Source organism: Pelagimonas phthalicica (genome assembly GCF_004364805.1).
In the GTDB taxonomy this organism is placed as follows: domain Bacteria; phylum Pseudomonadota; class Alphaproteobacteria; order Rhodobacterales; family Rhodobacteraceae; genus Pelagimonas; species Pelagimonas phthalicica.
In genome coordinates this window covers 451241-507977 of the sequence record NZ_SOAP01000001.1, presented here as the reverse complement: position 1 = coordinate 507977, position 56737 = coordinate 451241, and the positions used below count along the sequence as shown (strand labels likewise).

Annotated in this window: 54 protein-coding genes (1 of these 54 only partly in view); 35 read left to right on the top strand and 19 right to left on the bottom strand. The window is 58.6% G+C overall.

Annotated features, from left to right (window positions below; all coding sequences use genetic code 11):
* The 3 genes in view from napA to CLV87_RS02520 are tightly spaced (at most 36 nt apart) and all read right to left on the bottom strand, a layout consistent with a single transcriptional unit that may run on beyond the window.
* On the bottom strand, window positions 1–2050 hold the 5' portion of the coding sequence (napA, locus tag CLV87_RS02530; protein ID WP_099244860.1) for a nitrate reductase catalytic subunit NapA. Its footprint begins 443 nt before the window's first position; only the first 2050 of its 2493 coding nucleotides appear in the window; the start codon lies at window positions 2048–2050; its stop codon lies off the left edge, out of view.
* A gap of 36 nt (window positions 2051–2086) precedes the next feature.
* Entirely contained in the window at window positions 2087–2362 is a 276-nt protein-coding gene (locus CLV87_RS02525) for a chaperone NapD (RefSeq protein ID WP_218012914.1), read from the bottom strand.
* A complete protein-coding gene (locus tag CLV87_RS02520; RefSeq protein WP_235871812.1) occupies window positions 2356–2847 on the bottom strand; it encodes a ferredoxin-type protein NapF in 492 nt (163 codons plus the stop codon). Before CLV87_RS02520 ends, CLV87_RS02525 begins: the two co-directional genes overlap by 7 nt.
* 440 nt (window positions 2848–3287) lie before the next feature.
* Between CLV87_RS02520 and CLV87_RS02515 the strand changes: the two genes are divergently transcribed.
* Both CLV87_RS02515 and CLV87_RS02510 read left to right on the top strand, forming a co-directional pair.
* Window positions 3288–3725 carry a MarR family transcriptional regulator gene (locus CLV87_RS02515; RefSeq protein ID WP_099244864.1) on the top strand — a complete coding sequence of 146 codons (438 nt, stop codon included), beginning with the start codon at window positions 3288–3290 and terminating at the stop codon, window positions 3723–3725.
* The gene (locus CLV87_RS02510; protein WP_099243639.1) at window positions 3725–4507 is read left to right on the top strand and encodes a DeoR/GlpR family DNA-binding transcription regulator; all 783 of its coding nucleotides are present in this window, start codon (window positions 3725–3727) and stop codon (window positions 4505–4507) included. Before CLV87_RS02515 ends, CLV87_RS02510 begins: the two co-directional genes overlap by 1 nt.
* 226 nt (window positions 4508–4733) lie before the next feature.
* Here the strand turns inward: CLV87_RS02510 and CLV87_RS02505 are convergent, their stop codons facing one another.
* The 3 genes from CLV87_RS02505 to CLV87_RS02495 all read right to left on the bottom strand — a co-directional run bounded on the left by CLV87_RS02505 (window position 4734) and on the right by CLV87_RS02495 (window position 7694).
* Complete coding sequence (locus CLV87_RS02505) at window positions 4734–6170, bottom strand: aldehyde dehydrogenase family protein (RefSeq protein WP_099243641.1); 1437 nt, start codon at window positions 6168–6170, stop codon at window positions 4734–4736.
* A 107-nt stretch (window positions 6171–6277) separates the two neighbouring features.
* Window positions 6278–7069 (bottom strand): IclR family transcriptional regulator, encoded by a 792-nt coding sequence (locus tag CLV87_RS02500; protein ID WP_099243643.1) that lies wholly within the window; start codon window positions 7067–7069, stop codon window positions 6278–6280.
* Between the two features lie 139 nt (window positions 7070–7208).
* A complete protein-coding gene (locus CLV87_RS02495) occupies window positions 7209–7694 on the bottom strand; it encodes a histidine phosphatase family protein (protein ID WP_099243645.1) in 486 nt (161 codons plus the stop codon).
* Between the two features lie 239 nt (window positions 7695–7933).
* Between CLV87_RS02495 and CLV87_RS02490 the strand changes: the two genes are divergently transcribed.
* A complete protein-coding gene (locus tag CLV87_RS02490; RefSeq protein ID WP_133840668.1) occupies window positions 7934–8647 on the top strand; it encodes a helix-turn-helix transcriptional regulator in 714 nt (237 codons plus the stop codon).
* Window positions 8648–8659: 12 nt separating this feature from the next.
* On the opposite strand, the gene hemP is transcribed toward CLV87_RS02490, so the two are convergent.
* The 3 genes from hemP to CLV87_RS02480 all read right to left on the bottom strand — a co-directional run bounded on the left by hemP (window position 8660) and on the right by CLV87_RS02480 (window position 11399).
* Entirely contained in the window at window positions 8660–8803 is a 144-nt protein-coding gene (hemP, locus tag CLV87_RS02485; RefSeq protein ID WP_370739633.1) for a hemin uptake protein HemP, read from the bottom strand.
* A gap of 20 nt (window positions 8804–8823) precedes the next feature.
* Window positions 8824–8973 carry a hypothetical protein gene (locus CLV87_RS23760; RefSeq protein WP_166652649.1) on the bottom strand — a complete coding sequence of 50 codons (150 nt, stop codon included), beginning with the start codon at window positions 8971–8973 and terminating at the stop codon, window positions 8824–8826.
* A gap of 215 nt (window positions 8974–9188) precedes the next feature.
* Window positions 9189–11399: an NADP-dependent isocitrate dehydrogenase gene (locus tag CLV87_RS02480; protein ID WP_099243651.1), complete on the bottom strand. Its 2211-nt coding sequence runs from the start codon at window positions 11397–11399 to the stop codon at window positions 9189–9191.
* Window positions 11400–11630: 231 nt separating this feature from the next.
* On the opposite strand from CLV87_RS02480, the gene CLV87_RS02475 reads away from it, so the two are divergent.
* Window positions 11631–12617, top strand: a complete 987-nt coding sequence (locus CLV87_RS02475; protein ID WP_133840667.1) for a DUF1963 domain-containing protein — start codon at window positions 11631–11633, stop codon at window positions 12615–12617.
* Window positions 12618–12634: 17 nt separating this feature from the next.
* Here the strand turns inward: CLV87_RS02475 and CLV87_RS02470 are convergent, their stop codons facing one another.
* Window positions 12635–12826, bottom strand: a complete 192-nt coding sequence (locus CLV87_RS02470; RefSeq protein WP_099243657.1) for a hypothetical protein — start codon at window positions 12824–12826, stop codon at window positions 12635–12637.
* A 363-nt stretch (window positions 12827–13189) separates the two neighbouring features.
* On the opposite strand from CLV87_RS02470, the gene CLV87_RS02465 reads away from it, so the two are divergent.
* On the top strand, window positions 13190–14164 hold the full coding sequence (locus CLV87_RS02465) for a helix-turn-helix transcriptional regulator (RefSeq protein ID WP_099243661.1): 975 nt from the start codon (window positions 13190–13192) through the stop codon (window positions 14162–14164).
* A gap of 55 nt (window positions 14165–14219) precedes the next feature.
* Here CLV87_RS02465 and glyA read toward each other — a convergent pair whose 3' ends face one another.
* Window positions 14220–15506: a serine hydroxymethyltransferase gene (gene glyA / locus CLV87_RS02460; protein ID WP_099243663.1), complete on the bottom strand. Its 1287-nt coding sequence runs from the start codon at window positions 15504–15506 to the stop codon at window positions 14220–14222.
* Between the two features lie 181 nt (window positions 15507–15687).
* On the opposite strand from glyA, the gene CLV87_RS02455 reads away from it, so the two are divergent.
* Window positions 15688–16449: an NAD kinase gene (locus CLV87_RS02455; RefSeq protein WP_099243665.1), complete on the top strand. Its 762-nt coding sequence runs from the start codon at window positions 15688–15690 to the stop codon at window positions 16447–16449.
* Window positions 16450–16684: 235 nt separating this feature from the next.
* On the opposite strand, the gene prpE is transcribed toward CLV87_RS02455, so the two are convergent.
* From prpE to CLV87_RS02440, 3 genes are all read right to left on the bottom strand, one after another.
* A complete protein-coding gene (gene prpE / locus CLV87_RS02450; protein WP_099243667.1) occupies window positions 16685–18577 on the bottom strand; it encodes a propionate-CoA ligase PrpE in 1893 nt (630 codons plus the stop codon).
* Between the two features lie 325 nt (window positions 18578–18902).
* Window positions 18903–19292, bottom strand: coding sequence for a hypothetical protein (locus tag CLV87_RS02445; protein ID WP_099244866.1), 390 nt, complete (start codon window positions 19290–19292; stop codon window positions 18903–18905).
* A 118-nt stretch (window positions 19293–19410) separates the two neighbouring features.
* Complete coding sequence (locus CLV87_RS02440; protein ID WP_099243671.1) at window positions 19411–21690, bottom strand: NADP-dependent malic enzyme; 2280 nt, start codon at window positions 21688–21690, stop codon at window positions 19411–19413.
* Window positions 21691–21870: 180 nt separating this feature from the next.
* Between CLV87_RS02440 and CLV87_RS02435 the strand changes: the two genes are divergently transcribed.
* The 6 genes from CLV87_RS02435 (at window position 21871) to CLV87_RS02410 (ending at window position 27804) form a co-directional block, all read left to right on the top strand.
* Window positions 21871–22275, top strand: a complete 405-nt coding sequence (locus CLV87_RS02435; protein WP_099243673.1) for a cytidine deaminase — start codon at window positions 21871–21873, stop codon at window positions 22273–22275.
* Complete coding sequence (locus CLV87_RS02430; protein WP_099243675.1) at window positions 22275–23567, top strand: thymidine phosphorylase; 1293 nt, start codon at window positions 22275–22277, stop codon at window positions 23565–23567. Before CLV87_RS02435 ends, CLV87_RS02430 begins: the two co-directional genes overlap by 1 nt.
* Window positions 23567–24766, top strand: a complete 1200-nt coding sequence (locus tag CLV87_RS02425) for a phosphopentomutase (RefSeq protein ID WP_099243677.1) — start codon at window positions 23567–23569, stop codon at window positions 24764–24766. The genes CLV87_RS02430 and CLV87_RS02425 overlap by 1 nt, the downstream gene beginning before the upstream one ends.
* A complete protein-coding gene (locus CLV87_RS02420) occupies window positions 24766–25770 on the top strand; it encodes an adenosine deaminase (RefSeq protein ID WP_099243679.1) in 1005 nt (334 codons plus the stop codon). The genes CLV87_RS02425 and CLV87_RS02420 overlap by 1 nt, the downstream gene beginning before the upstream one ends.
* Window positions 25767–26399: a uracil phosphoribosyltransferase gene (upp, locus tag CLV87_RS02415; RefSeq protein ID WP_099243681.1), complete on the top strand. Its 633-nt coding sequence runs from the start codon at window positions 25767–25769 to the stop codon at window positions 26397–26399. Before CLV87_RS02420 ends, upp begins: the two co-directional genes overlap by 4 nt.
* A 67-nt stretch (window positions 26400–26466) precedes the next feature.
* A complete protein-coding gene (locus CLV87_RS02410) occupies window positions 26467–27804 on the top strand; it encodes an SPOR domain-containing protein (protein ID WP_099243683.1) in 1338 nt (445 codons plus the stop codon).
* A gap of 53 nt (window positions 27805–27857) precedes the next feature.
* On the opposite strand, the gene CLV87_RS02405 is transcribed toward CLV87_RS02410, so the two are convergent.
* Window positions 27858–28880 carry a hypothetical protein gene (locus tag CLV87_RS02405; RefSeq protein ID WP_099244868.1) on the bottom strand — a complete coding sequence of 341 codons (1023 nt, stop codon included), beginning with the start codon at window positions 28878–28880 and terminating at the stop codon, window positions 27858–27860.
* 139 nt (window positions 28881–29019) lie between these two features.
* On the opposite strand from CLV87_RS02405, the gene thiD reads away from it, so the two are divergent.
* Window positions 29020–29823, top strand: a complete 804-nt coding sequence (gene thiD / locus CLV87_RS02400; RefSeq protein WP_099243685.1) for a bifunctional hydroxymethylpyrimidine kinase/phosphomethylpyrimidine kinase — start codon at window positions 29020–29022, stop codon at window positions 29821–29823.
* Between the two features lie 135 nt (window positions 29824–29958).
* Here the strand turns inward: thiD and CLV87_RS02395 are convergent, their stop codons facing one another.
* From CLV87_RS02395 to CLV87_RS02385, 3 genes are all read right to left on the bottom strand, one after another.
* Window positions 29959–31143 carry a methyl-accepting chemotaxis protein gene (locus CLV87_RS02395; RefSeq protein WP_133840666.1) on the bottom strand — a complete coding sequence of 395 codons (1185 nt, stop codon included), beginning with the start codon at window positions 31141–31143 and terminating at the stop codon, window positions 29959–29961.
* A gap of 122 nt (window positions 31144–31265) precedes the next feature.
* Window positions 31266–31715, bottom strand: coding sequence for a BLUF domain-containing protein (locus CLV87_RS02390; RefSeq protein WP_099243687.1), 450 nt, complete (start codon window positions 31713–31715; stop codon window positions 31266–31268).
* Window positions 31716–31732: 17 nt separating this feature from the next.
* Entirely contained in the window at window positions 31733–33367 is a 1635-nt protein-coding gene (locus tag CLV87_RS02385) for a methyl-accepting chemotaxis protein (protein WP_099243689.1), read from the bottom strand.
* 164 nt (window positions 33368–33531) lie between these two features.
* Between CLV87_RS02385 and CLV87_RS02380 the strand changes: the two genes are divergently transcribed.
* The 15 genes from CLV87_RS02380 to CLV87_RS02310 all read left to right on the top strand — a co-directional run bounded on the left by CLV87_RS02380 (window position 33532) and on the right by CLV87_RS02310 (window position 46964).
* On the top strand, window positions 33532–33789 hold the full coding sequence (locus CLV87_RS02380; protein ID WP_099243691.1) for a hypothetical protein: 258 nt from the start codon (window positions 33532–33534) through the stop codon (window positions 33787–33789).
* Window positions 33790–33792: 3 nt separating this feature from the next.
* A complete protein-coding gene (locus tag CLV87_RS02375; protein ID WP_099243693.1) occupies window positions 33793–34158 on the top strand; it encodes a response regulator in 366 nt (121 codons plus the stop codon).
* A gap of 4 nt (window positions 34159–34162) precedes the next feature.
* Window positions 34163–36133 carry a chemotaxis protein CheA gene (locus tag CLV87_RS02370; protein WP_099243695.1) on the top strand — a complete coding sequence of 657 codons (1971 nt, stop codon included), beginning with the start codon at window positions 34163–34165 and terminating at the stop codon, window positions 36131–36133.
* 1 nt (window position 36134) lies between these two features.
* Window positions 36135–36611 carry a chemotaxis protein CheW gene (locus CLV87_RS02365; protein WP_166652648.1) on the top strand — a complete coding sequence of 159 codons (477 nt, stop codon included), beginning with the start codon at window positions 36135–36137 and terminating at the stop codon, window positions 36609–36611.
* Between the two features lie 12 nt (window positions 36612–36623).
* Window positions 36624–38507, top strand: a complete 1884-nt coding sequence (locus CLV87_RS02360; protein ID WP_099243699.1) for a methyl-accepting chemotaxis protein — start codon at window positions 36624–36626, stop codon at window positions 38505–38507.
* A 20-nt stretch (window positions 38508–38527) separates the two neighbouring features.
* Complete coding sequence (locus CLV87_RS02355) at window positions 38528–39064, top strand: chemotaxis protein CheW (protein ID WP_099243701.1); 537 nt, start codon at window positions 38528–38530, stop codon at window positions 39062–39064.
* Window positions 39065–39067: 3 nt separating this feature from the next.
* Window positions 39068–39925, top strand: coding sequence for a CheR family methyltransferase (locus CLV87_RS02350; RefSeq protein WP_099243703.1), 858 nt, complete (start codon window positions 39068–39070; stop codon window positions 39923–39925).
* 1 nt (window position 39926) lies between these two features.
* A complete protein-coding gene (locus CLV87_RS02345; RefSeq protein WP_099243705.1) occupies window positions 39927–41012 on the top strand; it encodes a protein-glutamate methylesterase/protein-glutamine glutaminase in 1086 nt (361 codons plus the stop codon).
* 435 nt (window positions 41013–41447) lie between these two features.
* Window positions 41448–41921: a MarR family winged helix-turn-helix transcriptional regulator gene (locus tag CLV87_RS02340; RefSeq protein ID WP_099244872.1), complete on the top strand. Its 474-nt coding sequence runs from the start codon at window positions 41448–41450 to the stop codon at window positions 41919–41921.
* 154 nt (window positions 41922–42075) lie between these two features.
* Entirely contained in the window at window positions 42076–43212 is a 1137-nt protein-coding gene (locus tag CLV87_RS02335; RefSeq protein WP_099243707.1) for an ABC transporter substrate-binding protein, read from the top strand.
* Window positions 43213–43274: 62 nt separating this feature from the next.
* Window positions 43275–44195 carry a branched-chain amino acid ABC transporter permease gene (locus CLV87_RS02330; protein ID WP_099243709.1) on the top strand — a complete coding sequence of 307 codons (921 nt, stop codon included), beginning with the start codon at window positions 43275–43277 and terminating at the stop codon, window positions 44193–44195.
* Window positions 44196–44203: 8 nt separating this feature from the next.
* On the top strand, window positions 44204–45187 hold the full coding sequence (locus CLV87_RS02325) for a branched-chain amino acid ABC transporter permease (RefSeq protein ID WP_099244874.1): 984 nt from the start codon (window positions 44204–44206) through the stop codon (window positions 45185–45187).
* Between the two features lie 7 nt (window positions 45188–45194).
* The gene (locus CLV87_RS02320; RefSeq protein WP_099244876.1) at window positions 45195–45944 is read left to right on the top strand and encodes an ABC transporter ATP-binding protein; all 750 of its coding nucleotides are present in this window, start codon (window positions 45195–45197) and stop codon (window positions 45942–45944) included.
* Window positions 45941–46630, top strand: a complete 690-nt coding sequence (locus tag CLV87_RS02315) for an ABC transporter ATP-binding protein (protein ID WP_099243711.1) — start codon at window positions 45941–45943, stop codon at window positions 46628–46630. Before CLV87_RS02320 ends, CLV87_RS02315 begins: the two co-directional genes overlap by 4 nt.
* A gap of 97 nt (window positions 46631–46727) precedes the next feature.
* Window positions 46728–46964: an Lrp/AsnC family transcriptional regulator gene (locus tag CLV87_RS02310; RefSeq protein WP_099243713.1), complete on the top strand. Its 237-nt coding sequence runs from the start codon at window positions 46728–46730 to the stop codon at window positions 46962–46964.
* Window positions 46965–47271: 307 nt separating this feature from the next.
* On the opposite strand, the gene CLV87_RS02305 is transcribed toward CLV87_RS02310, so the two are convergent.
* A complete protein-coding gene (locus CLV87_RS02305; RefSeq protein WP_099243715.1) occupies window positions 47272–48150 on the bottom strand; it encodes a MurR/RpiR family transcriptional regulator in 879 nt (292 codons plus the stop codon).
* 101 nt (window positions 48151–48251) lie between these two features.
* Here CLV87_RS02305 and CLV87_RS02300 point away from each other — a divergent pair, with 101 nt between their 5' ends.
* The 7 genes from CLV87_RS02300 (at window position 48252) to CLV87_RS02270 (ending at window position 55998) form a co-directional block, all read left to right on the top strand.
* A complete protein-coding gene (locus CLV87_RS02300; RefSeq protein WP_099244878.1) occupies window positions 48252–49019 on the top strand; it encodes an N-formylglutamate amidohydrolase in 768 nt (255 codons plus the stop codon).
* Window positions 49016–49534 carry a TRAP transporter small permease subunit gene (locus CLV87_RS02295; RefSeq protein ID WP_099243717.1) on the top strand — a complete coding sequence of 173 codons (519 nt, stop codon included), beginning with the start codon at window positions 49016–49018 and terminating at the stop codon, window positions 49532–49534. Before CLV87_RS02300 ends, CLV87_RS02295 begins: the two co-directional genes overlap by 4 nt.
* Window positions 49524–50849, top strand: a complete 1326-nt coding sequence (locus CLV87_RS02290) for a TRAP transporter large permease (protein WP_099243719.1) — start codon at window positions 49524–49526, stop codon at window positions 50847–50849. Before CLV87_RS02295 ends, CLV87_RS02290 begins: the two co-directional genes overlap by 11 nt.
* A gap of 53 nt (window positions 50850–50902) precedes the next feature.
* Window positions 50903–51937: a TRAP transporter substrate-binding protein gene (locus tag CLV87_RS02285; protein WP_099243721.1), complete on the top strand. Its 1035-nt coding sequence runs from the start codon at window positions 50903–50905 to the stop codon at window positions 51935–51937.
* Between the two features lie 54 nt (window positions 51938–51991).
* Window positions 51992–53353: a glutamine synthetase family protein gene (locus CLV87_RS02280; protein WP_099243723.1), complete on the top strand. Its 1362-nt coding sequence runs from the start codon at window positions 51992–51994 to the stop codon at window positions 53351–53353.
* Window positions 53354–53473: 120 nt separating this feature from the next.
* Window positions 53474–54856, top strand: a complete 1383-nt coding sequence (locus CLV87_RS02275) for an aldehyde dehydrogenase family protein (protein WP_099243725.1) — start codon at window positions 53474–53476, stop codon at window positions 54854–54856.
* Entirely contained in the window at window positions 54853–55998 is a 1146-nt protein-coding gene (locus CLV87_RS02270; RefSeq protein ID WP_099243727.1) for an iron-containing alcohol dehydrogenase, read from the top strand. The genes CLV87_RS02275 and CLV87_RS02270 overlap by 4 nt, the downstream gene beginning before the upstream one ends.
* Window positions 55999–56737 lie beyond the last annotated feature (739 nt).

The window sequence follows — 56737 nt, the reverse complement described above, 5'->3', positions numbered from 1 at the left end:
TGCCAGCTTCGACATAGGGGTCATAGCCTTCGCGGAAGCGATAGAGGGTCTCTTTGCCATCCACGACCGGCCAGCGCAGACCACGGGCCTGGTGATAGGTGTCAAAGTCCGCCAGATCATGCGCCTTGCCACGGCCAAAATCGGCATATTCTTCGAACAGGCCTTTCTGGACATAGAAGCCAAAATGCTTGGCCTCGGTGTTGTTGAAACCTTCGGCTGTTTCGGACAGCGGGTATTTGTTGACCTTGCCGTTTTCGAACAGCACCTCATACATGGTTTTGCCACGGTATTCAGGGGCTTGGTCAAGCAGATCGGCGGGCCAGACCTCTTCCATCTTGAAGCGTTTGGCAAATTCCATCACCTGCCAGACATCCGATTTCGCCTCGCCCGGCGCGTCCACTTGCTGACGCCAGAACTGGGTGCGGCGCTCGGCGTTGCCATAGGCCCCTTCTTTTTCGACCCACATGGCGGTGGGCAGGATCAGGTCGGCGGCCAGGGCGGTCACGGTAGGGTAAGGGTCGGACACGGTGATGAAGTTTTCGGGGTTGCGGTAACCCGGATAACCTTCTTCGTTCATGTTCGGCGCGGCTTGCATGTTGTTGTTGCACTGCACCCAGTGACAGTTCAGATCACCATCCTTGAGCTTGCGGTGCTGCAACACGGCGTGAAAGCCGGGCTTGGGCGGGATGGTGCCTTTGGGCAGGCCCCATTTCGCCTCGGCGATGTCGCGATGCGCCTCTTTCATGACCACCATATCGGCGGGCAGACGGTGGGCAAAGGTGCCAACCTCGCGCGCGGTGCCACAGGCTGAGGGCTGACCGGTGAGCGAGAAGGGCGAGTTGCCCGGCTCGGCGATTTTGCCGACCAGCAGGTGGACGTTATACATCAACCCGTTAACCCAGGACCCGCGTGTGTGCTGGTTAAAGCCCATGGTCCAAAGCGACATGACCTTGCGGTTTGGATCGGCGTATTGCTGGGCCAGACGTTCCAGTTTCGCCGCCGGGACACCGGACAATTCCGAAGCATATTCAACGGTGTATTTGGAAACCGCCTCGGCATATTCCTCAAAGGACATCGGGGTCAGCTTGCCGTGCTTGCCTTCATGGCTTGGATTGGCGGCGGCCTGTTCCAGCTCGTGGTTGGGGCGCAGACCATAGCCGATATCGGTGGCGGTCTTGGTGATGTTGACGTGGTTCTTGACGAAGTCCTCGTTCACATAACCGTTGGAGATGATGTAATTGGCGATGTAGTTCAGGATCGCCAGGTCGGTTTGCGGCGTGAAGATCATGCCATTATCGGCCAGCTCGAACGAGCGATGTTCGAAGGTCGAGAGCACATGCACCTCGCACCCCGGCTTGGTCAGGCGGGTATTGGTGAGGCGCGACCACAGGATCGGGTGCATCTCGGCCATGTTGGAGCCCCAGAGCACAAATGTGTCGGCATGTTCGAGGTCGTCATAGCAGCCCATCGGTTCATCAATACCAAAGCCGCGGATAAAGGCGGCCACAGCCGAGGCCATGCAGTGGCGGGCGTTGGGGTCAATATTGTTGGAGCGGAACCCGGCCTTCATCATCTTGGCGGCGGCGTAACCTTCCCAGACAGTCCACTGGCCAGAGCCGAACATCGACACGGCGGTCGGGCCTTTCTTGGCGATGGTTTCCTTCCACTTTTCGGCCATGACATCAAAGGCTTCGTCCCAGCTGACGGGCTCGAAATCACCGTTCTTGTCATAGACGCCGTTTGATTTGCGCAGCAGCGGAGTGGTCAGGCGGTCTTTGCCATACATGATCTTGGACAGGAAATAGCCCTTGATGCAGTTCAGGCCTCGGTTCACCGGTGCCTGTGGGTCGCCCTGGGTGGCGACAACGCGGCCATCCTTGGTGCCGACCAGAACAGAGCAGCCAGTGCCGCAGAACCGACAGGCAGCCTTGTCCCAGCGGATATCCGGGGTTCCGACCTGTGCGGTCGCGCCATTGGGCAGGGTGATGCCCGCGGCTGAGGCTGTGGCGGCGGCTGCCGAGGCCTTTAGAAACTTACGCCTGTCAGTCATTAGGGGATCGGTGGTTTTGGTCATGGCAAAGCCTCCTCAGAGAGCTGGCGCAGCGGCCATTGCGGGGCCGTCTTGCGCGTGGAGCGGTTCGAAATGGTGATAGGTCAGGGTGACGGTCAGCACGCCGGGGATCTGGTGCATGTCCATGATCTGGTCGCTGGCGAGCTTGTCACCGGTGTCTTCGACGGTCACGACAATGCGCCCATCCTCCTGGGCGTGCACCTCGCAACCGGGGGTGGCGGTGATGGCGGCGACGACGCTGTCGGTCTTTTCGGGCATCACATGGACAAGGCAGCCACAAATATTCAGCATGTCTGTGTCTTTCTTTCCTGATTGGGGCCTTCGTGATTGGGGCGTTGCTGTTTCGGGGTGTAAAAAGAGATCGAGCCGCTGGGGCAGGCATTGGCGCAGGCCCCGCAACCGGTGCAGGCGTCACTGTCAAATTGCGCTTCTGAGAGGCCACCGGGGAGGAGGCGAAACCGAATGGCCTGATGGTCACATTGGTCTTCGCAAGTGCGGCACATGATGCCATTGGCCGACATGCAGCTGTCATCGACCCGAGCACGCCAATCCCAGCCATCGGCATAGTCAATCGCGCCGGCCTCGCAGCTTTCGGCGCAAATATTGCAGAAGGTGCAAGGAGAGGTGGACAGGTCGACAGTGGGCAGCCCGTCGCCATCAAAGCGGATGATTTCCTGCGGGCAGGCCGAGGCACAGTCGCCGCATTTGGTGCAAGTGTCCTGAAAGGCTTCTTCTTCGATGGCACCGGGAGGGCGCATCGGAAGCGGTCTATTCATCCGCCCGGTCAAGAAGGCGCGTCGTTTTGGCTGATGTTGCATAGGGTGCCCCAATCTGGCTTGAAATCAGGCATAGGCCCGGGCCGATTGCGGGTAATTGACGAAAGTCATGTCTTTGGTGGATTATTTTGCACTGTAAGGCCTTGAATGTATTCTGTAAGTGGAATTTATGCGCAGCCTTCTGAAAAGGAATGGGTTTTTGGGTGGGATGCGCGACAGCGGGGTGAAAGGTTGATTTTAAGTGTAGGTTTTAATGCGTAGAAAAAGGCGTTGAACTGTTCAGGAGCGCGGCCAACAGTTGTGGGAAACACCCTTCCTTCGAATCTTGGCGGGGCATCCTGTGAGACACTGGTGTGCTGAATAAGCCTGCTTCGTTTCGCCAGACTTCCATTAACATCGAAAGCACTTTAGGTTGGCCCAAACGTGAAATGGCAGGTTCGATGACTAGCAGATCCAAGCTTCCCCCGACCGCGCGCTCGCTTCCGATCACATTGATCCGCGCGCGCGAGCATATCATGGCACCGATCCGCAAAGTGCTGGTTGAAGAAGGGATTACCGAACAGCAATGGCGGGTGTTGCGAGTGGTGTCAGAGGCCGGGACGATTGATGCCACCGAAGTGTCGGAACGCGCCTGTCTGCTGTTGCCCAGCCTGACGCGGATTGTGCGGGCGATGCTGGAACGGGGGCTGCTGGAGCGGGTGCAGGATACCGATGATCGCCGCCGTCAGAACCTGTCCGTCACCCCGGCTGGGCAGGCGGTGATTGATCGTAATCTCGAAGAAACCACCGAGATCATGGACAAGTTCCGCATCGCGCTGGGCGATGAGCAGCATGAGGCCTTGATCGACGCGCTGACAGCTATTTGCGAGGTGGAGTGATGTCGCAGACCATTCGCCATCCAGAAATACTTGAGATTGCGCGCCGTGAGGGCAAAGTTACCGTTGACGGGCTGGCGGCGCATTTTGGCGTAACCTTGCAGACCATTCGCCGTGATCTGACCGATCTTGCCGAAGAGGGGCGGCTCGAGCGCGTGCATGGCGGTGCAGTGCTGCCCTCGGGCACGACGAATATCGGCTATGAGGAACGCCGGGTGCTGAACCCCGAGGTCAAAGACGCGATTGCGCGGGCCTGCGCGGCCGAGATCCCCAACGATATTTCGCTGTTTCTGAACATCGGCACCAGCACCGAGGCGGTGGCGCGTGCGCTGTCAGGGCATCGCAATCTGCTGGTTGTCACCAATAACATGAATGTGGCCAATATCCTGGCCGGGCATGGCAGTTGCGAAGTGATTGTGACCGGCGGGCAGTTGCGGCGCACGGATGGTGGTTTGGTCGGGAACCTGGCGGGCAACACGATCAAGCAGTTCAAGGTCGATCTAGCGGTGATCGGCTGCTCGGCGCTGGACAAGGATGGCGACCTGCTGGATTTCGACATTCAGGAGGTCGGGGTGAGCCAGACCATCCTGCGCCAGTCGCGCAAGACTTTTTTGGTGGCAGATGGGTCCAAATTCACCCGCAGCGCCCCGGCCCGGATTGCCTCGCTTGAGGCGATTGATACGTTTTTCACCGATGCACCGCTGACCGCGGATCTGGCGGCGAAATGCAAAGGCTGGGAGACGGAGGTGGTCGTCGCGCCTGATGGCGCGCCTTGTTTGGAATAAGGGTGAGGTGCCTTAGGGGATTGGCTTTTCGAAATAATGTCGAATAGGCAAGTATAACACAACAGAGGTTCGCACCCGATCCCGAGGGCGGGTTTTTCGGCCTGTGTCATTTTGTGAAAACCACGGCGTTCCAAGAGAATGAAACAGCAGAGTTTTCGCACCCGCCCTGGGGGGCGGGTCGGGTGCGAACCGGATCGCGAGCGATCCGGAGTTTTGTTGACAGAGTTTAGACTGCCACAGCGCCGCTGATTGATTTCGCGTCCTGAAAGGCGCGGATGCCGAACAATCCCGCTTCGCGGCCATAGCCGGACAAGCCGCGCCCGCCAAAGGGGGCCCCGTTTTCGCGGCTTTGGCCATTGATCTGCACCATGCCAACCCGCAAGGCCCGAGCCACGCGATCAGCGCGCGCGGGATCGGCGGTTTGGATATAGCCCGCCAGCCCGTATTCAGTCTGATTGGCCAGGGCGATGGCCTCTTCCTCGCTGTCAAAGGGGGTCATGGTCAGGACCGGGCCAAAGATCTCATCCGTGAAAATTGCCATATCGGGCGTGACATCGGCAAAGACCGTGGGGCGCGAATAAAAGCCGTGATCGAGGTGATCGGGGCGGCCCGGACCTCCGGCAATCAGGCGCGCGCCCTCGGCGAGCCCTTGGGACACATAATCCTGAACCCGCGCATATTGCAGCGCGGTGATTTGCGGGCCGATATGGGCACCGGGCAGGGCGGGGCGATCAACGCGGGTTTGCGCCGCCCCTTCGGCAGCCAAGGCGACCGCGCGCTCATAGATGTCGCGCGCCACCAACATGCGCGAAGCGGCATTGCAGGACTGACCAGCATTGCGGAAACAATGGGCAAGACCCTGGGTGATGGCCAGCGGCAGGTCGCAATCCTCAAACAGGATATTGGGGGACTTGCCGCCCAGTTCCAGCACGGTGCGGGTCATGTTCTGCGCGGCCTCGGCGGCGATGAACCGGCCTGTGCGGGTGGAGCCGGTAAAGGAAACGATATCGACATCGCGGTTTTGCACCAGCGCGGCCCCGATATCCCCCGCGCCGGTGATCAGGTTAAAGACACCGGGGGGCAGATCGGCGGCTTCCATGGCCTCGGCCAAAACCAGCGCGGTGCGCGAGGAGAGTTCGGAGGGTTTCAGCACCATGCAGCACCCTGCCGCCAAGGCTCCGCCAAGCTTGAGCGCCACCTGGTTCAGTGGCCAGTTCCAAGGGGTGATCAGGGCGGCAACGCCCAGCGGTTCGTAGCGCAAGCGATGCTCGGGGTGGTTGGTGAGGGGGCAATCTTCGACCAATCCATCCAGCGCGACTAATGTGGCGCGCAAATGGGCAAGGCCAGCTGCGACCTGGCCCTTGCGGGCGAAATCAATCGGCGCACCGATTTCTGTGCTGATGGTTTGCGCCAGCTCCTCGGCGCGGGCCTCGATCTGGGTGATGACCCGCTCCAAAGCGGCGCGGCGGGTGGCGAGATCAGCCTGGCCCCAGCCCGCGTCAAAGGCGCGGCGCGCGGCGGCGACCGCCTCGGCGCATTGGTCCGGGCTGGCGCAAACCAACTGCGCCTCTTGTGCCTCGGTATCGGGGTTGATCAGGGCAAGGCTTTGCCCGGATGCGGGTTGCCACGCACCAGCGATGAAGATCTGGTCAAACACCGCCATCTGGCAGCCCCCTTTTGCACAATAACTGAGCGAAATGTCAGCCGAGCCATTAGCAAAAGACTGGCACCGGGTTTCAAGCGCATTTCAGCAAAGGTTGCAAAATGTGATCAAATTGTTGAATCCTGCAACCCGTCATCGGTCATCAGTGCCGCCAGATCCTGAGCGGCTTCGCGCAGGGCGGGTAGGAAATCCAGCGCTTTGTCGATGTCAAATCGTTGCGTGGGCGCGTGAAAGGACAGGGTCGCCAAAAGTCGGCCATGGCGATCGGGAATGGCCACCGCCAGCGCAATCATATCGGTCATGAACTCTTCGCGATCCAGCGCGTAGCCGGATTTACGCACCTGCGCAATCTCGCGGACCAAGGCGTCAGGATCGGTCAGGGTGTTGGGGGTGCGTTGGTCAAGGGCGGCGGCCTCGAGGTAGCGGCGCAGGTGGTTTCGGGTCAGCGAGGAGAGATACATCTTGCCCGAAGCTGTGCAGTAAAACGGCACCTGCGTGCCAATCGGCAGCTGAATGCGCAGTGGCCATTCGGTTTCGACCCGTTCCAGATAGGTCATGGCGTGGCGATCTGGCAGGGCGATGTTACAGGTTTCGCCGATCTGACCACTGAGGCGGCGCAAAATCGCCTGACGCGCGGTTCGGATGCGCAGAGAGGACAGGATGCCCCCTGCCATATCGCGCAGCCGCGGGCCGGGGGAATAGCTGCGCCCATCCATGTCACGCTGCAAAAAACCCTCTTCTTCCAGGGTGGTGAACAGCCGGTGGATCGTTGGTTTGGGCAGGCCGATCTGGTCATTGACCGAGGTCGGGGTTACGGGCACGCCAATCCGTGCGACCTCTTCCAGCACAAGCAGCAATCTGAGGTTTGTCGGGATTGTTTCGGATTTGTCCCCGTCCATGTCGCGCTCCGTATTTTGCTGTGATCCGAATGGGTTTGCACAGCTATAACGAAGAAGCTGGGATTAGGGAATGTTGTTAACAGGGCCTTAGGGTCCCGACCCTAGATAATTTGGCCCTGTTCTGTTGCGCTTGGTGGGGTCAGGGGCCAAAGCGGCGGCGTTCAATGGTGACCGCTCCGGCGCTGTCGGACCGGATGATATGCAAATCACCATAGTCCAGCGGGGCCGGGTCCGAGAGCCTCAGATCCTCCCAAATGGCGGCGATATTGCCCTTGTTGCCAATCCAGATGACGGTTTGACCGGCCGAGGCTGACACAAGGGCCGGGGTCGGATTTTCCTGGGCCTGACGCTGAACCGGCAGGGCGCGAGCCTTGGACAGGGGCGCGGCGGTGTCGAGGTTTCGTTTGATCCCGGGCGAATAGATCGCATCCAGAGGCATGCCATCCAGCGCCTTGACCAGCGCCTTGGAGCGTTCAATGCCCTTGGCGTTCAGATTCTCGCCGTCACGATCAGAGTGACGCACGACAATCAGGGTGGAATTGGGGGCCAGCGCCAATTGGCCATTGGGCACGGCGCAGGCAGATGTAAAAGCAACGAGAGACAAAATAAAGGCACGGCGAAGCATGGGTCACCTCCTGTTGAAAATAAGGGTAGCCTAGCCCGGTCGATGCCGTGGCGCAATCATTGCGAATGAAGAGGTGCAGCAGAGCCTGAAGGAAGGTGCAGGTTCTGAAAAAACTGTGTCTAAGTCTTGGTCACGGGATAGGGATGTATTCCAAACTCCGCTGCGTAACCGGTATATTTACTTGGAAAAATCCTGAACATCCCTCAAACAGGGGAGGCAGGCGAATTTAGGGGGCGAGCTTGGCGCAAGACAGGTTGATGGTGCTGGCGCAGCGGCTGGAAACCGTTCCTGATCTGGACCGGTTTTGGCAGTTGTTCGAAGATGGCATGACCTCGGTCGGGATCACCCGGTTCATCTATCTGAGTCTCAGCGGCGATGATCTCTATATGGAGGCCAATATCGACCTGAGCGCGGCCATCCCTGACGGGTATCGCGACCCGTTTCTGGATTATTGCTGCAATAGTTATGCGGTGACTCGGACCGGGGCAGAGTTCTTGTCGGATTACGCCTATTTGGGTGCGCAAGAACGTCGATTGATCGAATTGGCGGCGCAGAACGGGTTTCGCGCCGGGCTGGGCATTCCGGTACGGGTCAAGGGCAGCGCGCGCTATGGTGGGTTCAATCTGGGCACCGGTCTGAGCCGGGAAAAGTTTGAAGCGCAGATCCTGCCGCATGAGGCGGCATTCCAGACCTTTTGCATGGTGGCGCATCGCAAGCTCGAAGATCTGATTGATCGTGAGGCAGAGCCAAAACTGCCACAGGGGCTGGAGGTGCTCAGCACGCGCGAGCGCGAGGTGTTCCTGCTGTTTGCAAAAGGTAAAACCAGAAGCGAATGCGCCGACACGCTGGGGATTTCCCACCACACGGTGTCGACGCATTTGAAGAACAGCTATGAAAAACTGGGGCTGAAGAACAAAGCCGAGGCCGCCCGGTTCCTGGCTTTGGGCAATTGAGCCCAATCGGGTTTACTTTGTCAGGATCAGCTTGCCCGCGCGGGTGATACGCAGCGTATACATCTGATCGCCCAACTGAATATTGGCCAGGCTGCCGCCCTGGGTCAGTTTGGTCGCGTCATGAATGGGCAGGCGTTGAATGGATTGTTCCGACATATCGGGGGCAAAGTTCAGGGTCATGTCTCGTCACCTTTCGCAAATTCGATCAGATCCAGCAGGTTTTCTAAGGTGCGAAAACGGGGAAGCCCGAGATCAAAGCCGATGGAAACCTCGTGGGATCGCGAGGTCGTAGGACTGCTGGCCTTGGGTGCAGGGGTCATCTGCATCGGGTTTCTCCGTTTTCGCGAGATTTGGCTGACCCGGGTGCGGGGTGGCTGATAGGATGTAATGTGACTTAAAGACTCAGGTATGTCAATCCTGATTATTTTAATTAGGTATTGATTTTGAGTACTGCTGACCGTTTGTCTCCAGATGCGGTGTCGCAAAAGAAAACCCGCCGCAACGGATGTTGCGACGGGCTGTTTTCAGGTTTTTCGGCGTCTTAGCCGAAGATCGCGTTCAGGGTTGCGCTTGGGCGCATCACTTTGGCTTTCAGCGCGACGCTTGGGCGATAATAGCCACCGATATCGGCTTTCGGGCCTTGGGCTGCGGCCAGCTCGGCCAGGATCGCCTCTTCGCCATCGGCCAGTGCCTTGGCGATGGGTGCGAAATGCGCGGCCAGATCGGCATCGTCACCCTGAGCGGCCAGAGCTTCGGCCCAGTAGCGGGCGAACCAGTAGTGGCTGTCGCGGTTGTCAGGCTGGCCAACCTTGCGCGATGGCGAGCGGTTGAAGTCCAGAATGCCCTGGGTCGCGGCCTCGGCAGCGGCACCCAGCACGCCTGCCTTGGCATTGCCACGGCTGTCGGCGAGGAAGTTCAGCGATTCACCCAGCGCGCAGAACTCACCCATGGAGTCCCAGCGCAGGTGGTTTTCTTCGACCAGCTGCTGCACGTGTTTCGGGGCAGACCCACCGGCACCGGTTTCGAACAAGCCGCCGCCATTCATCAGTTTGACGATGGACAGCATCTTGGCCGAGGTGCCCAGTTCCAGGATCGGGAACAGGTCGGTCAGGTAGTCGCGCAGTACGTTGCCGGTGATGGCGATGCTGTCTTTGCCCGCGGTGATGGTTTCCAGCGACTGTTTGGTGGCAGCGCGTGGGGCCATGATCTGGAACTTGTCGGCAACGCCGGCGGCTTCGAGCGCGGGCTTGACGTATTCGATCAGCTGTGCGTCATGGGCGCGGTTTGCGTCCAGCCAGAAGATCGCCTCGGAGCCGGTCAGGCGCTGACGGTCCATCGCCAGTTGGATCCAGTTCTCAATCGGAGCTTTCTTGACGGTGCAAGAGCGCCAGATGTCGCCCGCGCCAACCTCGTGGCTGTGCAGGGTTTCGCCATTGGCCAGAACCACGCGGATGGTGCCGTCGGCAGGGGCTTCGAATGTGGTCGGGTGCGAGCCATATTCCTCGGCCTTTTGGGCCATCAGACCTACGTTTGCCACCGAACCGGCCTTGGTCACATCCAGCGCGCCATTGGCTTTGAAGAAGTTGATGGTCTCGTCATAGACGCCGGCATAGCAGCGATCCGGGATCACGCAGTTGGTGTCGCCCTTGGCACCGGTTTCGTCCCAGCCTTTGCCGCCAGCGCGGATCACGGCAGGCATGGAGGCGTCGATGATCACGTCGGACGGCACGTGCAGACCGGTGATGCCCTTGTCGCTGTCGACCATATACATGGAGGGGCGGTCAGCATTCACGGCTTCAATCGCCGCCATGATATCGGCATTGTCTTTGACGCGTTCCAGCAGGTCACCCAGACCGGAATTCGGGTTCACACCCAATGCGTCCAGCTCTGCACCGAACTTTTCAAAGACAGGGGCGAGCCAGGCGCGGACACAATGGCCAAAGATGATCGGGTCAGAGACCTTCATCATGGTGGCTTTCATATGAAGCGAGAACATGGTGCCGTCGGCTTTGGTGTCTTCGATCGCCGCCGCAAGGAATTCACCCAGCGCTTTGGCGGACATGAAGGTGGCGTCAGCCACGGTGCCTGCCTCAAGCGGCCAGCCGTCTTTCAACACGGTGACAGCGCCATCCTTGGCCACAAATTCGATTTTCGCGTCACCGGCTTGCGCCTCGGTGATGGTGGCGGAAACTTCGTTGGCGTAAAAGTCGTTGCCGGACATGGAGGACACTTTGGTCTTGCTGTCCGACACCCATTCACCCATCGAATGCGGGTTGTTCTGGGCGTAGTTTTTCACGGCTTTGGCCGAGCGGCGGTCTGAGTTGCCTTCGCGCAGAACCGGGTTCACAGCCGAGCCTTTGATCGCGTCATACTTGGCGCGCACGGCTTTTTCTTCATCTGTGCTGGGCTCTTCGGGATAGTCGGGCAGGGCATAGCCCTGGCTTTGCAGCTCTTCGATGGCGGCGACCAGCTGGGGCACGGAGGCCGAGATGTTGGGCAGCTTGATCACGTTGGCCTCTGGTGTTTTCACCAGGCGGCCCAGCTCGGCCAGATCGTCGGACTGACGCTGATCTTCGCTCAGGGCTTCGGGGAAGGCCGAGATGATTCGAGCGGCCAAGGAGATGTCCTTGGTGCCGACCGACACGCCCGCCGCAGAGGCAAAGCTTTGAATGATGGGCAGGAAAGAGGCCGAGGCCAGCTCGGGCGCTTCGTCTACGATGGTGTAGATGATATCGGGGGTGTTATCAGACATGAGGACCGCCTTTCAAAATGATTGCGCTCCTCATAGGGGAAGAATGGCGGGGCGTCTACAGTATACGAGCGTATACCGTGTCGCATTTCGTCGCGTTTGTAGTGGTGTTCAAGCGCCAGGCCAGACCCGGCTTGCGAAACGCGGATCGGTCGATCACAGTTGCGGCGGCAGGTGAGCGTGTTGAGGTGTGTCCGATAGGCGGTCGCGTGCAAAGACACGTGGAGGTGGTCGGTGAACGGTTTGTATTCGCAGCGACAGGGCAAGACCATTTGGTTCAGCGAGGCGGGGACGCGCCACATCTGTGACGTGATGTCTGATCATTTGGGGCGGGCCGTCACTGCGGCCGAGGCTGCAGGCGTTTTCGGACGATACGCGGATTACGACGCGGATTTTCGCAAGCGGATCCTGCAGGCGCGGGATGAGGCGAGCCTTATTCCCGTTGGGCCGGAGGAACTGGAGCGTATGGTCGATATGGCCACGACAGAGGGCGTCGTTCTGCACAAGGTGGACCAGAAATGGGCCGCGCCCGGTGCCTGGTTGATGGGGGAACCGAGCTTGCCCGATCACATTCCCTGGCCAGTGGTGACGCATCGTGATGGGCGTAAGGTGCCCCTGACCTTTGTTGCGCAGATCAACCTGGGCCACTTGCCCCCAACTGCCATTCTGCCAAAGTCCGGGATGCTGTTTTTCTTTGTCGATATGACATCGCCATTGAATGACGCATTGGTGGCGGCGCGGGTTCTGTTTTCTGAACATGTCTTTGATGGTGAAAGGCCACTCCGCTCGGACGGGCCAGCGTCAAAGGCTAAGGCAATCCCTGTTGCCGCAACCAAGGCGCAGTGCTGCAATTGCACGATGTTTGATAGCAAGGATTTCCGTGAGGCGGCGCTCGCTGCCAATGAGGTTCATCTGGCTGAGGCGAGACGAGCAGAGCTGGTTCCTGCTCCGCCTCAAAAAAGGTGGTTCCAGCTGCGTCCCCCAAAGGGGCCTGCATTGGACGATCAGTTGCGTCACAACATGCTTTTGGGGCCTGATATTGGCGGTTGGGAGGACTTTGAGGACGTATCGCGCGTCCCGTTGTTGACCCTTGATGCTAGCGATCCCGACCTTGGGCTGAGCGGTGCTAAAACGGGAGGCTGGCCTGCAACGTTTACCATTCCCGAAAACGAACTGCGCGCGCGCAATTTTGACGCTGCTCAGGCTGTCTTGCGGGGCTAGGCGGCGGTGGTCTTCGCTTACAAATCAACAGTGTATTTCGGCTCGCCCAGGTCAAGCCGCACATCTTGCTTGGTCTCATCACAGGCGAATGACCACAGGGATTGGATCGGTCCCTGATAGGGTTCTTCGCTGCTGGCGGATTGGGCGAGAAAGCCAAGGCCGATGGCAAAGCTGGTGGCGAGGATTGGGGCGTTGATCGGGCTGCGCATGTCACTGTCTCCTGTTGGTTATTGTGGTATTACACGGGCCCGCTGACAGTTTCCGTCGGGACAAGCCGAGATTTTTTGCAGTTTTTTTGCAGTATGTGGTCAGGTCGGATGACAGGGGAGGATGATCAGCAGGGCTAGGGTCATTGCAGATACCCATAGGAGATCGCATATGGATCAGTCCCTTCCGCTGGCAAGTCAGAGCTTGCCCCGCAAAAGCCCGCTGACAGAAAATGAGTTTTATGCGCATCATGGCTGTGAATGGCTGTTGGCGCTGAAAACCGTATTGCGGTTCGGCTTGCGCCTTTGGCCGCGACAAGCGATCTTTGGACCGCATGGTCGGCTAATTACCAAATCGGAGAGTCTATGACCAAACCGCCCCCCTCTCAGCAGGATCAGCTTGCCATCATGACAGTGATCGAGCGCGAGACTGAGACGTTTTTCAACTTTGATTTTGACGGTTGGGCGCAGTGCTGGGTGCAGGATGAGCGCACGCGGGAAATGTGCGGATCGGCGGCGGCCGGTATTACCGTCTTGCGAGGGTGGAGCGAAATTGCGCCTCATATTCAAGAGGTTCTTGAGGTCGGCAAGGTCTGTGAGATGGTCCGTTTTGAGCGGCATAATGTCGATATGACGGTGACGGACGGTCTGGCGCATGTGGTGTTTGACGGGCATTCGGTGCTGCGCGATGGGCGGGTGGAACGCACCTTTGAAACGCGGGTTCTGGAAAAGACAGACGGGATTTGGCGGATCCTGTTTTCCTCCTTTGTTGTGCGGGGCCATCAATGGGAGGACGCCAATCGGCTGGCGATCGACGGGCAGGGGCAAGTGATCTGCGCACCGCCTCATATTCTGGAGGCGGTGAAAACCCAGCTGGGGCTGACCGTGTCACAGGGCCGTCTGCGCGCCTCGCGGCGAGATTGGGACAAGGTTTTGCAAGCGGCGCTGGATTGTGCGGCATCGCAACACCGCTATTTCCAGCATTATCGCCAGACCCGCGAAGCAGGGCGCAATTTCCGCCTGCCGGTGGTTCTGGGCGAAAAAGACGAAGGCGGGGTAGCGGTTTGCACCCTGTTTGTCCGCGACGAAACCACGTTTTTGGAGCTGCATGACGACGAGGCTTTGGCGGATCGCCTGCATGCGGCGCGCTCGGTTTTTAACCTGTCCGAGGCGCAAATGGCGCTGGCCTGCCGGATCGTGGCCGGCGACGGGCTGACCCAGGCGGCAGAGATGTTGAAGATCAGCGTCAACACCGCCCGCACCCATCTGAGCCGGATTTATGTGAAAACCGGGGTAAATTCGCAAACCGCGCTGGTGCGGTGTTTGTTGAGCGTGGGATAGAAAAAGGGTGGGGTCAAACCCCACCCTACATCTTTTCAGGCGCGGATCGCTTGGATCAGAGCTCGGGGTAGATCGGGAACTTGGCGCAGAGGGCTGCGACTTCGCCTTTGACCTTTTCCTCAACCGCTGCGTTGCCCTCTTCGCCATTGGCGGCGAGGCCATCGACCACTTCGATGATCCAATCAGCGATCTGGCGGAACTCGGCCTCGCCAAAGCCACGGGTGGTGCCGGCGGGGGAGCCGAGACGGATGCCGGAAGTCACGGTCGGCTTTTCCGGGTCAAACGGCACGCCGTTCTTGTTGCAGGTGATATGGGCGCGGCCCAGGGCCTTGTCCACGATATTGCCGGTCACGCCTTTGGGGCGCAGGTCGACCAGAACAACATGGGTGTCGGTGCCATGGGTCACGGTGTCCAGACCGCCTTTGATCAGCTGATCAGACAGGGCTTGGGCATTGGCGATGACCTGCTTGGCGTAGTCTTTGAACTCGGGGCGCAGCGCTTCGCCAAAGGCGACGGCCTTGGCCGCGATGACATGCATCAGCGGGCCACCCTGAATGCCGGGGAAGATTGCCGAGTTTACCTTTTTGGCAATCGCCTCGTCATTTGTGAGGATCATGCCACCACGCGGACCGCGCAGGGTTTTGTGGGTGGTGGTGGTGGCGACATGGGCATAGGGGAACGGGCTGGGATGCTCGCCCGCGGCCACGAGACCGGCAAAATGCGCCATGTCCACATGCAGATAGGCCCCAACCATATCGGCGATTTCGCGCATACGCTTGAAGTCGATCTGGCGCGGAATGGCAGAGCCACCGGCGATGATCATCTTGGGCTGATGCTCTTTTGCCAGCTCTTCGACCTGGTCGTAATCCAGCATATTGTCCTGCTTGCGCACGCCATATTGCACGGCGTTGAACCATTTGCCGGACTGGTTCGGCTTGGCCCCGTGGGTCAGGTGACCACCAGCGTCAAGGCTCATGCCCAGAATGGTGTCGCCGGGCTGGATCAGCGCCTGAAACACACCCTGGTTGGCCTGCGAACCGGAGTTTGGCTGCACATTGGCAAATTCGCAGTTGAACAGTTGCTTGGCGCGATCAATGGCGAGGTTCTCGGCCACGTCGACAAATTGGCAGCCGCCATAATAGCGACGGCCCGGATAGCCTTCGGCATATTTGTTGGTCATAATGGAGCCCTGGGCCTCCATCACGGCGCGGGACACGATGTTTTCCGAGGCGATCAGCTCGATCTCGTCGCGCTGGCGACCAAGCTCATCTGTGATGGAGCCAAAAAGCTCTGGGTCCCGGTCTGCCAATGGCTGGGTAAAGAAATCGCGCGAGGCCGTCATGGGCTGTTCCCTTCGGTTGTCCTGAGTGATGCGGAATCGAATTTGCGATGTTTCGTATCGGAAACTTTCCCAGAGTCAAAGGCGATAAAACGACGTAGGAGAATTATCTTGCGCCATATCTGGTCAGTTCGGTGAACTTGTGATTGTTTCGGAGACAAAAGCGACAGACAGGAAACAGGCCATGTCCTTACGAATTGCCTTTTGCGCCTCGAATGCGCCGATTGCGCAGGCGGCGCTGGCTGGGTTGACGCGCCGCTATGGCGATCATGCGGAGCAGGGGGCGGATGTGATTGTCGCGCTGGGGGGCGATGGGTTCATGCTGGAAACCCTGCACCGCACCGAGGGCAACCCGGCACCGGTCTATGGGATGAACCGGGGCACGGTCGGGTTCTTGATGAACGAATATGGCGAGCACGGGCTGGAAGAGCGGCTGGGGGCGGCCGAGGAAACCGTGATCAACCCGCTGGTCATGCGCGCGACCTGCGCTGATGGCACCGAACATCGCGCGCTGGCAATCAATGAGGTGTCGATTCTGCGCGCCGGGCCGCAAGCGGCGCGGCTCAGGATCAGCGTGGATGGGCAGGTGCGCATGGCCGAGCTGGTCTGCGACGGGGCGCTGGTGGCGACGCCAGCGGGCTCAACCGCCTATAATTACAGCGCCCATGGGCCGATTTTGCCGATAGGTTCGGATGTCCTGGCGCTGACCGCCGTCGCACCGTTTCGACCACGTCGCTGGCGCGGGGCCCTGTTGCCAAAATCGGCGGAGGTGTCGATGGAGGTGCTAGACCCCGAAAAACGCCCGGTCATGGCCGAGGCGGATGGCGGCTCGGTCCGGGATGTGTTGCAGGTGCATATCAAGTCGGAGCCTGGGATCGAGCATCGGGTGCTGTTTGATCCGGGGCATGGGCTGGAAGAGCGATTGATCCGCGAACAGTTTGTGTGAGGGCCGGGGGTGACGCTGCTGCGCGCTGCGCAGATCGCCCCACCCACCGTCCCGTTGGGACTCTGGCTATAGCGTTTCGATAAAGCGTTGAGGCGCAACAACCTTGCCATGCTTCGCGGTCTCAGGCCATTTGCGATCCGTTTATCTCAACCATGTGTCGAAACGCTTTAAACGAGAAAAGCCCCGGCGTTTGCCGGGGCTTTGTTTGTGCGTGACCGTCGGTAGTGGTCGCGGGTTACCCCTTGGCGTAACCCAGCCCTTGAAGCGCCAGCTTGATCTCGTCCAGGATCGCGGGATCATCGATGGTGGCGGGCATCTTGTATTCTTTGCCATCAGCGATGGAGACCATGGTGCCGCGCAGGATCTTGCCTGAGCGGGTCTTGGGCAGGCGGTCGACCACGCAGCAGAGCTTGAACGCTGCCACAGGGCCGATCTTTTCACGCACCAGTTTGATCACTTCTTTGACGATCTCGTCATGCGGTTTCTCGGTGCCGGCATTCAGGCAGAGGAAGCCCAGCGGCATTTGACCTTTCAGACTGTCAGACACGCCGATGACTGCACATTCTGCCACATCCGGGTGATCGGCCAGCACCTCTTCCATGCCGCCAGTGGACAGGCGGTGGCCGGCGACGTTGATGACATCATCGGTGCGCGCCATGATGTAAAGATAACCGTCTTCGTCGATCATGCCCGCATCGCCGGTTTCGTAATAGCCGGGGAAGTTGGTGAGGTAGCTTTTCTTGTAGCGATCCTCGGCGTTCCAGAGATTGGGGAAGGTGCCGGGCGGCAGCGGCAGGGGCGTGACAATCGCGCCAAGCTCGCCACGGGGCAGCTCATTGCCCGCATCATCGACGATCTTCATCTCGTAACCGGGCAGCGGCACCGAAGGGGAGCCGAGCTTGACCGGTAGCAATTCAATGCCGACCGGGTTGCAGACGCCGGGAAAGCCCAGCTCGGTCTGCCACCAATGGTCGATGATCGGCTTTTGCAGCTGATCCTGCGCCCAAACGATGGTGTCCGGGTCAGCGCGTTCACCGGCAAGAAAGACCTGTTCCAGGCAGCTCAGATCGTATTTCTTGACATATTCCCCCGTCGGATCCTCGCGTTTCACGGCGCGGAAGGCGGTGGGGGCGGTGAAGAAGGTCTTGACCTTATGCTCTTCGATAACCCGCCAGAAGGTGCCGGGATCGGGGGTGCCAACCGGTTTGCCTTCGAAGACAATGGTGGTGTTGCCGTGGATCAGCGGGCCGTAACAGATATAAGAGTGGCCAACGACCCAGCCCACATCCGAGGCCGCCCAGAACACATCGCCGGGATCGACATTATAGATGTTCTTCATCGTCCAGTTCAGCGCGACGAGCTGGCCGCCAGTGTGGCGGATCACGCCTTTGGGGGCGCCGGTGGTGCCGGAGGTGTAGAGGATATAGGCCGGGTGATTGCCCTCAACCGGGACACAATCGGCGGGCTCTACGCCGTATTGAAAGCCGTGCCAGTTAAAGTCGCGGCCTTCTTTAAGCTCGGCAACCTCTTGTTCGCGCTGGAAGATCACACAGAAATCCGGCTTGTGATCAGCCAGATCAATCGCGCCGTCAAGCAGCGGTTTGTAATGGACCACACGGCCCGGTTCCAACCCGCAAGAGGCGGCGATGATCGCTTTGGGTTTGGCATCGTCAATGCGCACCGCCAATTCGTTCGCGGCAAAGCCGCCAAACACAACGGAATGGACCGCGCCAAGGCGAGCGCAGGCCAGCATGGCCTCCAGCGCTTCGGGGATCATTGGCATATAGATGATGACGCGGTCGCCTTTTTCGACGCCCTTGGCGCGCAACGCTCCGGCCAAGGTGGCCACGCGGTTGCGCAGCTCGACAAAGGTGATTTCGCGTTTGGTATGGGTGATTGGGCTGTCATAGATGATCGCGGTCTGCTCGCCCCGGCCGTTTTCAACGTGGCGGTCAACGGCGTTCCAGCAGGTATTGGTCATGCCATCGGCAAACCATTCATACATATTGTCGCCAAGATCGCTGAGCGCCTTGCTGGGTTTCTTTTCCCAGTCGATCGCTTCGGCGGCTTGCATCCAGAACCCTTCGGGATCGGATTTCCAACTGTCATATACGTCCTGATAACCCATCTTATCCTCCTCTCGCGCGGCCAGTCCTTGATCTTAAGTCATAAGCGGCGGGCGCGGTGTTCCATCCTCTGCCAATTGGATAAGCGGGCGGCGTTGATCCGGGCAAGCCTGCAGGCGACCTTGGGGGGCGGTTTTTCGCAAATTCGGTCGGATGGTCGCAGGTGCGGAGTTGCAAATTTTTGCAAAGCTCTTGTGGTTTAGCGCTTTGACTGCAAATTTTTGCATATATTGCAAAATTGCAAACCAAAGCTGCAAATGGGATGCGGCTTTGGGGTGCGTTGATTCTGCGGTTTGTCTTGGGGAGTCAGGGGGCGGTATTTGGCGCTTAGCGTTCCAGTTTGGAATGGCCCGGCCCAATGTGCCAGCGGACAATCAACGCAATGGCGACGCCGAGGGCGACAAACAGAGCGGTGTTTTGCGCCAAGACTTGCCAGCCATAGAGGGTGAGGATGCCATCAATGGATTGAACATTGTCGCCACCACCGAGCCTCGAATAGAAACGATCATCCAAAGATTGCCGCCAACCTCGATAGCGACCAATTGCGATGGTAATCCCGGCGATTGTTGTTGAGATTACAGCCCCCCAAAGCACGGCTTTTCCCCAGCTGACGGGTGCTTTCATCGCAAAGCCCAGGATGGGACGTCCGACAAGCCAGCAGAGCGCAAATGCTAAGGGTAGACCAAAGATCGACGCATAGAAGAGATAGGCCAACATCCCGGCGAATCCAGACGCTCCGAGCGCCAACCACAAGAAAGGGAAGGTAATTGCCAGCCAGCCAAGGAACGCAGAGAGGTTGACCGCCCTGCGTATCTCTTTCTTGCTATAGGCTGGGTCAGCCATAATGCGTGACAGGCGTGCCGGCGATGGCGGCCATGTTGAGCAAGCCGCGCGCGGTGATCGATGGGGTCACGATATGTGCGCGGTTGCCCATGCCCATCAGGATCGGCCCGACCTCAAGCCCGTCAGCCTTCATTTTCAGGATGTTACGCACCCCTGATGCCGCGTCGGCATGGGCAAAGATCAGTACATTGGCGCTGCCGCTCATCCGGTTTCCGGGCATGACCATGTTGCGATAATGCTCATCCAGGGCGGCATCGACATTCATCTCGCCCTCGTAGCAGAAATCGCGTGGTACGCTGTCGAGAATGGCAATCGCCTCGCGCAGACGTTTGCCCGAACCTTCGGCCTGGTTGCCAAATTGTGACTGCGAACACATGGCGATCTTGGGCTCAAGGCCAAAGCGTTTCACATGTCGCGCCGCGCCAATTGCGGTGCGCGCCAATTCCTCGGGCGAGGGGAGCGAGCGCACATGAGTGTCAGCAATAAAGAGCGGCCCGTCTTCGAGGATCATCATCGACAGGGCGCCATGCGGGTGCAACCCTTCTCCGCCCAGGACCTGATTGACGTAGTTCAGATGCCAGCGATATTCGCCAAAGGTGCCGCAGATCAGGCTGTCAGCCTCATCGCGATGCACCATGATGGCGCCAATGGCGGTGGTGTTGGTGCGCATGACCGCGCGGGCAATATCCGGGGTCACGCCGCGCCGCGCCATAAGCTGGTGATAGGTGCCCCAATATTCACGATAGCGCGGGTCGTTTTCCGGGTTCACGATGTTGAAATCCCGCTCGGGGCGGATTTCCAGACCCAGCTTTTCGCAGCGCGCAGTGATCACCTCGGGGCGACCAATCAGGATCGGCGTTTCTGTGGTTTCCTCCAGAATGGCCTGCGCGGCGCGCAGCACGCGCTCATCCTCGCCCTCGGCAAAGACGATGCGGCGCGAAGCCGTGGCCGCCGCCTGAAAGACCGGGCGCATCAGCAGGGCGGATTTGTAAACGTTGGCGTCCAGCTTGTCCTTATAGGCGTCCAGATCCTCGACCGGGCGCTTGGCCACACCGGTTTCCATGGCGGCCTTGGCCACAGCGGTTGAGACAACGCCGGACAGGCGCGGATCAAAGGGTTTCGGGATCAGGTAATCTTCGCCAAAGGTCAGTTGTTCGCCAGCATAGGCCGCGGCGGCCTCGGCGCTAGTGGTGGCGCGGGCGAGGGCGGCGATGCCCTCGACACAGGCGACCTGCATGGCGTCATTGATCTCGGTCGCGCCCACATCCAAAGCCCCGCGGAAAATGAAGGGGAAGCAGAGCACGTTATTGACCTGATTGGGAAAATCGCTGCGGCCCGTGGCGATGATCGCATCAGGTGCGGTTTCACGAGCCAGATCGGGCATGATCTCCGGGGTCGGGTTGGCCAGGGCAAAGATGATCGGGCGCTTGGTCATCTTGGCTACATGTTCGGGCTTCAAAACGCCCGGACCAGAGAGACCAAGGAAGAGATCCGCGCCCTCGATCACATCGTCCAGCGTGCGCAGATCTGATTTCTGCGCAAAGGCGGCCTTGTGCGGGTTCATATCCTCGGTCCGGCCCTCATAGACCAGTCCGTGAATATCACAAAGCCAGACATTCTCGCGTTTGACGCCCAGTTTCAGCAGCATGTTGAGGCAGGCAATCCCGGCAGCCCCGCCACCGGTCGAGACGATCTTGATATCCTCGAATTTTTTGCCCGCCACGTGCAGGGCATTGGTCGCCGCCGCGCCGACAACGATGGCTGTGCCGTGCTGATCGTCGTGGAAAACCGGGATGTTCATCCGCTCGCGGCAAATTCGTTCAACGATAAAACAATCGGGCGCTTTGATGTCTTCGAGATTGATCGCGCCAAAGGTCGGTTCCAGCGCGCAGACGATATCAGCCAGTTTTTCAGGATCCGACTCGTCGACTTCGATGTCGAAACAATCAATGTCGGCGAATTTCTTGAACAGGACCGCTTTGCCTTCCATGACCGGTTTGGAGGCCAAAGCGCCAATATTTCCTAGGCCCAGCACCGCTGTGCCGTTCGAAACCACTGCAACCAGATTGCCGCGCGTGGTGTAACGGGCGGCATTTGCCTCGTCTTCCTTGATCTCAAGACAGGCCTCAGCAACCCCCGGCGAATAGGCCCGCGACAGATCGCGCCCATTGGCCATTGGCTTGGTCGCGCGGATCTCCAATTTACCGGGCTGCGGGTTTTCGTGGTAGAAAAGCGCCGCCTGACGCAATGATTCCTTGGCTGAGTCGGTCATGTCTAGGTCCTGATATTTAATATGGTTTAGCGTTAAACCAAATTTTGCGCCTGTGGTCGGGTCCCCTGTCCCTTAGCAGTTTCGCGCCAAGATTGAAAATGGAATTGACGCCGGGAGAGGGGGCCTTGCAATCTGGCGTGCCACTTCGCAAACTGCCCCCTTGATTACCCGGAGAGTGAGATGTCCCGTCCTGAGTCGTTAGCTGATTTGGCCCGCGCCGTTCGTGAAAACGCCTATGCCCCTTATTCGAATTTCAAAGTCGGGGCCGCGCTGCGCACCCCGTCGGGCCATGTCTATACCGGATGTAATGTAGAAAACGTTGCCTATCCCGAAGGCACCTGCGCCGAGGCCGGGGCCATCGCGGCCATGATCGCCGCAGGCGAGAGCGAGATTGCCGAGGCCTATGTGATTGCCGACAGCCCGAACCCGGTGCCGCCCTGCGGCGGGTGCCGTCAGAAACTGGCGGAGTTTTCCAAATCGGACGTTCAGGTCACCATGGCGACCACTGATGGTGTTGAGAAGGTCACAACTGTGGGTAACCTGCTGCCCGGTGCCTTTGGCCGCGATCACATGGAAAACACCTGATGGACGCAAGAGCGATTAATGCCGCGCTGCGCAAAGGCGAAGAGCCAAGCCCAGCGGAATTATCCTGGTTTGCCCATGGCTTGGCGGATGGGCGGGTTAGTTCGGCCCAGGCCGGAGCTTTTGCCATGGGGGTCTGCTTGCGCGGGTTGTCCGAGGCTGGGCGCGTGGCGCTGACCCTGGCCATGCGCGACAGCGGGCATGTGCTGGACTGGGATCTGGACGCACCGGTGGTGGACAAGCATTCCACTGGCGGTGTCGGCGATTGTGTCAGTCTGGTTTTGGCCCCGATGCTGGCCGCTTGCGGGGTTTACAACCCGATGATTTCGGGCCGTGGCCTTGGCCATACGGGCGGCACGCTGGACAAGCTCGAAGCCATCCCCGGCTATTCTGTCACCCCGGACGAGGCGCGCTTTCGCCAAGTGGTGAAGGAGGCCGGCTGCGCGATTGTCAGCGCGTCGGCCAATATCGCCCCGGCGGATAAACGGCTTTATGCGGTGCGCGATGTGACCGGCACAGTCGAAAGCCTGGACCTGATCACCGCCTCGATCCTGTCCAAGAAACTGGCGGCGGGGCTGCAATCGCTGGTTCTGGATGTCAAAGTTGGATCGGGCGCGTTTATGAAAACCCCCGAAGAGGCGCGCGCGCTGGCGGCGTCTTTGGTGTCGACGGCGAATGCGGCGGGCTGCCCGACCTCGGCTTTGATCACCGATATGAGCCAACCTTTGGTGCCCGCGCTTGGCAATGCGTTAGAAGTCGACCTGTGCCTGCAGGTTCTGACCGGCGCGCTGAAGGGGCCGCTATTGGAGCTGAGCGTCGATCTGGGCGTTGAACTGTTGAAAACCGCCGGGATCGAAGACGGAGAGGCCAAGCTGCGCGACTCCATTAGTTCAGGCGCGGCGGCAGAGCGGTTTGGCAAGATGGTCTATGCGCTGGGTGGGCCGCTGAGCTTTGTTGAGGATTGGAAGCGCTTCTTGCCGGAAACCCCGGTTATCCGCGAGGTCACGGCGGATCGCGCCGGGGTTGTCTCGGCCATTGATGGAGAACAGCTGGGCCTGGCCGTGGTCGATCTGGGCGGCGGGCGCCGCGTAGAAACCGATCAGGTGAACCCGGCGGTTGGTCTGACGGATGTGGTGCGTTTGGGCGAGAAAGTCACAAAAAATCAACCAATTGCCGTGGTCCACGCCGCGCGAGAAGAACAGGCCGATGCCGCCGCCGCCGCCATTCGTGCGGCGGTTTCGCTGGATGGGCCGGCACCCGATCTGCTGCCGCTGACCTTGGAAAGGATCGCCTGATGCGCGCATTTCTGGTTGTGATCGACTCGGTCGGGATTGGCGGTGCGCCGGATGCTGCGGCGTATTTCAACGGTGACCTGCCCGACACAGGGGCCAACACGCTGGGCCATATCCTACAGGCCTGCGCCGAGGGACGCGCCGAAGAGGGGCGCAGCGGGCCTTTGGCCGTGCCGAACATGGCCGCGCTTGGGTTGTTCAACGCCTTGTGCCTGGCCAGCGGGATGGAGGTTGAAACGCCTTCGCTGACCGGGCGATTTGCGGCGGCGACGGAGGTGTCCAAGGGCAAGGATACGCCCTCGGGTCATTGGGAATTGGCTGGGTTGCCGGTGCCTTGGGATTGGCATTATTTTCCAGACGCGCTGCCGGCATTCCCGGCGGAGGTGGTTGAAAAGGCGTGCGAAATCGCCGGAACCTTTGGCATTCTGGGCAATTGTCACGGCTCTGGCACGGTGATGATTGACCGCTTTGGCGCGGACCATCTGCGCTCGGGCTATCCGATCTGTTACACCTCTGCCGACAGTGTCTTTCAGATTGCCGCGCATGAACAATTCTTTGGACTTGAGCGGCTCTATGCGCTTTGCGAAGGCTTGGCACCGATGCTGCACGAGATGAAGGTTGGCCGTGTCATCGCGCGCCCCTTTGTTGGCGAAGTTGGGCATTTTCAGCGCACCGCCAACCGTCGCGACTTTGCCATTACACCACCTGAACCGGTGCTGACCAATTGGGTGCAAGATGCGGGGTGCAAGGTGTATGGCGTTGGAAAGATTGGAGATATTTTCTCGATGACTGGGATCGACGAGGTGCGCAAGGGGCGCGATGCGCAGCTAATGGAGCATCTGTCCGACTATGTTGACACGGCCGAAGAGGGCAGTCTGACCTTTGCTAACTTCGTCGAGTTTGACAGCGAATACGGCCATCGCCGCGACATCTCGGGCTATGCGCGGCATCTGGAATGGTTTGATGTTGAACTAGGCAAAGTCCTGCCGCGCCTGCGCGAGGGGGATATGCTGGTCGTCACCGCCGATCACGGCAATGATCCCAGCTGGTCGGGCACCGATCACACCCGCGAACGGGTTCCGGTTTTGGTGGCGGGCAAGGGCAGCGGCGAGATTGGCCAGATTGCCTTTGCGGATGTTGCCGCCAGCATTGCCGCGCATTTGAACGTCCCGGCGCAGGGGCCGGGCAGGAGTTTTCTGTAATGAACGAAGAACAGTTGGACGCGCTGATCAAGCGCCCCAAGATCGAGCTGCACACCCATATCGAGGGCATGGCCCCACCTGCCTTTATCCGTGGCCTCGCTCAGGAAAAGAATGTCGACCTGTCCAAGATCTTCCGCGAGGACGGATCCTATGATTACCGGGATTTCGTGCATTTCCTGTCGGTATATGAGGCGGCGACCTCGGTCCTGACCGGGCCCGAGGAATTTGCCCGCCTTACCAGTGCCGTGCTGGAACAGGCCGCGGCCAATGACGTGGTCTATATCGAAAGCTTTATCAGCCCCGATTTCTGTGGCGGCAGTGATCTGACCGCGTGGAAAGAGTATCTGCATGCGATTCAAGATGCGGCAGCGGTGGCCGAGCGTGATCTGGGTATCACCCTGCGCGGCATCGCCACACCGATCCGTCATTTTGGTCCGGAAAAGGCCAAGCCAGCCGCGCTTTGCGCCGCTGAAACCGCCGGGGAATTCATCACCGGACTTGGCATGGGCGGGGATGAGAACCAGGGCCAGCAACGTGACTTTGCCTATAGCTTCGACATGGCGCGCGAGGCGGGATTGCATCTGACCACCCATGCCGGTGAATGGCGCGGGCCGCAAGAGGTGCGCGAAGCGGTTGAGGACTTGGGTGTGTCCCGTATTGGTCATGGCGTGCGCGCCAGCGAGGACCTGGCCGTCGTGGACATGTTGATCGAACGTGACATCACGTTAGAGGTTTGTCCCGGTTCCAACGTCTTCCTTGGCGTCTATGACAGTCTCGACAAACACCCGATCGAAAAACTGCGCGATCGCGGCGTCAAAGTGACGGTGTCGACCGATGACCCACCCTTTTTCCACACCACCATGCGCAAGGAATATGCAGATCTGGCACGCGTTTTTGGCTGGGATGGTGAAATCTTTGACCAAATAGACAAGAATGCCGTAGACGCGGCCTTCTGCGACGCCGATACAAAGGCAAGGATTCGCAAAGCATTGGAGGCGTCATGACCCAACATCTGACCATCGTCGATCACCCGCTGGTGCAGCACAAGCTGACCCTGATGCGTAAGAAAGAAACGTCGACCGCGTCTTTCCGTCAGTTGCTGCGCGAGATCAGCCTGCTTTTGGCCTATGAGGTGACGCGCGAATTGCCGGTCACCATGACCGAGATCGAAACCCCGCTTTGCCCATCGCAGCAGCCGATGATCGAGGGCAAAAAGCTCGCGCTGGTGTCGATCCTGCGCGCTGGTAATGGCTTGATGGATGGGATTTTGGAGCTGATCCCGGCGGCGCGGGTCGGCTTTGTCGGTCTTTACCGGGACGAGGAAACTCTGCAACCGGTCCAGTATTACAACAAGCTGCCCAAACGCATGGAAGAGCGCACGGCGATTGTTGTTGATCCCATGTTGGCCACGGGCAATTCCTCGGCCGCAGCGATTGATCTGGTCAAACAGGCCGGGGCCAAAGACATCCGGTTCCTCTGTCTGCTGGCCGCCCCCGAAGGCGTGGCGCGCATGAAAGAGGCCCATCCCGATGTGCCCATCGTCACCGCCTCTCTGGATGAAAAACTCAATGAACTCGGGTACATCGTTCCGGGCCTTGGTGATGCCGGGGACCGTATGTTTGGAACGAAATAAACGATTTCAACGCTTTACAGAGCGTTTTTGATCGGGCATTCTGACCCCTGCATCTGTGGGGGCAGACATGACATTGAAATCCTTAACTATTTTCGCCGTTTTGACCGCTGGATTCGGAATCGCATCCGCTCCGGCCATGGCTCAGAGCAATACCGGCAAGGTTCCGGTCAATTTTCCACCGGCCTCTTTTTCCGGCAAACAGTTCGTTGATAATAACGGATGTGTCTTTGTGCGGGCCGGGTTTGACGGGGCTGTGACTTGGGTGCCGCGCGTGTCGCGTCAACGCAAACAGGTCTGTGGTCAAAAGCCGACTTTTGGCGGTTCGGCGACAGCGGCGGCCCCGGCGGCCAAACCTGCCCAGGCCCCTGTTCAAATCACTGTGCCTACCCCACAACCGGCCCCAAAACCCCAGCCGCGCGCGGCCAATGTCCGGGTTGCGAAACCACAAGGCACGCCATTGCGTGTGGCGACCCCGCGCGCCGTTCTGGCCCCGGCCCCCAAGCCAAAACCGCAGGTGCAGGTCCGGGCCAAGCCCAAGCCGATGCCAAAACCGCAGCAGATTGTGCGTCGCCCGGCCTCGAAACCCGTTGCCGCACAGCCGCCGCGCGTTGTGCGTCAGGTGCCCCGCGCCGCAGCGCCAGCCGTCAAACCGACCGGTCGCGCAGTCACGACACCGAGCTACAGCCCCTGCCGCAATGGTCAGAGCACCAAGACCGTTGGCAGGCACACCGTCACCGTGCGTTGCGGGCCTCAAACAGCGCCGCATGTCACCGTGATCCGCCGCGGCGAAGCCCCTGGACCCGGCAAAAAGGTCTATCACAACCGTGGTTGGCAGGGCAGCCAGTTGCACCTGCCGGGGAACACCCGCATCGTGCCGCGTCACGTCTATGAAAAGCGTGACAATTCCATCGCTTATGTCCCTGCGGGCTATCGCCCGGCTTGGGATGATGACCGCCTGAACCCGTATCGCGCCTATCAAACCGTGGATGGCTATCGCCAGACACAGCAGGTCTGGACAAACACCGTGCCGCGTATCGCGGTGAACCAGGCGCGTCGCCACAAGCTCAAAGAGCCGGTGATCGCCTATCACGCGTCCTCGGCGACGACCCGAGCCCCGTATATCTCTGCGCAGAACAGCGCCGTGATCTCCACCCGCTCGTCTCCAGTCAAGGCAACCAGCGCAGCGCGTTACGTTGAAATCGGCGTGTTCACCACCACGGCCAAGGCGCAGGCAGCGGCCAGCCGTTTGGGCCAAACCGGTCTGCCGGTGAAAATGGGCTATTACCGCAAGGATGGGCAGCCGATGCAGCGCGTGATGGTCGGCCCGTTTGGGTCCGCCGATCAGGTCAATCTGGCGCTGAACAAGGTGCGCGCGGTCGGCTATACCCGAGCCTACACACGTTAAAAGCTTCGATTTCTGAGAATGTGGCCCGTCGGTTATCCAATCGGCGGGCTTTCTTATTCGCAGATGCTTTGCAGCCGCAACCATTCCCCGTCGCTCAGCACATCCGCCCCCTCAGCCCCCGCCATGGGATCACCTTCGATCAGGGGCAACGTGCTTTCTCCGGTGAGGTCCTTGGCATAGGCATAGGCGCTGCTGCTCAGCGCGGCGCGCTGAAAGGCGGCCAAGGTGGCGTCAATTGCCGGAGGCGAGTCAGCTTCGGTCAAAAGATCCTCGGCGTAGGCCTTGAGCGTGTCATCTGGCACCTGGCCTGTGGTCACCAGTTTGAGGCTGGTCATCAAGCTGGTCTGGGCCAGCATCTGCGCCAAGGGATCAGTTTCGGCGGCCTTGACATCCTCAACCAGCGCGTAGCCTGCGGGCACGCTGGGGTCTTCAAAGTCCTCGATGATGGATTTGTTCAACACCACGATACCACCGGGCAAATGCGCGCTTTGCACCACGCCGCCGGGCACAACAATGATGGAATCCGCACGCTCTGGACCCAGCACATGGCGGGCGAGTTTTTGCAGGGCAGGGCGGGCCTCAGGCGTCAGGCAGGGCTGGCCGGTGACGCGGGTCATGTGTTTCAACAGGCCAATGCCGATTTCGGCGCGTTTGACCGGCGGCACCACCTTGGCCGTGTAGGCGCGCAGGGCATCGGGCAGCCACAGTACCGTGCCCGCCACCAAGCCGAGCACCAGGGCCGTGCCAAGTACGAGACGTAACTTGCCGGGATGTGGGCGGCGGCGTTCGATGGCTTTGAGCAAACGGTCTATGCCGTTGATCATCTCATCTTCGCCCTCACCCAGTTCCAGCGTTTCGCCGGGGTCGCCATCGGGGTGATAGATTGCCGGTATGGCTGTGCCGTTTGACCGCACGACCGCCGCCAATGACCAGTGTGCGAGGACCCGACCGGGCACATCGGTTATGGTCAATGTGGCATCGCCCAGCGACACGACCACTTCGCGACGCTGTTCTGCGGTGTTGGGGCGCCATAATCCGGTCGCCTCGAGCCGTTCAAATTCCTTGAGTGCGGTCATTGGGGTGCTCTTGGGCTGCTCTGCCTCTGTTATGGCAAAGCCTAACACGGTCGCGGCGGCGGGGCAATCTGCGCGGTGCTGGACAGGGCCGCGGGCGGGTCGTAAAGCCTGTTTGTCGAAATGACTCAAAGGTGTCGCAATGATCCCCAGCGTTTTGTCCATCGCAGGCTCTGACCCGTCCGGCGGGGCGGGCATTCAGGCCGATATCAAGGCGATTTGTGCCAATGGCGGCTATGCCATGGCGGTGGTGACGGCATTGACCGTGCAAAACACGCAAGGCGTTGCGGATGTCGCGCCGGTCGCTCCGGATTTGGTGAAACGTCAGATCGAGGCGATCTCGTCCGATATGCGGGTCGACGCGATCAAGATCGGCATGTTGGGCCATGTCGATGTGGTCAAAGTGGTGGCCGCCTGTTTGGAAGGCATCTCGGTGCCGGTGGTTCTGGATCCTGTCCTAGCGTCGACATCTGGGGCACCGTTGCTGGACGGGGCAGGGCGCGCAGCGTTGCTGGAGATGTTGCTGCCACGGGTGTCCATCGTCACGCCAAACTTGCCCGAGGTGGCGGTTTTGTTGGGCTGTGGCGCGGCGCAGAATCGCGAAGAGATGTGCAAACAGGCAGAGGCGTTGCGGGCATATGGGCCGGATGTCTTGCTCAAGGGTGGGCATTTGCCCGGTGGGGTCTGTGCCGATTTGCTGGTCAGCCGGGACGCGTCACAGTGGTATGAAGCAAAACGGGTTTCCGGGCGCAATTCCCATGGGACGGGCTGTACGTTGTCTTCGGCCTTGGCCTGCCAATTGGCGGCGGGGGAGCCGCTTACACGGGCTGTGCAGGCTGCGAAGGATTACACGCTGCAGGCCTTGATAGCCGGTCAAACCCTGAACCTTGGCACTGGTAAAGGCCCGTTGAATCACTTTTTTGCAATGCGAGATCGAGGCGTTTGATTTTATTGGCCCCAGTCCCGTCGAATCCGCTGCGTTGCAGCGTTTTGAGAAAATGTTGAGTCGCACATTCCTTGCCACGCTTCGCGATCTCAGGCCATTTGCGATCCGTTTGTCTCAACTATGTCTTTAAACGCTTCAGGCGACCTTGGATTCTGATGTGCCCTCTTCCTTGCGCACGATATTGCCATCCTCATCGCGGAAACTGCTGATCAACCCGTTCAGCGCCTCGGCGCTGTCGCTGAGCATTTGGGTAGTCGCGGCGGCCTCTTGCGAGGCAGAGGCATTGGCCTGAATGACGCGGTCCAATTCGGAAATTGCGGTGTTGATCTGCTCGGACCCTATGCGCTGTTCCTGCGTCGCAGCCGAGATTTCCTGAACCAGATCGGCGGTGCGCTGAATTTCCGGCACCAAGGTATCCAGCTCTTCACCTGCCTTGCTTGATTTCTCGGCGGTGGATTTGGACAGGGCGACAATTTCATCCGCGGCCACCTGGCTGCGCTCTGCGAGGCGGCGCACTTCGGCGGCGACAATGGCAAATCCGCGCCCATGGGTTCCTGCGCGCGCGGCCTCAACTGCGGCGTTCAACGCCAAAAGATCGGTCTGGCGGGCGATTTCCTGAATGATGTTGATCTTTTCCGCGATGGTTTTCATCGCATCTACCGCATCCTGAACAATGGCCGAGGAATTGCGCGCCTGTTCCAGGGAATGCACCGCGATCTTTTCGGTTTGTGCGGCATTGTCAGCGCTTTGGCGGATATTGGCGGTCATCTGTTCCATCGAGGCGCTGGCCTCTTGTGCGGCGGCTGCCTGCTGCGTCGCCCCTTCGCTGACTTTTGAGACAGCGTCGCCCAGTTCCGTGCAGCCGGTTAGAACATTGTCCGAATTGACGCTGACCTGCCCCAATAGCCGATCAAGTGATTCATATTCTTCCGAGATATTGCGGACAAAGGCGGCATAGCCCCAGCTTTTGCCAATCCGCATTTTCGAAAGAGCCAAAGACACCGACACTTCGGTGCCGTCCTTGCGTACCAATTGCAAATCCCGGCTGGAGCCGACAATTGTATCGCGTTCCGTCGTCCGATTTTTCTCTAAATAACCGTCATGACGCGATTGATGTTCGACCGGGACGAGCATTTTGACATTATTGCCCAGCACCTCTTCGGCGGAATAACCCCATAGGTTTTCAGCTGCGCGATTGAAAAAAACCACCCGGTTGTCGGTATCAATAACGACCACGGAATCAATTGCGTTTTCCAATGTCGCCATCGCCATAGAGGCGGGCAATGTTGGTTTCTTTGAGGGTCCTTTCAGAATGCGCATTTTTTATAGCCCTTCAGTCAAGCGTAAACCGTCGAATTCCAGTTACTTTATGTGGCCTGCCTTTCAAGGAGGTTAATAGGGCCGCGAAAAAGTTAAAGGTGATTTGCAAATAGATATTTTGTTTATTGCGCGATTGATAATTTATTCGCAACATCATTGGACGACACGGCAAAAGTCGACATATCCAAGCACAGGTATTCGACATTTGATGATGTGAATTTGTAAGGATTAAACTCTGGCCCGCCCTGATAGCGTTTCAGGATCTTGGACGAGGCCCCCTGGCTGCCCAGATACCGCGCGCCCCATCCGGTGAACAGTCGCGCATGGATCGGGCCGCATGTCAGGATCTCGATGTCATTATGATGGGTATCCTTGCTGATCTCCAGAAAGCGTTTGGTTAAAAACGCGCGCTCCCCCTCGAGAAGTTGCAGAAAATAACCATTGTCGAAAATCATCATGCCGGTGATGTAATTTTTGGAATTCAGCCGGTTAGAGGTTTCAATGATATTGGTCAGGAGGTCCCGATCAATATCGGTGGCTGTTGAGGCGTAAATCAATCGGTAAAGTCCCATTGGGTCACCTTTCGCTTCTAAAAGAAAATGTCATCCAGGTCGTCGCTGTCTTCGGCGGTGTCAGCAGCCGCGCCTTGCAGGGCGTCATCTGGGTAAAGCTCGGCATGGACGGCGCGTTCTTCATCCATGGTATAAAGCGCCCAGCACTGGCTCAGCTTGCCTTGGTCGGGGGGGGCTGTGACCTCGGGCATGTCCTGCGCGGACAAGTCCAACAGGGCGGTGCCAACAGCATCCACAGCTGACATGGAATGATGAACCGCCTCAACCATGGCGATCAGCGATTCAGCGCAATCCAGCGCTGTCTGGCTGAGGCTGTTGATCTGATCCAACCGATCTTCGCTGTCCTTGCCAATGCTTGCGTGTTGGGAAATGGCCGAAGACAAGTCTTCGCTCGCTTTGGTGAGAGATTCTCGGGCGTCATCGCGCGAGCTCATGATGCCGTTCAAGCTTTTCCTGCACTTGGCCACATCAGCCAGACAATCGGTTGCGGTTTGGCGCACCTCAGAGGCCAGAACCGCCAATGGGGCGCCTTTGTCCCCGTTTCGGGCCGCCAATAAGAGGGAGTTGACTGAGGCCATGGAGAGCCGTTCCGCCGCATCCAGCAATTGGCTGAATTTTTCGCCAGCATCTTGAGTTGCTTGAGAAATTTCCGTTGCATCGCGATGTACGGCCTCGAGAACGGCGTCAACCTGCACGACCTCATTGGAGACCATTGTCAACAACTCGTCCCGCCGTTTCATCGCTTCGGAGATCAGGGCAGCAATTTCTCCTTCGGAAAACAAGGCAGCCCCATCGCGCCCCAAATCGGCCATGGCGCGCATGGTATCGCGCACTTCGCCGGAGATATCGGCGATGTCACGGGTGCAATCCGCCGCTTGGGCCTTGGCGATCCGGGTGATATGCGGATCATCCATCTCTAACAAAAAAGCAATGTGATCAAGGCGTTGCGCGAGACGGTCGGAAAACTGCATCGCGCTGACAAAGCTTTTCAATTTGCTTTTGCCGCTTTGGACCAGCCTGTCGGCGCGGGTCGAAATTTGTTCAGCGGCGCGGGCCTCTTCCTGGCTCAACTGGTCCAGCACAGCGCGCCCTTCGGCAAGTTTTGGGGGCAGGGCCCCCATGGCATCTGACGCGCTGTCGCAGCTGGCATGCATGCGATCATAGCCTTCGACCAGGCCGTCCAGCCCGCCATCAACATGGGTCGAGGCCGATCTGATCAAGGCGGCTGTTTGATGCAATTCCGTTAAATATCGATCGATTTTTGTCACGCCCAAAGACCCGGCGGTGGTGCGCGTCAATGTGGCAATCGCCGCCAGATTGCGCCCCTGTCCCGATATTTTTTGCAGCACCGTTCGCCCATCGGACATTTGGCGCGTGGTTTCGGACTTTTGCAACGACCCGGAGAATGACCTGAGCTCTTCCCCCATACGATCCACTTTGTCCTGAAGGTTGGACAGCAGATTGTCAACCGCATTGCGTGAGGCAACCAGTTCTGCAAACTCATTGAGCTGCTTGGTAATTTCCGAATGCAGCGTGCGAATTTTCGACAAATCATCCGTCACGGAACCGAATGCGGACACGGCATCTTGCGCCAAAACACGGGCTGATTGCCTGTCTGGCGATGTCTCCTGATTTGAAACTTGTACCTGCATAATCACACTCCCACGTGTTCAGGAACTAAGCGCAGCATGGAATAAACAAGGGGTAAATGGCTTATTGGAAAAAGTTGAAAAGTCTAAAGGTCGGGAAACGAAAGTTTAATTCTTTGCCCGTTTAGTGATGCCGAACGCCGCAATTCAAAAATGGGGCAATTGTTATGAGCGAATTCATTATACCGGCAGATTTGGATGTCGGAATGGCGAGCAAAGTTCATTCGGACCTGTCTGGATGGGTTGGCTCAATAGATGCTGGGCAATCGGCGGAGTTGGAGCTTTCTGAGCCCATGCCCACACAGATTTCTTTGCAACTTCTTATTGCCGGTGCCCGGGCCTTGCAGGGCAAGGATGTGACCCTGTCATTCGGGGAACATGCGGCGGCAACAATGGCAGCTGAAACAAAGGCTGAAGGACAATAGAACATGACGAAAACCGTTTTGACAGTGGATGATAGCAAGGCCGTGCGCGACATGGTCACCTTCACGCTAGAGCCTGAAGGTTATCAGGTGGTGGCGGCTGAAAACGGCCAGGATGGGCTGGATAAACTGCGCGCCGCCCGCCCGAATCTGGTGATCACCGATTTGAATATGCCGGTCATGAACGGGTTGGATTTCATCACCCACGCGCGCTCCGACCCGGCGGGCAGCGGCATTCCAATTGTCATGCTGACCACGGAATCCGCGCCTGAGATGAAGGCCAAGGGCAAGGCCGCTGGCGCAACCGGCTGGATCAACAAGCCGTTTGATGCCGACAAATTGGTTGCTGTAACCAAGAAATTGCTGGGGTAGGATCATGCTAGAGCAAGCTGTCGCCGCCTTTATCCAAGAAGCACATGAGATTCTTTCCGAGCTCGAAGATCAGATTCTCGGCCTTGAAGGGCAACCTGACCAAGCCACGATTGACGCAATTTTCCGTGGGTTACACACGGTCAAAGGCTCTGGGTCGATGTTTGGTTACACGCAGCTGGCCGCCTTTACCCACCATTTTGAAAACGCGTTTGAGCAGGTGCGCTCTGGCACATTGCCAATCAATCGTGACCTCATTGATTTGTCCTTGGCAGCGCGCGACCGGATGGAGGAGTTTTTAGAGCTCGGCGGAGATGGCGCTGATGCCGAAACCTTGCTGAAATCACCGGAAACCGTTGCCTTGATTGACAAAATCAAGGCGATGACCGGCTCTGGCGACGCGAACCCGTCGCACAGTGCTCGGGTTTCGACGGTGGAACCGGGGCAGATGCAGACATTTGGCATTCGCTTTTCTCCGCTCAAGGATGCTCTGCGCAATGGCATGCGCCCGGATCTCTTGATGACGGAATTAGAGGAATTGGGGCAGGTCGAGGTTCAGTTCTCTGCCAATGAGCTGCCCGACCTCAAAATTCTGGACCCCTCCGATTCCTGGATCACATGGTCTGCCAAATTGACCACAGATAAGGGGCTGGCGGCTGTCCAGGATGTCTTTATCTTTGCAGATGATGCCGATTTGGACATCTGGGAGGTCGAAGAAACGGATGAGGTTGCCGTATCGCCGGACGCCGCGGTCGAGAAACCTGAAGCCGTTGAAAAGCAGGAAAAACCACAGCCAGCGGGCAAGCAGGAGAGCATTCGCATCGCTTCCTCCAAGCTGGATGGTATGATGGATTCCATTGGCGAGCTTGTCATTGCGCAGGCCCGATTGGATGCCGTTTCGGAAGACATTTCCAACCCCGCCCTGCACGCAGTTGTCGAAGAGGTGGAGCGTCTGGTTCTCAGCCTGCGCGACGTCACCTTGGCCATTCGCATGCTTCCTATCGAAAACGTTTTCGGAAAATTCCGGCGCGTGGTGCGTGACCTCTCCTCCGAGCTTGGCAAAGATGTGCGTCTGATCACCAGCGGTGGCGAAACCGAAGTTGATAAAAATGTCATTGATCGCTTGGGGGACCCGCTGGTTCACATGATCCGCAACTCGATTGACCACGGGATCGAAACTGCCGAGATTCGCAAACAGGCTGGTAAACCGGCCCAGGGCACCGTCAGCCTGTCCGCGCGTCAGGAAGGCGGCGAAATCCTCATCCTGATCGAAGACAATGGCGGTGGTCTCAACCGCGATAAAATCCGCGAACGGGCGGTCAAAAACGGTTTGATTGCCGAGGACGCGGATCTGAGCGAACGCGAGCTTTATGCCCTTATTTTCGAACCCGGGTTTTCCACGGCCGAAACCGTTTCCTCGGTTTCAGGGCGGGGTGTTGGCATGGATGCTGTGCGCACCACCATTGACGGGTTGGGCGGTAATATCGATGTCGAATCCGCCCTGGGCCAGGGCACCCGTATCACACTGCGGCTCCCCGTGACGATGGCCATCATTGACGGATTGCGCGTAAGGCTCGGACAATCGGTGTTTGTTATCCCGCTCTCCTCGGTTGAGGAATGCGTCGAAATGGATGAGGACGAGACCAAGCGCACCAGTGGCCGCTCGGTCCTGCAGATCCGTGAACAAGTCGTGCCCTATCTGACATTGGACACCCTGTTCAACATGCCGAAATCCGGCGAAACAAACCGCCGCGTCGTCGTTGTGCGGGTGGATGGTCAGCGCATTGGTCTGGTTGTCGATGACATTCTCGGCCAGGGCCAAACCGTGGTCAAAAGCCTGAGCCCCTATCACCGCGAACTGCCCGGATTGGGCGGTGCAACCATCCTAAGCGATGGGCGCGTGGCGCTGATCATGGATGTCGCAACCCTGGTGCGTTGGGCCCAAAGCCAAGCGGCAGATATTCAAAAGGTGGCCTGAGATGACAGATCTTTCTGAAATGACCGATGGCAATATCCTGTTGGTGTTCCGGCTGGAGGGCGAGGCCTTTGGCGTCTCGGTCTCCTATGTGCACGAGATTTTGGATCGTGAACGGCCAACCATGGTGCCCAATGCGGATGCGTTTTCACCCGGGCTGATCAATGTGCGCGGCTCGGTTGTGCCGCTTGTTGATGTCCGCTTGCGCCTTGGGATGGGGCCCGCACAAGCCACTGAAAACGCGCGCATGATCGTGCTGGAACATGAAATCAAAGACGTGAAAACAAAGCTGGCCTTTGAAGCTGATGCTGTTGAGGAAGTGTTCGAGGTCAATATGTCCGACGTGGAGCCGGTTCCAGAACTCGGGGCGAGCTGGCCGCAGGTTTACCTGTTGGGCGCAATTCGCCGCGAGGATGAACTGATCATCCTTCTCGACCCAGATACATTATTTTCCCCAAATCCGTCATTCGCCGCTGCGTAAGGAGCAGATCAGATGCGTTTCTCGATCAAGTCTAAGTTAATTGCAGGTTTTTCCATCATCCTTTTGCTGGTTGCTGTCCTATCATTGGTGGCTGTCAGCCGGTTCAATCAATTCAACTCAGCGCTGCACCATATTGTTGATATCACAGCAGAAAAAGTGCGCCTGGCCACAGCGATGGAAACGGAGTTCTACGCGTTATACGCCACGCAGAACGGTGTTTTCCTTGCCACCACCGGTGAAGAAGTTGAGGCGGTGCAAAAAGAGCTTGAGGAGCATTTCCACCTGCTGACCTCCCTGAAAAAGGAATTTGCAGCCATCGCGGAAATTGACCACCGCGAAGAGGATCTGAGCGCGCTGAACAGTCTGGAAGAGACCTTTGCCCCCTATCTTGCATTGGAAAAGAGCATTACCAAAAAGATCAAGAGCAGCCTTTCCAAGCAGAAACTTGGTTTTGGCGACGATGCGACCGCCCTGCGCGCAGAGGCGCTCGAACTGATGAACAAAGAAGGCGCGGGTATTCTGTCGGGCAGCAAGGCGCTTTTGCATGAAATCCTGGTCCGCAATCTTGAGATCATGGAAGCGGAAAAGGCGCAAACCAACAATCTCTATGATCAATCGACCGTTTTGATTTTGGCGACATCCTCGATTGCTGTTTTGGTTGGGATTTTTGCGGCGGTCTGGATGGCGACCGTGATCCCGAATGGCATTCGCCGCGCAGTCGAAATTGCTGACAAGGTGGCCAATGGGGATCCGTCGGTGGATTGTCGGCCAAGGTCCAAGGATGAAATCGGTGACTTGCTGATTGCGCTCGGGCGCATGAATGAGGCGCTGTTGCGAATGTCGAAGAGCGCGGATGAAATCGCCAAAGGGGATTTGACGATCTCGATCCAGGAGCGCTCGGACGTTGATCAGCTTGGGCTATCCCTGCGTCATATGTTGGAAAAACAACGCGATGTATTGGGCAAAGTCACTGTTAACGCCGAAAGTGTCGATAGCGGTGCCAAGTCACTCAGTAGAACCGCTGCGGATCTCAGCGATGGTTCGGTGCAGCAATCGTCAGCTGCCGAAGAGGCCAGCGCCGCGATGGAACAGATGAGCGCCAATATCCGTCAATCTTCCGAGAATGCGTCACAGACGGAAACCATTGCGGCGCAAGCCAGCGAAGAGGCAATCCAAAGTGGCGAAGCGGTCAGCGAAGCGGTGGCTGCGATGAAATCCATCGCCGAGAAAATCACCATTATTCAAGAGATTGCGCGACAAACAGACCTGCTTGCCTTGAACGCCGCGGTTGAGGCTGCCCGTGCAGGTACGCATGGCAAAGGCTTCGCTGTCGTTGCCTCGGAAGTGCGCAAATTGGCGGAGCGTAGCCAGTTGGCAGCCTCGGAAATTGGCGTCCTGTCCAAGAAGACCCTGCAGGTCAGCGAAACCGCCGGTCAAAAACTCGAAACTCTGGTGCCCTCCATCCGACGCACATCGGATTTGGTGGGCGAAATCTCGGCCGCCATGCGCGAGCAGAATATCGGGGCCGAGCAAATCAACCAGTCGATTCAGCAGCTCGATAAGGTCATTCAAAAGAACGCTTCGCTTGCGGGCGAGGCGGCCTCGGTCGGGCAGACCCTGACCAAACAATCCGGGCAGTTGCGCGATATCATCGAGTTTTACAAACTCGATTTGCCGGGCAATGCCACCAAACGCAGCGCGCCACCGGAGCGAGTTGCCAGCGAAAAAACCGCAAAACCAGCGGCGCGCGCCGAAGCGAAACCTGCAAAACCGGTCGAGACCCGCGAGGTGCAGGCGCAGGACAAGCCGGAGGTTGGCAAGGACGGGTTTGATCTTGACCTCTGGGCCGAAGAAATCCCCGATAGCGAATTTGAACCCATCCCGCGTGCCTCCTGATCGCTTTTGATGAGAATGGAATGACTATGCACAATTTTGCCTTGGCAGATATGGAAACCGAGGCTGATCCAGAGACTGAGGATCAGCCCCCCACCGTTTTGACCTTTTCGATCGGGTCGCAGCTCTTTGCTGTCGATGTGCATTGCGTGCGCGAAATCCTCGACATGACGGAGATTGGTGCGCTTCCCAATGCGCCGCATGATGTGTTGGGCATGATTGATCTGCGCGGGCAGGGGATTGCCATCGTTGATCTTGCGGGCAAAATCGGTGCGCATCTGCAGGATCCTTCGGCAGCGCGGATTATCGTTTTCGAGTTTTCGGCACATACTGGATCTGAGGAAACCACCTCGTTGGGGATCATGGCGGATCGGGTTTTGCGGGTGCAGGAAATTGATGCGGCCCAGATCGAACCGGTGCCCGACACCATGTCCGGATGGAATTGCGACGTGGCTGAAGGGATGCTGCGCAGCGATGAGGGGATCGCCATGTTACTGCGTATCCAGGACATCCTCGCGGGTAGTCAACCGCGCGGACCTTTTGACTTTTCTGACAGGTAAACAATGATTTTTAACGGGTCTCTGGTTCACCCACCCTTGTCCAAGGAACTGGCAGGTCTGATCGTATCGAAAGCCGAACAAGTGTCCGGCATTCGGGTGGATTCTGCCAAAACAGATTTTGTGCGCTTGCGCGTTGCCGGGCGTTTGGCGGCGCTTGGGCTGGATGATTTTGAAAGCTACAACCTGTATCTTTCCAACGATGCCACCGGCAAGGAGCTCAAGAAATTGGTTGAGGCCTTGGCCACTCATACCACCAGTTTCTTTCGTGAAAGGCGCCATTACGATTGGATGTCGCGCGATGGGTTGGATGAGATCTATTCAAAGCGCCCAAATCACTGCATCACGGTCTGGAGCGCGGCGGCTTCGCTTGGGGCAGAGCTTTATACCGCTGGGATGGTGTTGTCCGAATATCAGGACAGGCAGAACATGCCGCTGAACTGGAGCTTGATCGGCACGGATATTTCCGACCGTATCCTGAAACGCGCCATATCGGCCACCTACAGCGAGGAAGAGATCGACGGCATGGATGAGGCCCGCCTGTCGCGGTTTTTCCTGCGCTCCAAACACAAAAAAGATCCATCTCAACGCCCGCTTTACCGTTTGGTGCCAGAATTACGGAACAAGGCGCATTTTCGGCAGGCTAATTTGCAAAACGCTAACGGTTTGGATGGAATCAAGGCCGATATCGCCTTTCTGCGCAATGTTCTGATCTATTTTGAGCCCGCAAAGCAAAAACAGGTTGTTCAGAATGTTGTCAGCCGCATTCGCCCCGGTGGCTTTTTGTTGACCGGACATTCTGAAACTGTGTCCCTCGCCGGGAAGCTCGAACAGATTAAGCCAACAATCTACCGACGGATTTGACATGTGTGCCCAAATTCCTGCCCCCCCTTACAAAGTGCTCGTGGTTGATGACAGTGCCGTGGTCAGGCAGTCCATGCAGGCAATCCTTGATGCAGACCCGCAGTTGCAAGTGATCGGAACGGCCTCTGATCCGGTGCACGCCGCTGATATCATTCGCAAACAAGTGCCCGATGTCATTACCCTGGATGTGGAAATGCCGCGCATGGATGGCATCACCTTTTTGCGTCGCCTGAATGCGCAGCACCCGGTGCCGGTAGTCATGTGTTCGTCTCTGGTGAATGACCAGTCCGAGACACTTTTGCAGGCCTTGGATGCGGGGGCGGTTGATATTGTTTGCAAACCGCAACTGGGGGTGCGCGAATTCTTGCAGGATAGTTGCACCATGTTGTGTGACACGGTTAAGGCGGCAGCTGTCGCCAAGGTCGGCGCGCGTCGCCGCTCGCGGGTCACGCAAAAACTTTCGGCGGATGCGGTCTTGCCTCCGCCCAATCACAAATCCATGGCGCGCACGACTGAGACGGTGATCGCCATTGGGGCCTCGACCGGCGGGACAGAGGCGTTGCGCAATTTTCTCGAACAATTGCCACCCGATTGTCCGCCGGTCATCATCGTGCAGCACATGCCTGGCGGCTTTACCAAGGCCTTTGCCGAGCGGCTGAACGGAAGCTGCCGGATCACGGTCAAAGAGGCGGAAAATGGTGACAGCATGCTGACCGGGCATGCTTTGATCGCGCCGGGCAGTTTGCACACCTTGTTAACCCGCAGCGGGGCCAATTACGCGGTTGAGGTGCGCGATGGCCCATTGGTCTCGCGTCACCGTCCGTCGGTGGATGTGCTTTTCCGCTCTGTTGCGCAGACAGCTGGTAAAAACGCCATTGGCGTGATCATGACCGGTATGGGCGATGACGGGGCCAAGGGCATGTTGGAAATGCGTCAGGCCGGGGCACGCACCCTGGGCCAGGATGAGGCGACATGCATCGTTTATGGTATGCCGAGGGAGGCGATGAAGGCTGGAGCGGTCGAAAAAGAATACCCCCTGGAGCGCTTGCCACAGGCCGTTTTGACACTGGCGAAAAATCGCAACTAAATGGCTGCCCCATGTGCGTCGTGGGGATATCCATCCGAAAAACCACTTCACGCGCGGTTCTGAAAAGGTATACTTTTCAAAACCATGAAGGTGAGTGCGTCGCTCTCTTTTATAGTAATTTTAAACATAAATTATTTTTACTTGAAATAAATAATTTCGCCTCCTAAGCTTCATTGAAACCCAAAACGGTCTCGACACATCCGCGGATGCAATCGGGATCAAAGCGTGATCGCACGGGCCGCATCCATCGGCCCGAAGTTGAGGAAAAGGCCGCTCGGCTTAACCGCAATTTCAATGCGACAGGCGTTAATGAAAGGGGAGTGATGGTGCCAAAACAGCGACCCACAGACTGCGGCTTGATATGGCGACAGCCGTGGCATGATCGCGACGCACAGCAGCGCTGCCTGCCAACCTGTCACCTGGGGGATATCGTTGATGCAGGATAGCGCCGGGTCAGTGTCCAAGGATCGGTTGCGCCTGTGGCTCAGGTTGCTCAAATCCTCCCGCCTGATCGAGGCGCAGTTGCGCGAACGCTTTCGCAGTGAATTTGCCTCAACCCTACCGCGTTTTGATGTGATGGCGGCGCTGTCCCAGCATCCCGGGGGCCTTAAGATGAGCGCTTTGTCAGGCGTGTTGCGGGTCTCAAACGGCAATGTCACCGGCATCATTGACCGGCTGACCAATGAGGGGTTGGTAGAGCGGTTTTCGGTCCCGGGTGATCGGCGCGCGGCGCTGGTGCGCCTGACAGCCGCCGGTGAAACCGAATTCACAGACCAGGCCGCGCAACACGAAGCCTGGGTCAACAGCTTGCTCGGCGTGATTTCACAGGGCGAAGTCAACGCGCTGACCGAAAAGATGGACAGCCTTGTCTCGGCATTGATCGAACAGGAGGATCGGGCAGACGGCTAAATGAACCAATTGGTAAAAGAGTGTTGACCGCGCGCGTTTTGCATTGATCATTGCATCGCAAGATCCGCGTCAAGCGATCAGTAGAACACCAGACAATCGAACCCGCCCAAGGCCCCGCCAGAGCGCCAAGCGGACCAACATGGAGAAAGACAGAATGAAACTCAAAGCACTTGCATTGGCCAGCTGCATGGCCGCGCTCGCAGCCCCGGCAATGGCCGAAGGGGTCAAGGTCGGCATGATCACCACGCTGTCAGGCGGCGGTGCCGGGCTGGGGATTGATGTGCGCGACGGCTTCATGCTGGCGGTGAACCAGGCGGATCGCAAGGATATCGAGGTGGTGATCGAAGATGATCAGCGCAAGCCTGATATCGCCGTGCAACTGGCGGATAAGATGATCCAATCGGAAAAGGTCGACGTGCTGACCGGTATCATCTGGTCCAACCTCGCCATGGCCGTGGTGCCGGCTGCGGTGGCGCAGGGCAAGTTCTACCTCTCGCCCAATGCCGGGCCTTCGCAACTGGCAGGCAAGGGCTGTAACCCGAATTACTTCAACGTCGCCTGGCAGAATGACAACCTGCACGAGGCCGGTGGGGCCTATGCCAACACGGCGGGTTACAAGAATTCCTTTATCCTCGCGCCCAATTATCCGGCGGGGCAGGACGCGCTGACCGGTTACAAACGCATGTATGAGGGCGAGCTGGCCGGTGAGCTCTTCACCAAGCTCGGCCAGACCGATTACGCCTCGGAGATTGCGCAGATCCGCGCCTCGGGGGCCGACAGCGTCTATTTCTTCCTGCCCGGCGGCATGGGGATTTCCTTCCTCAAGCAATATGCCGATAGCGGGTTGGACATTCCTGTTGTCGGCCCGGCTTTCTCCTTTGATCAGGGGATCTTGCAGGCGGTTGGCGACGCGGCGATGGGGGTTGTGAACACCTCGCAATGGAACAAGGATATCGACAATCCGACCAATGCGCAGTTTGTCAAAACCTTCCAAGAGGCCTATGGCCGCTTGCCTTCGCTCTATGCCTCGCAGGGGTTTGACACTGCCAACCTGTTGATGAGCGCCATGGATGTGGCCGATATCAACGATGCCGTTGCCTTCCGCGCGGCCCTGCAAGCAGCGGATTTTGACAGCACACGCGGCGCGTTCAAATTCGGCTCCAACAATCACCCGGTGCAAGATATCTTTGTGCGTGAAGTCATCAAAGAGGGTGACGTCTTCACCAACAAGATCATCGGCACCGCACTGAGCGGGCATGGCGATGTCTATGCGGCTGACTGCAAATTCTGATCTTTGAAAATGCACGATCCGGGCGCGATGGTGCCCGGATCTGACAAAACGGATCTCCACACATGTCTATGATATTATTGGCTGAGCAGGTTTTGAACGGCCTGCAGCTTGGCGTGATGCTTTTTGTCATGGCCGCTGGTCTGACGCTGGTTTTCGGGGTGATGGGGTTGATCAATCTCGCCCATGGTTCGCTCTTTATGATCGGAGCCTTTGCCGCAGCGGCGGTGGCGGGCGCGACCGGGTCTTTCCTGCTGGCCTTGGCGGCGGCGCTGGCGGCCTCGGCGGCGGTGGGCGCGTTGGTCGAGGTGGTGGTGATCCGGAGGCTTTATAACCGTGACCATCTGGACCAGGTGCTGGCGACCTTTGCGCTGATCCTGATCTTTTCCGAAGGCACGCGCTGGCTCTTTGGCTCTTTTCCTTTGTTCCTCAACATCCCGCCCTATCTGGCTGGACCGGTGAGCTTGCCGGGGGGGATCGAATATCCGATGTATCGCCTGACGCTGATCGCCGTGGGCTTGCTGATCGCGCTGGGCCTGTTCCTGCTGATCTCGCGCACCCGGCTTGGCATCCAGATCCGCGCCGGTGAGAATGATCGCGAGATGATCGCAGCGCTCGGCGTCGACATCTCGCGCCTCTACACCATCGTCTTTGCCATCGGGGCCGGCTTGGCCGGGCTGGCTGGCGCGTTGGTTGGGGCCATCCAATCTGTACAAGTCGGCATGGGCGAACCGGTCTTGATCCTGGCCTTTGTGGTCATCGTGATCGGCGGCATCGGCTCGATCAAGGGCGCGCTGATCGCCGCACTTTTGGTTGGCCTGACCGACACATTGGGCGGCGTGCTGCTGCCCGCCTTGTTCAAACAGTTCATGGAGGCTTCGGCGGCGACATCTGTCGGCTCATCGCTGGCCTCCATGGCGATTTACATCCTCATGGCCGTGGTGCTGATCTGGCGCCCAACCGGCTTGTTCGGAGCGCGGGGCTGATGATCACCATGACACGCGAAACCCTGTTTAATCTCGCCATGATGGCGGCGCTGATCTTGTTCCCGCTTTGGGCTTGGCTGGCCGATGAACCCTTTATGATCACCCTCGCAACCAAAGCGGTGATCCTGGCGCTGGCGGGGGTTGGCCTGAATATCGCGTTGGGGCTGGGCGGGCTGGTCAGCCTAGGCCATGCGGCGTTTTTCGGGATTGGTGGCTATGCCATGGGCATCCTCGCCAGCCATGCCCAGAATTACACCCCGCTGATCGAGACCCCGTTCCTGATCGAGGGCACCAAATCCATGCCGGTGATCTGGTTGGTCGCGGTGATCTGCTCGGGCCTGGCGGCGCTGGCGATTGGCGCGCTGTCTTTGCGCACTTCGGGCGTTTATTTCATCATGATCACGCTGGCCTTTGGGCAGATGCTGTTTTTCTTCACCATCTCCTGGCCCGCCTATGGTGGCGAGGACGGGCTGTCGATCTATGTGCGCAATGGCTTTCCAGGGCTGAACACGCTGGATCCGATCCAATTCTATGGCATCTGTTTTGCCCTTCTGGCGCTGGTGCTGTTCTTTGCGGCGCGACTGGCGCGCTCGCCCTTCGGGTTGGCGCTGAACGCGGCGCGGCAAACGGCAGAACGGGTCGAGACTGTGGGGATTTCACCCTATAAACTGCGCCTGACGGCCTTTGTGGTCTCTGGCATGATCACCGGCTTGGCGGGCGCGCTCTTTGCCGATCTCAACCGCTTTATCAGCCCGACCATGTTCAGCTGGCAAACCAGTGGCGAGATCATGATTTTTGTGATCATCGGCGGGGTGGCGCGGCTGTTTGGCCCGGTTGTTGGCGCGGTGATCTTTATCGCGCTCGAACATCTGCTGGGCGGGTTGTCGGATTATTGGCACATCTATCTCGGCGTGCTGCTGCTGCTAATCGTGCTCTTTGCGCGCGGAGGTGTGATTGGCACGTTGACCGGACGGGAGGTGGCGCATGACTGATCCCATGATGACTGACCCAGTTCTCGAAACCCGCGGCATTTCCAAAACTTTCGGGGCGCTTCAGGCCAGCAAAGACATTTCTCTGACGCTCATGCCGGGTGAGATCCACGCCTTGATCGGCCCCAATGGCGCGGGCAAATCCACTTTGATCAAGCAGATCGCCGGGGGCCTGCGCCCCGATGCCGGGCAGGTGTTTTTGCAAGGGCGCGAGGTGACGGGGCTCGACACGCCCGCGCGGGCACGGTTGGGGCTGGGGCGCACCTTTCAGATCTCGGCGCTCGCCATGGAAGATACCGTGCTGCAAAACGCCGTGCTTGGCGCGCTTGGGGCCAGCGGTCGCCCGTTTCGGTTCTGGCGCGCGGCTTTGGGGGACAAAGATCTGCGCGCCCGCGCACAGGACGCCTTGGAACGGGTCGGGTTGCAAGAGCACGCCGCCACCCGCACCGCCGAGCTCTCCCATGGTCAGCGCCGCCAGCTTGAGGTCGCCGTGGCGCTGACCCTACGCCCCAAGGCCTTTGTCATGGACGAACCCATGGCGGGTCTGGGCACCGGTGGATCGCTGCGCTTGACCGGCTTTCTTGACGGGTTACGCGCCGAGGCCCCGATCCTGTTGGTGGAGCATGATATGGACGCGGTCTTTGCCCTGGCGGATCGCATTTCGGTGCTCGTCTATGGCGAGGTGATCGCCACCGGCACCGTGGAGGAAATCCGCGCCAATCCCGATGTGCGCAGCGCCTATCTGGGGGATGAGGCATGAGCTTTCTGACGCTTGAAAACATCACCGCCTCCTATGGCGCGACGCAGGCCTTGTTTGGCGTTTCGCTCAGCCTGGGCGAGGGCGAAGTGCTGGCCCTGATGGGGCGCAATGGCATGGGGAAATCCACCACGGTCAAGGTGATCTGCGGGCTTTTGCCGCCCAGCGGCGGGCAAATCCGCTTGTCGGGCCAGGATCTGGCCCGCCTCGCAGCCCACCGTGTCGCGCGTCTTGGGGTGGGGCTTGTGCCTGAGGGGCGGCGCTGTTTTGCTTCGCTCTCTGTGGCGGAAAACCTGATCGCCGCTGCGCGCCCCGGCCCCTGGGACGAGGCCAAGGTGGCGGCGCTTTTCCCGCGTCTGCAAGAGCGCCGCGATCAGGCCGCATCCTCGCTATCCGGGGGGGAACAACAGATGCTCGCCATTGGCCGCGCCCTTATGACCAACCCGAAATTGCTGATCCTCGATGAGGCCACCGAAGGGCTGGCCCCCATCGTACGCCAAGAAATCTGGACCGCCATTGCCAAGCTCAAAAGCGAAACCGGCATGGCGCTGCTGGTGGTGGACAAGTCCTTGAAAGAATTGAGCCAAGTGGCAGACCGCGCCGTGATCCTGCAACGGGGGCAAGATGTCTGGACCGGCGGCATGGCAGATCTGGACGAAGCCGTGACCACGCAATATCTGGGGGTTTGAGCGAGAATACAGGTGGCAGTCCGGGCAAAAATCCTTGAAGATACGTTTGGGTCCCTCACTGGCCTGAGCGGGCATCAAGACTGAAAAGGAAGAGGCAATGACCTGTCTGTTTGTGCAAATCCAATGCCGCCCGGGCACGACCTATAAGGTTGCCGATGACATCGCCCTGCGCGAATTTCATTCCGAGCTTTATTCCACCAGCGGCAATTATGACCTGCTGATGAAGCTCTATGTGCCCGAGGGGGAAGATGTCGGGCGCTATATCAATGATCGCTTGCTGGACATTGACGGGATCGAACGCACCTATACGACCCAGACGTTTAAGGCGTTTTGAACCAAGCGGGGGGAGGGGCGCTGCCCCTCTTGGCCTTTGGCCAATTCACCCCGGGATATTTTTGGCCCAAAGAAACCAAGGGTCAGGATGCATTGATTTGGCGTCACTGGTTCGTCTGACTTAGCCCCTGAGCTGCGCCCTTTGGTTGGCCCCCCTTTGGGGAGACGGATGCAGGGATCGCTGCAAAGCAGCGGCTTTGACCGCTTGCAATTGACCCCGCTAGTTCCTGCGCGTCCAAAACCTGTGCTTTTTTGCTCTTCCTGCGCCAGTGACGCCAAATCAATGCATCCTGACCCTAGAGGGTGGGTCAGTTGCCGCGGAAGATGCGGCTTTCGCCGATCATTTCTTCGAGCGCGGTGATGCGGTCGGTGCTGGGGTGCAGGGCCTGGATGGCGGCGACCAGCGCCTCGATCAGGAAGTTGATCGAAAGCGTGCTGTCCCAGCTCGAGGGCACCTCGACCAGAGAGCGGAAGGTGTGGGCGGCGTATTTTTCGATCGGGCTGCCCCATTGGTCGGTGAAGAGCACGATATTGGCCCCTTGGCCCACCACCAGACTGGCGAGGCGTTCCAGTTCTTTCTCATAGCGGCGGATGTCAAAAACGATCAGCGTGGCGCGCTCATCCATATCCAGCAGGCTTTGTGGCCAAACGCTGGGTGAGCTGTCGAGCAGGTGCACATTGGGGCGGATGATCTGCAAGTGATTGAAAAAGTAATGCGCGTTTGAGCGGGTGATGCGCCCGCCCAGCACGTAAAGCGCCCGGTTTGGATCGGCCAGAGCGGCGGCGACGCGGTCAAATTCCTCGGGATCGAGACGGTCAATCGTGGCATTGATATTGCGCGACACGGCCAGGGCAAAGCGGCTGACAATATGGTCGCTATTGGCACTGCTGGGCTCTTCGAGCTTGGCCAGCGGTTCTTTCATCCGTGCGGCGATCTCTTCGCGAATGGCATTCTGGAAATCCGGGAAGCCTTCGAACCCCAGTTTGCGGGCCAGGCGAATGATGGTCGGCGTCGAGACTTCGGCGCTTTCGGCCAGTTTGGTCACCGATTGCAGCCCCGGCACCAGAGAATCATCCAACAAGACGGCGGTTAATCGCCTTTCGGCTCCGGTCAGTTCTGACTGTTTGTCCCGGATAAGATCCCCGACAAGGCGGGGTGCGCCTGGTTTTGTTGGTTTTTTATTCATCGACTTGGTTCTTGTAGTGATTGCTACAGAATTTTTCTTGACACAAGGGGTGCGGTTGTAGTGATTTTTACACAATGGAACGCAATGAACAACATTTAGATATGGCGGCTGATGTTTGGGGCTGGCCTGCGGCGGCAACCTATGGAGAGCCGGGGCAGGGCGCGTTTGTGCTGGTCTGTGAACACGCCTCCAGTTTTATCCCGCCCAATGCCGATGATCTCGGGCTGAGCCAAAAGGCGCGCCTGTCTCATGCGGCCTGGGATATTGGCGCGCTGGATGTGGCCATGCGCCTGTCGCAGCGTTTGCGCGCGCCTTTGGTGGCAGGGGCGGTGTCACGCCTGGTTTATGATTGCAACCGCCCGCTTGAGGCCCCGGATAACATCCCGGCCCGCAGCGAAATTTATGACGTGCCGGGCAATATCGACATTCCGCAGGAATGCCGTCAGGGCCGCTATGACCAGATCCATACACCGTTCCATGACACGGTGACCCGCGTTATGGACGCCGCGCCGAAAGACGCGGTTCTGGTCACCATTCACAGCTTTACCCCGGTCTATAACGGCGAAAAACGTGCGGTTGAGATCGGGTTTCTCAGCCATTCCGACCGCCGTCTGGCTCAGGCCTGCGTCACCCATGAGCGTGAACGGGGCCGGTTCCTGGCCGATTTGGACGAACCTTATTCTGCCAGTGATGGCGTCACTTACACACTGCAAAAACATGGCGATGCGCGGGGCATTGCCAATGTGATGATCGAAGTGAGGAATGATTTGATCGACACCACCATGAAGGCGCAGACCGTGGCGGATCATCTGGCGGGCACGCTGATCACCGCCAAACGCGCGCTCAGCGCCAGGGAGCAAGGCCAGTGAGCATCCTGCATAGGTTCATCAAACTGGTCGATGCCATCAATTACCGCGTCGGGCGCGTGTCCATGTATGGCATCTTTGCCATGATGGCGATCCTGCTCTGGTCTTCGATCTCCAAGACCTTTTTCAACCCCTCGCTCTGGACGCTGGAAATGGCACAATTTGCCATGGTCGCCTATTACATTCTGGGCGGGCCCTATTCGATCCAGATGGGATCAAACGTGCGTATGGATCTGCTCTATGGCGGTTGGTCGAACCGGCGCAAGGCGGCCATCGACGTGATCACCGTCTGTTTCCTGATCTTCTATCTGGGTGTGCTGCTTTGGGGCGGCATCGACAGCACGATCTATTCCTTCCAATACGGGGGCGAGCGCAGCCCAACCGCCTGGCGGCCCTATCTTTGGCCGATCAAGGTGATCATGTGCACGGGCATCACGCTCATGCTGCTGCAAGCCCTATCCGAACTTTGCAAAGACATTCTGCGCCTGCGCGGAGAGGAGATCCCTCGTGTCCTATGAGATGATTGCGATCTTCATGTTCGCCACGATGATGGCGATGCTGCTGACCGGGCAGCGGGTGTTTGGCGCGATTGGCTTTGTCGCTGTGATTGCTGCGCTGGCGCTTTGGGGCGACCGCGGCGGCTATGACATCGCGTTTTCATCAGCGATGAAGCTGATGAAATGGTATCCGCTGCTGACCCTGCCGATGTTCATTTTCATGGGCTATGTGCTGTCTGAGTCCAAGATTGCCGATGACCTTTACAAGATGTTCCATGTCTGGATGGGCGGCCTGCGCGGCGGGCTGGCCATTGGCACGATTGGCCTGATGGTGCTGATTTCCGCCATGAACGGGCTGTCCGTGGCAGGCATGGCAATTGGCGCGACGATTGCGCTGCCCGAGTTGTTGAAACGCAATTATGACAAGCGGATGGTGACCGGGGTGATCCAAGCGGGATCAAGCCTTGGCATCCTTGTGCCGCCTTCGGTCGTGCTGGTGCTTTATGCGATGATCGCACGTCAGCCGGTGGGGCAGCTTTGGCTGGCCGGAGTGGTTCCGGGCCTGATCATGGCGGCGATGTTCATCATCTATATCTACATTCGCTGTCGTCTAAACCCGTCGCTTGGCCCGGCCCTGACACCGGAAGAGCGCGCCATGCCTATGGGCGAAAAACTGGCCCTGCTGCGCGCTGGCCTGCTGCCGCTGGGGATTTTCGCCGCGATGATGGTGCCCTTCGTGAATGGCTGGACCTCGCTGGTCGAAAGCTCGGCCATCGGGGCGATCACTGCGTTTCTGGCGGCGGTGCTCAAGGGGCGTATGACCCGCGAGGTGTTCGAGACTTCGGTGCGCATGACCCTGGGCATTTCCTGCATGTTCATGTGGATCATCCTTGCCGCTCTGGCCTTTGGCGCGGTGTTTGACGGGCTGGGTGCCGTCAACGCGATCAAGAGCCTGTTTACCGAGCAGCTTGGCCTTGATCCTTGGGTGATCCTGATCCTGATGCAGCTCAGCTTTATCTTGATGGGCACCTTTCTGGATGACACAGCGATGCTGGTTATCGTTGCCCCGCTCTATGTGCCGCTGGTCAAGGCGTTGGGCTTTGATCTGATCTGGTACGGCGTGCTCTACACGATCACCACCCAGATTGCCTATATGACGCCGCCCTTTGGCTATAACCTCTTCCTGATGCGCGCCATGGCCCCGCCCGAGATCACCCTGCGCGACATCTACGCCTCGATCCTGCCTTTCGTGATGGTAATGACCGCCGCCTTGGCCTTGATCATGAGCTTCCCGGAAATCGCCCTGTGGCTGCCCGGATATGTCTACGGAAATTAACAATAAGAACCCCGGGAAAACGGGGATAACCTTTCCAATTCGGAGGACCGACAATGACAACAAGACGTAAGTTTATCACCTCAGCCGGGGTGGGCCTCGCGGCGGCACCTTTGGCGACGCCAGCTCTGGCGCAATCCACCATCAAATGGCGTATGCAGACCTATGCGGGCGCGGCGCTGGCCGAGCATGTGGTCAAGCCGGCCATTGATATGTTCAACAAGATCGCCGGTGACCGGATGCAGATCGAGCTGTTCTTTGCCGATCAGCTGGTGCCCACGGGCGAGCTGTTCCGCGCCATGCAGCGCGGCACGATTGATGCGGTGCAGTCTGATGACGACTCCATGGCCTCACCGACCGAAGTCACGGTGTTTGGCGGCTATTTCCCCTTTGCCTCGCGCTATAGCCTGGACGTGCCGGTGCTGTTCAACCAGTACGGTCTGAACGAAATCTGGGACGCGGAATATTCCAAGGTCGGCGTCAAACATATCTCGGCAGGTTCCTGGGACCCGTGCCATTTCGCCACCAAAGACCCGATCAACTCGCTGGCTGACCTCAAGGGCAAGCGCGTCTTTACCTTCCCGACAGCGGGCCGTTTCCTCAGCCAGTTCGGCGTGGTGCCGGTAACCCTGCCTTGGGAAGATATCGAGGTCGCGGTGCAAACCGGCGAGCTGGATGGCATCGCCTGGTCCGGCATCACCGAGGATTACACCGTTGGTTGGGCAGACGTGACCAACTACTTCCTAACCAACAATATTTCCGGGGCCTGGGCGGGCAGCTTCTTTGCCAACCAAGACCGTTGGAACGAGTTGCCAGAGGATCTGCAAACCCTGTTCCGCGTCTGCTGTGACCAGTCGCATTACTACCGCCAGTGGTGGTATTGGGGCGGTGAAGCCTCGCTGCGCGTCAATGGCGACAAGATGCAGCTCACTTCGATCCCGGATGAAGAATGGGCCACGGTCGAGGCCGCAGCGCTCAAGTTCTGGGACGAGATCGCAGCGGAGTCCGAGACCAAAGCCAAGGTTGTCGAGATCTTCAAGAAGTACAATGCCGATATGCAAAAGGCCGGCCGGCCTTATCGCTACGGATAACAACACGACCCGCGCCCCGAAACCTTGGGGCGCGGCCCAGACAGGGGAGGCATCATGGCCCAAAATCTGAGTTTCGAGGCACTGAAACAGCAAGTGTCTGACGGGGCGGTCGATACCGTCCTTGTCTGTTTGGTGGATATGCAAGGGCGTTTGATGGGCAAGCGCTTTCATGCTGGGCATTTTGTGGCCGGGGCTTATGAAGAAACCCATTGCTGCAACTATTTGCTGGCCACCGATCTTGAGATGGGCACGCCGGATGGTTATGCCTCGACCAGTTGGGAGGGCGGCTATGGCGATTATGTCATGAAGCCCGATCTGGCCACCCTGCGCCCGGTGCCTTGGCTTGAGGGCACGGTGATGGTGCTGTGCGATGTGCTGGATCATCATACCCATGCCGAGGTGCCCCATTCCCCGCGCGCGATCCTGAAACGCCAGGTTGAACGACTGGAACAGAAAGGCCTGACGCCGATGATGGCGACCGAGCTGGAGTTTTTCCTGTTCGAGAAAAGCTTTGACGAGATCCGCAAATCCGGCTTCCGCGATCTCGCCCCGATCAGTGGCTATAACGAAGATTACCACATCCTGCAGACCACCAAGGAAGAACACGTGATGCGCCCGATCCGCAATCATTTATGGAATGCGGGGGTGCCGGTTGAGAATTCCAAGGGTGAGGCCGAGACCGGGCAGGAAGAGCTGAATATCAAATATGCGCCCGCGATGGATACGGCTGAATATCATTCGATTGCCAAACACGCGGTCAAGGAAATCGCCTGGCAACAGGGCCACGCCGCCAGCTTTCTGCCAAAATGGCATCATGAGAAAGTCGGCTCGTCCAGCCATGTGCATCAATCGCTGTGGAAGGATGGCCAGAACGCCTTTTACGACGCCAATGATGCGTTGGGGATGAGCGCGCTGATGAAATCCTATGTGGCGGGGATGCTGAAATATGCCTCGGATTACACCTATTTCCTTGCGCCTTATATCAACAGTTACAAACGCTTTATGAAGGGCAGCTTTGCCCCGACGCGCATCATCTGGTCGGTGGACAACCGCACCGCGGGTTTCCGCCTGTGTGGTGAGGGAAGCAAGGCCGTGCGGATGGAATGCCGGATCGGTGGCTCGGATATCAATCCGTATTTGGCCATGGCCGGGATGCTGGCGGCGGGGATTGCCGGGATTGAAGAAGGGCTGGAACTGGAGCCGCCAACCGTGGGCGATGCATATCAAGGGGAAAGCGGGATGATCCCGGTGAACCTGCGCGAGGCGCGCGAGGCCCTTTTGGCGTCTGATATGCTAAAGGCGGCGTTTGGCGAGGATGTTGTCACCCATTACGCCCGCGCGGCAGAGGTGGAGATCGAGGAATTCGATCGTGTTGTCACCGATTGGGAAATCGCGCGCGGGTTTGAACGCGCCTAGGAACACGCCTGAGGGTCGGGGAGCGAGAGGCGCTGCCTCTCGCGCTCTCCGGGATATTTTTGGCCCAAAGAAAGCCAATGGAACATTGGGGGGCCGTTTTGCGAAAATGGAGGTTTGGCCATGGGCCAGATGTTGACATGTGTGTCGCCGATTGATGGATCGGTGTTTGCCGAACGCGAGGCGTTGGATCTGGAGACGGCCCGTGCCGAAGTGGCGCGGTTGCGGGCGGCGCAGGGGGCTTGGGCGGCGCGACCTTTGGCGGAGCGGATCGAGCTTGTGATGGCTGGTGTGGCCGCTGTGGGCGCGATGAATGATGAGATCGTGCCAGAGCTCGCCCATATGATGGGGCGGCCTGTGCGTTATGGTGGTGAATTTGGCGGGTTCAATGAGCGCGCCAGCCATATGGCGGCCATCGCCGAGGAAAGTCTGGCCGATATTGAAGTGGGCGAGGATGCCAGTTTCAAACGCTATATCAAGCGGGTTCCGCATGGGGTGGTCTTTGTGGTCGCGCCTTGGAATTACCCTTATATGACAGCGATTAACACCGTTGCCCCGGCCTTGATCGCGGGCAATGTGGTGGCGCTGAAACATGCCACCCAGACCTTGTTGGTCGGCGAGCGTATGGCGGCGGCGTTCCATTCTGCGGGCGTGCCGGAGGATGTCTTTGCCAATCTGTATCTGGGTCATGATGTGACCTCGGCTTTGATTGCGGAAAAGGCGTTTGATTTTGTGAATTTCACCGGGTCGGTTGGCGGTGGTCAGGCGATGGAGCGCGCGGCAGCGGGCACCTTTACCGGTGTCGGGACCGAGCTTGGCGGCAAGGATCCGGGCTATGTCATGGAGGATGCCGACCTGGATGCGGCGGTGGAGACGCTGATTGACGGGGCAATGTTCAATTCCGGGCAATGCTGCTGCGGGATTGAGCGGATCTATGTGCATGAGAGCCGGTTTGACGCTTTTGTCGACAAGGCTGTGGCGATTGTGAAAGGCTATAAGCTGGGCAATCCGCTGGATCCGGACACCACGATGGGGCCCATGGCGCATGAGCGCTTTGCCCAAGAAGTGCGGATGCAGATTGCCGAGGCGGTGGCCGAGGGCGCGACCCCGCATATCGAAAGGTTTGCCGAGGATGATAACGGCGCCTATCTGAGCCCGCAGATCCTGACCAATGTGACCCATGAGATGCGGGTGATGCGGGATGAAAGCTTTGGTCCCGTGGTTGGGATCATGAAGGTTGCGTCGGATGAAGAGGCAATTGCGCTGATGAATGACAGCGAATTTGGTCTGACGGCGAGCCTGTGGACCCAGGATCTGGAGCGGGCGGCGCGGATTGGCGATCAGCTTGAGACCGGGACGGTTTTCATGAACCGCGCGGATTATCTGGATCCGGGCCTGTGCTGGACTGGCTGCAAAAATACCGGGCGGGGTGGGGGCCTTTCGATCATTGGCTATCACAACCTGACACGTCCAAAATCTTATCACATGAAAAAGGTGACATCATGAGCCTCGTTGGAAATTGGTCATATCCAACCGCGATCAAATTTGGTGCCGGTCGGATCAAGGAATTGCCCGAGGCCTGCGCGCAGGCGGGGATCACCAAGCCTTTGCTGGTGACCGATAAAGGGCTGGCGGATTTGCCGATCACGGCGGCGACCTTGGATATTATGGAAGCGGCGGGGCTGGGCCGTGGGCTGTTTTCCGAGGTTGATCCGAACCCGAATGAGCTGAACCTGGCGGCGGGTGTCGCGGTTTATAATGAGGGTGGCTTTGACGGGGTGATTGCCTTTGGCGGTGGCTCGGGGCTGGATCTGGGTAAAATGGTGGCCTTTATGGCCGGGCAGACGCGTCCGGTCTGGGATTTCGAGGATATTGGCGATTGGTGGACGCGGGCCGATGCGGATGCGATTGCGCCGATTGTGGCGGTGCCGACCACGGCGGGGACCGGTTCGGAAGTGGGGCGCGCCAGCGTGATCACCAATTCCGAAACCCATGTCAAAAAGATCATTTTCCATCCCAAAGTGCTGCCCAGTGTGGTGATTTGTGACCCGGAACTGACCGTGGGCATGCCGAAATTCATCACTGCCGGGACGGGGCTGGATGCGTTTGCCCATTGCGTCGAAGCGTTCAGCAGCCCGCATTATCACCCCATGAGCCAGGGCATTGCGCTGGAGGGGATGAAACTGGTCATTGATAACCTGCCGCGCGCCTATGCGGATGGCAGCGATATTGAGGCGCGGGCCAATATGATGAGCGCGGCGGCCATGGGGGCGACGGCGTTTCAGAAAGGGCTGGGCGCGATCCATGCCATGAGCCACCCGATTGGCGCGGTGTTCAACACCCATCACGGCACCACCAATGCGGTCTGTATGCCGGCGGTGTTGGATCTGAATGCGCCGGTGATCCGCGACCGCTTTGACCGCGCGGCAGGTTACCTTGGGATTGAGGGCGGATTTGAGGGTTTCTGCGCCTTTGTGCAGGGGTTCAATGACAGCTTTGAGATTCCGCGCAAACTGTCGGAATTGGGGGCCAATGGCGATCGGATGGACGACCTTGTGGCCATGGCGCTGGAAGATCCGTCATGTGGCGGGAATCCGGTGGAGTTGACTGCTGTCAACTTGCGCGCTCTTTTTGAGGCGTGTCTGTAAGTTCATGCGAATAAATGGAAAAGAAACACCTCCCTCCGGGAGGTGTTTTCATTTTTAGCGAATTTGTTAACCAGTTTTTAAGCAGTCTTGAGAGAGTATGAGCGCAACGACAGGCTGAATTGGGAAGGTTTGGTGCGAAAATACGGGCGCGAAACCTGGAACGGATCATGAGACATAAAGCGGCAATTTGGGGCGCTGCCCCGTCCCGAGCAGGCTCGGGACTCCCCGGGATATTTTTGGCCCAAAGAAACCATGGGGATGGTGGCAATTGGCGCGGTGTTTTGGGGATTGCGGCTGGGGGCTTTTAATCTGACTAAAATGGTCATATATAGACCGCAATAAGGAATTCAGAGCTTTCGGAAAGGCCTGCGCGGCAAGCAAGACCAAGCACATGTCTCTGGCACGTGGGGTCGCGCCGCCTTTCCGGAAACGAATGACAGCGTGTTCAGTTTATTCGGGGTCACGCATTCATTCAGCAGGGCGAGGCAGCGTTTGCAGCTCACAACGCGTTCGCCCTGCTGAGTGCATTCATTTGAACTGTACACGCTCTAAAGCCCCCTAGGGTCAGGATGCATTGATTTGGCGTCACTGGCACAGGAAGAGCAATAAAGCAGTGGTTTTGATCGCGCAGGAACTGGCGGGGTCAATTTCAAGCGGTCAAAGCCGCTGCTTTGCAGCGCTTCCTGTGTCCGTCTCCCCAAAGGGGAGCCAACTAAAAGGCGCAGCTCCGGTGCGACGG

Bases quoted from the DNA above. Each gene is read 5' to 3' on its own strand.
- CLV87_RS02525 (WP_218012914.1), bottom strand. From the start codon at position 2,362: ATGCTGAATATTTGTGGCTGCCTTGTCCATGTGATGCCCGAAAAGACC.
- CLV87_RS02520 (WP_235871812.1), bottom strand. From the start codon at position 2,847: ATGAATAGACCGCTTCCGATGCGCCCTCCCGGTGCCATCGAAGAAGAA.
- CLV87_RS02515 (WP_099244864.1), top strand. From the start codon at position 3,288: ATGACTAGCAGATCCAAGCTTCCCCCGACCGCGCGCTCGCTTCCGATC.
- CLV87_RS02510 (WP_099243639.1), top strand. From the start codon at position 3,725: ATGTCGCAGACCATTCGCCATCCAGAAATACTTGAGATTGCGCGCCGT.
- CLV87_RS02505 (WP_099243641.1), bottom strand. From the start codon at position 6,170: ATGGCGGTGTTTGACCAGATCTTCATCGCTGGTGCGTGGCAACCCGCA.
- CLV87_RS02500 (WP_099243643.1), bottom strand. From the start codon at position 7,069: ATGGACGGGGACAAATCCGAAACAATCCCGACAAACCTCAGATTGCTG.
- CLV87_RS02495 (WP_099243645.1), bottom strand. From the start codon at position 7,694: ATGCTTCGCCGTGCCTTTATTTTGTCTCTCGTTGCTTTTACATCTGCC.
- hemP (WP_370739633.1), bottom strand. From the start codon at position 8,803: ATGTCGGAACAATCCATTCAACGCCTGCCCATTCATGACGCGACCAAA.
- CLV87_RS23760 (WP_166652649.1), bottom strand. From the start codon at position 8,973: ATGCAGATGACCCCTGCACCCAAGGCCAGCAGTCCTACGACCTCGCGA.
- CLV87_RS02480 (WP_099243651.1), bottom strand. From the start codon at position 11,399: ATGTCTGATAACACCCCCGATATCATCTACACCATCGTAGACGAAGCG.
- CLV87_RS02470 (WP_099243657.1), bottom strand. From the start codon at position 12,826: ATGCGCAGCCCGATCAACGCCCCAATCCTCGCCACCAGCTTTGCCATC.
- CLV87_RS02465 (WP_099243661.1), top strand. From the start codon at position 13,190: ATGACCAAACCGCCCCCCTCTCAGCAGGATCAGCTTGCCATCATGACA.
- glyA (WP_099243663.1), bottom strand. From the start codon at position 15,506: ATGACGGCCTCGCGCGATTTCTTTACCCAGCCATTGGCAGACCGGGAC.
- CLV87_RS02455 (WP_099243665.1), top strand. From the start codon at position 15,688: ATGTCCTTACGAATTGCCTTTTGCGCCTCGAATGCGCCGATTGCGCAG.
- prpE (WP_099243667.1), bottom strand. From the start codon at position 18,577: ATGGGTTATCAGGACGTATATGACAGTTGGAAATCCGATCCCGAAGGG.
- CLV87_RS02445 (WP_099244866.1), bottom strand. From the start codon at position 19,292: ATGTTGGCCTATCTCTTCTATGCGTCGATCTTTGGTCTACCCTTAGCA.
- CLV87_RS02440 (WP_099243671.1), bottom strand. From the start codon at position 21,690: ATGACCGACTCAGCCAAGGAATCATTGCGTCAGGCGGCGCTTTTCTAC.
- CLV87_RS02435 (WP_099243673.1), top strand. From the start codon at position 21,871: ATGTCCCGTCCTGAGTCGTTAGCTGATTTGGCCCGCGCCGTTCGTGAA.
- CLV87_RS02430 (WP_099243675.1), top strand. From the start codon at position 22,275: ATGGACGCAAGAGCGATTAATGCCGCGCTGCGCAAAGGCGAAGAGCCA.
- CLV87_RS02425 (WP_099243677.1), top strand. From the start codon at position 23,567: ATGCGCGCATTTCTGGTTGTGATCGACTCGGTCGGGATTGGCGGTGCG.
- CLV87_RS02420 (WP_099243679.1), top strand. From the start codon at position 24,766: ATGAACGAAGAACAGTTGGACGCGCTGATCAAGCGCCCCAAGATCGAG.
- upp (WP_099243681.1), top strand. From the start codon at position 25,767: ATGACCCAACATCTGACCATCGTCGATCACCCGCTGGTGCAGCACAAG.
- CLV87_RS02410 (WP_099243683.1), top strand. From the start codon at position 26,467: ATGACATTGAAATCCTTAACTATTTTCGCCGTTTTGACCGCTGGATTC.
- CLV87_RS02405 (WP_099244868.1), bottom strand. From the start codon at position 28,880: ATGACCGCACTCAAGGAATTTGAACGGCTCGAGGCGACCGGATTATGG.
- thiD (WP_099243685.1), top strand. From the start codon at position 29,020: ATGATCCCCAGCGTTTTGTCCATCGCAGGCTCTGACCCGTCCGGCGGG.
- CLV87_RS02395 (WP_133840666.1), bottom strand. From the start codon at position 31,143: ATGCGCATTCTGAAAGGACCCTCAAAGAAACCAACATTGCCCGCCTCT.
- CLV87_RS02390 (WP_099243687.1), bottom strand. From the start codon at position 31,715: ATGGGACTTTACCGATTGATTTACGCCTCAACAGCCACCGATATTGAT.
- CLV87_RS02385 (WP_099243689.1), bottom strand. From the start codon at position 33,367: ATGCAGGTACAAGTTTCAAATCAGGAGACATCGCCAGACAGGCAATCA.
- CLV87_RS02380 (WP_099243691.1), top strand. From the start codon at position 33,532: ATGAGCGAATTCATTATACCGGCAGATTTGGATGTCGGAATGGCGAGC.
- CLV87_RS02375 (WP_099243693.1), top strand. From the start codon at position 33,793: ATGACGAAAACCGTTTTGACAGTGGATGATAGCAAGGCCGTGCGCGAC.
- CLV87_RS02370 (WP_099243695.1), top strand. From the start codon at position 34,163: ATGCTAGAGCAAGCTGTCGCCGCCTTTATCCAAGAAGCACATGAGATT.
- CLV87_RS02365 (WP_166652648.1), top strand. From the start codon at position 36,135: ATGACAGATCTTTCTGAAATGACCGATGGCAATATCCTGTTGGTGTTC.
- CLV87_RS02360 (WP_099243699.1), top strand. From the start codon at position 36,624: ATGCGTTTCTCGATCAAGTCTAAGTTAATTGCAGGTTTTTCCATCATC.
- CLV87_RS02355 (WP_099243701.1), top strand. From the start codon at position 38,528: ATGACTATGCACAATTTTGCCTTGGCAGATATGGAAACCGAGGCTGAT.
- CLV87_RS02350 (WP_099243703.1), top strand. From the start codon at position 39,068: ATGATTTTTAACGGGTCTCTGGTTCACCCACCCTTGTCCAAGGAACTG.
- CLV87_RS02345 (WP_099243705.1), top strand. From the start codon at position 39,927: ATGTGTGCCCAAATTCCTGCCCCCCCTTACAAAGTGCTCGTGGTTGAT.
- CLV87_RS02340 (WP_099244872.1), top strand. From the start codon at position 41,448: ATGCAGGATAGCGCCGGGTCAGTGTCCAAGGATCGGTTGCGCCTGTGG.
- CLV87_RS02335 (WP_099243707.1), top strand. From the start codon at position 42,076: ATGAAACTCAAAGCACTTGCATTGGCCAGCTGCATGGCCGCGCTCGCA.
- CLV87_RS02330 (WP_099243709.1), top strand. From the start codon at position 43,275: ATGTCTATGATATTATTGGCTGAGCAGGTTTTGAACGGCCTGCAGCTT.
- CLV87_RS02325 (WP_099244874.1), top strand. From the start codon at position 44,204: ATGACACGCGAAACCCTGTTTAATCTCGCCATGATGGCGGCGCTGATC.
- CLV87_RS02320 (WP_099244876.1), top strand. From the start codon at position 45,195: ATGACTGACCCAGTTCTCGAAACCCGCGGCATTTCCAAAACTTTCGGG.
- CLV87_RS02315 (WP_099243711.1), top strand. From the start codon at position 45,941: ATGAGCTTTCTGACGCTTGAAAACATCACCGCCTCCTATGGCGCGACG.
- CLV87_RS02310 (WP_099243713.1), top strand. From the start codon at position 46,728: ATGACCTGTCTGTTTGTGCAAATCCAATGCCGCCCGGGCACGACCTAT.
- CLV87_RS02305 (WP_099243715.1), bottom strand. From the start codon at position 48,150: ATGAATAAAAAACCAACAAAACCAGGCGCACCCCGCCTTGTCGGGGAT.
- CLV87_RS02300 (WP_099244878.1), top strand. From the start codon at position 48,252: ATGGCGGCTGATGTTTGGGGCTGGCCTGCGGCGGCAACCTATGGAGAG.
- CLV87_RS02285 (WP_099243721.1), top strand. From the start codon at position 50,903: ATGACAACAAGACGTAAGTTTATCACCTCAGCCGGGGTGGGCCTCGCG.
- CLV87_RS02280 (WP_099243723.1), top strand. From the start codon at position 51,992: ATGGCCCAAAATCTGAGTTTCGAGGCACTGAAACAGCAAGTGTCTGAC.
- CLV87_RS02275 (WP_099243725.1), top strand. From the start codon at position 53,474: ATGGGCCAGATGTTGACATGTGTGTCGCCGATTGATGGATCGGTGTTT.
- CLV87_RS02270 (WP_099243727.1), top strand. From the start codon at position 54,853: ATGAGCCTCGTTGGAAATTGGTCATATCCAACCGCGATCAAATTTGGT.